This window comes from Novosphingobium sp. 550D (assembly GCF_057401885.1).
On the sequence record NZ_CM171613.1, the window covers coordinates 1972118 to 2027629 of the forward strand.

Here is a 55512-nt window from a genome sequence, read left to right on the forward strand (position 1 = left end):
CCGCGCTGGCCCATGCGCAGGCCAATGCGCCGGTCAAGGTAACCGCCAATCCGGGCGAATGTTCATCGCAATTTGACCCTGTTGGCGCCAACAAGTTTGACACCACCAGTTGCGACATCGTGAAAAACGCCCTGGCCAAGGCGGCGATCAATTACGAGAATGTCGAAGCGCCCGCCGGCACCATCGCCAGCGTGTCCATCGGCAACACCACGATCTCCGCCCCCGATCCGGCCAAACTGTCCGGAGAGGACAAGAAGGCGGCCATCGCTGCGTTCACCACCGCCCTTGTCGGCAAACCGGCCAAGGATGATGCCCCCGCCGTCGTGGGTGAACTGACCAAGGTGGGCTATCCCACCAAGGCCGACCCGGACCAGATCAACAAGCCGTTGGTGGTGGTGATCCTGTTCTATCTCGTTCTGTTGGTGACGATGGTTTACGGGCCGATCGCGGCCATGCTGGTCGAACTCTTCCCCAGCCGGATCCGCTATTCGTCCATGTCCTTGCCCTATCATATCGGCAATGGCTGGCTGGGTGGTCTGTTGCCCGCCATCGGTTTTGCCATGGTGGCGGCCAATGGCGATATCTATCACGGTTTCTGGTATCCCGTGGTGGTGGCGGCGGCTACCTTCTTCTTTGGCCTGTTCTTTTTGCCCGAGACTTTCCGCCGCAATATCGATGAATAATACTTAAGTCCTACTCCCTTGAAAGTCGCGTCATGATCAGGCCTATTTGGTCCAGATCAAGGCGCGACTGTTCTTTTGCGCCCAATGGCGCGTTCATCCTGCCTCCCGTCAATCCCTGCTTTTGAGGAGACTTTCGATGACCACCGATTCCGCGATCAGCCACCAGCTTACCACCCGCGACGGCGTGGTTCTGGACGTGCGCCCCGTGACCGAAGGGGATGAGGCGGCGCTGACGACTTTCTTTGATTCGGTGTCCGAACAGGACCGCCGCTTCCGCTTTTTTGCCGCGGGCGAACATGTCAGCCATGATCAGCTCGATCCGCTGCTCCACGCCGACCATTTCCGCAGCGAAAGCTACATCGCCTTTGATCATGCGACGGGCGAACTGGTCGCCTCGGGCCTGCTGGCCTGTGACGGCAAGATGGATACGGGCGAAGTCGCCGTATCGGTGCGCGCCGATTATCGCGGGCGCGGCGTGGGCTGGGCGATGCTGGGCCTGTTGGGCAATGAGGCCGAGCGCCGGGGCGTTCGCCGCGTGATCTCGATCGAAAGCCGCGACAACCATGCCGCCATCGAGGTCGAGCGCGAAAAGGGCTTTATCCCCGAAGCTTTCGAAGGCGATCCGACTTTGGTCGTTCTTTCGAAAACATTCCGATAAGGGGATAGTCATGGCCAGAAATCATAAAATTGAGGATGGTCATGAGCGAGCTCTATACTTCTGCCTGGCAAGAAAGCATCGGTAATCGCGAGTTCTTTTGGGGCCGCGCAGCGGATGCTGTTGAATGGATGGAACAACCGTCGCGCGCATGGGACGATGCGCGCGGCTGGTTTCCCGATGGATCGCTGAACACCGCCGTCAATGCGATTGACCGCCATGTCGCGGCCGGGCGGGGCGATACGGCCGCGATCATCTATGACAGCCCGGTCACCGATATTGTCGAAACCTACACCTATGCCGATCTGGCGCAGGAGGTTGGCCGCGTCGCCGCGATGCTGGCGCGGCTGGGCGTGGTAAAGGGTGACCGGGTCATCCTCTATATGCCGATGATCCCCCAGACGCTGTTTGCCATGCTGGCCTGTGCGCGGTTGGGGGCGGTGCATTCGGTGGTGTTTGGCGGGTTTGCCGCCCACGAACTGGCCAAACGCATCGATGACGCCACCCCGCGCCTGATCCTGACCGCCAGCGCCGGGATCGAGGGCGCGCGCAAGATCGCCTATAAGCCAATGGTGGACGAGGCGCTGCGCACATCGTCCCATCAGCCCGACCATGTGGTGCTGTTCCAGAGGGAAGCCTTGCAGGCCGACCTTGTCGCCCCGCGCGATCTGGATTGGGCCGCGATGATCGAGGAAACAAGCGCCGATCCCGTTCCGCCGCCCGCGGTCATGGCGGCGGATGATCCGCTCTATATCCTTTACACCAGCGGCACCACCGGCACCCCCAAGGGCGTCGTGCGCGAAAATGGCGGCCATGCGGTTGCGCTCACATGGAGCATGGCCAATATTTACGGCGTGGGGCCGGGGGACGTGTTCTGGGCTGCCAGCGATGTCGGCTGGGTCGTGGGCCATTCCTATATCGTCTATGCCCCGCTGCTGGTCGGGGCCACGACGGTCCTGTTCGAGGGCAAGCCGGTGGGCACGCCGGACGCGGGCACATTCTGGCGCACGATCCAGCGCCACGGGGTCAAGATCTTCTTCACCGCCCCCACCGCCATCCGCGCCATCCGCAAGGAAGACCCCTCGGCGTCTTTCCTTCGCGACATTGGCACGGGGCCGTTGGAGGCGGTCTTCCTTGCCGGGGAACGGGCCGATCCTGACACGATCCACTGGCTGGAGGAGCATAGCGCCTTGCCGGTGATCGACCATTGGTGGCAGACGGAACTGGGCTGGCCCGGCGTGGCGACCTGTCATGCGCTGGGCGACACACGGCGGCGGGCGGGCAGCGCGGGCTTTCCGGTGCCGGGCTATGAATTTGCGATTCTGGGCGATGATGGAAAACCGGTGGAGGCCGGGCATTCAGGCTTTGTCGCCGTGCGCGAACCCTTGCCGCCCGGAGCATTTCGCACGCTGTGGAACAACAAGGCGGGTTGGGAAAAGAACTTTGCCGCTTTCCCCGGTTGGTATGAAACAGGCGATGCGGGTTTTATCGATGCCGACGGCTTTGTCCATATTATGGGCCGCACCGATGATATCATCAATGTCGCGGGCCATCGCCTTTCCACCGGCCAGATGGAGCAGATTGTCGCAGCGCAAGATGGCGTGGCCGAATGCGCGGTGATCGGCGCGGATGATGCGATCAAGGGGATGGTGCCCATTGCCTTTGTCGTGCCGCGCGCCGGGTTTGATGCCGATACATCCTTGTCCATGCGGGTGATTGCCGCAGTCAGGGAAGAATTGGGTGCGGTGGCCGCGCTCAAGACCGCCTATGTTGTCGGTGCCTTGCCCAAAACGCGGTCGGGCAAGATTTTACGCAATCTTTTGCGCAAGATCGTCAATGGAGAGGCATGGACCTGTCCGCCCACGATTGATGATCCAGCGATTCCCGAGGCCATTGAGGCCGCGATCCGGCACGATTCGGCGCAGGTGGCGTGATAGGTTGAGGCAGGGAGGAATCTCTGCCTCGCCCGTCCAATTTGGTGGGCGAGTGTCACAATAGCGAGCCAAAATATCGGATGAAACGCCGGTGGAATGATGAGTCCGCCGTCATTTTCGCTGTCACAATGGCGGAAAGGCCGGGTTTTGGTGTTTTAAGTCTGCTTGTGAAATGCTGAATAAATCACTGTATTGTATGTGATTTTCGATCTTATGACATGGCCATGTGTGTCATTTGTGCACCACATTGCGATGTCATGGTTCTGTCATATTCCCGTCAAAAAAGTGCAACCCCCTCCACCTATTGGCGGCCTCAACACAGCACCGAATACCTAGGCCGGATGGGGAATTCTCCCATTCTCCCACTGGCCAACCTGATGGGGGTTTTATGTTTTCTGCTTCTCGTTTCCTCGCCGCGGCAAGTCTGCTGGCCGTCGCCGCTCCTGCTTATGCCGCCGATGCTGCTGCTGACGCTGCCGCCGATGCGCCCACCAGCGGTCTGACCGACATCGTGGTGACCGCAACCAAGCGCGAAACCAACCTGCAAAAGACGCCCATCGCCATCGCCGTGATGAGCGCCGACGAAATCAAGAAGCGTCACGTTCAGAGCCTGATGGATCTGGCCGACGGTTCGGTGCCCTCGCTGCGCATCTCGACCTTTGAAGCGCGCCAGTCGGCTCTGACCGTGGGTATCCGCGGTATCGTTCCCGACGACGCCAACCAGCCCGCCCGCGAACAGGGCGTCGGCATTTATCTCGACGGCGTCTATCTGGGCCGTCAGCATGGCCTGAACGCCAGCCTGTACGATCTGGAGCGCGTCGAAGTGCTCAAGGGCCCGCAGGGCACGCTGTTCGGCCGTAACACCGAAGGCGGCGCCGTTTCGATGGTCATCAAGGCCCCCACCGGCCGCGCCGAAGGCACGATCAACGGTGGCGTGGGCAACTATGGCGCCTATAACGCGCAGGCCCACATCAACCTGCCCGAATTCAACAACATCTCGATCAAGCTGGATGGCGTGCTTCAGCACCAGGATCCGACCGTGAAGAACCCGCTGGCGGGTCAGGCCGGTTTCAACCAGTATCACCGCGCCGGCGGCCGCATCACTGCCCGTTGGAAGCCGATCGAAGGTCTGACCGTTGACCTGTCGTATGACAAGTCGCGCGACGAAAACACCCCGTTCTACAGCCAGCTCGTGACCATCGCCCCCAGCGCTCTGGCCACTCTGCCCAAGGACAGCAGCGGCAAGTCGCTGATCACCTATGGCCGCGGCCGCATGGACACCGCCGACATCGGCGTGCCCCAGAAGCCCAGCATCGACATCTCGCAGGGTTTCACCTCGCGCATCGCCTACAAGGTTGCTCCTTCGCTTGAACTGCGTTCGATCACCGCATGGCGCACCGTGAGCGATGAACAGTGGGACAACTCGGGCGGCGCGCACCGTACCCCGGTTTGGGGTGCCAACACCAACTTCAGCCGCTACTCGCTCTCGTGGCTCGACCAGCGCCAGTTCAGCCAGGAGCTGCAGCTGGTGGGTAGCGCGGGCAAGTTCGACTATGTCGGCGGCCTGTACTATTTCAGCGAACGCGCCAATGACTCGGCCCGCACGCCCAACACCAACCGTTGGAACGCGACGATGACGGGTTACACGATCAACGATCCGTCGACCTATCTGCAGGCGACCGTTGCCCGCGCATCGATCGCCTGGGCCAAGAGCTATGCCGCGTTCGGTCAGACGACCTTCCACGCCACCGACGCGCTGAACCTGACGGTTGGCGGTCGTTACACCAAGGACAAGAAGAACGGTAACCTGTTCACCGTCAATGGTGCGGCCACCAGCTTCACCTTTGCCCAGGAAAACAACCGCTTCGACCCGCTGGTCGTGCTGGCCTATCAGGCAAACCGCGACATTAACGTCTATGCCAAGTTCTCGACCGGCTATCGCGCTGGCGGCGCCAGCTCGCGTTCGCTGAACTATCGCTCGTTCGGTCCGGAAGAAGTCAAGGCGTATGAAGTCGGCTTCAAGTCGGAATTCTTCGACCGCAAGGTGCGCTTCAACGTTGCCGCCTACATGATGGATCGCACCAACACGCAGGTCGACTTCAACTACTTCATCCTGCAGTCGAACGGCACCGTGCGTAACACGCTGGAAACCGTGAACGCCCAGGGCACCACCCGCATCCGCGGCGTGGAAGCCGACCTGACCGTGCGTCCGATGGAAGGCCTGACCGCCAACGTTTCGTATGCCTATACCTACACCCACGTTCCGCTGGCGCGTAACACGGTGCAGGAAGCGCTGAACGTTCAGCAGTATGGCACGACCGCTGCTGTGTATGAGCCGGTGTACATCCTCTATACGCCCAAGAACGCCTTCTCGGTGTCGGCCGATTATACCCGTCCGGTTGGTCACAATGGCGCGGAAATCCGTCTGCACCTCGATGGCAACTACAGCGATCCGGTTCACTCGTTCGTCAGCGAACAGCTGATGACCGACAAGAGCTTCATCGTGAACGGTCGTCTGGCTCTGGCCGATCTGGAACTGGGCGCGGACAAGCGCAAGGTGACGCTCTCGCTCTGGGCTCGCAACATGCTCAACGAACAGCACATCTATCGCCGCAGCGGTGCCAACACCTCGCTGGGTGACTATGCCAACTACAACGCACCGCGCACCTTCGGTATTGATGCTGCTTTCAGCTTCTGATCTGAATTACGCGAAGCAGATTGTTTCAAAGATGGCCGCTCAACCGAAAGGTTGGGCGGCCATTTCTATTGTGGATCTAGGCAGAAGTGACCGTGCCAAGCAGCGCAACGCAAATCTGCGTTTCGCGCTTTGGCCTATGCTGGAAATTGGGGGAAACCTTGGGAAATCATGGTGCGGATGAGGGGATCGAAAAATGGTAAAAAAATGGCCGTTTTGCGCAATCCCGTCATTTCCATTTTGGGATGTACCCCCAATTATACCCCCAAATACCCCGGTTGCAGGCGAACGGCAGCGGGCAGGGCGACAAATCCTATTCTTGGATTAAAGGCTTTCGCCGCCTATTATCCACCTCGCCGCCGGGACGGGGTAGCTTGTCCGCCCGTCCTTAAAGAGGCGATCCGGTCAGTCCTGCGATCCTCCGGCGGTTCAGCCTTTATCCTCCAGCCTGCCCCACGCCCTCATCATCGCCATCAGTTCGCGCGTCTCGGCAGATCGGGCACCATGCTTGAGCGCATTGCTATTGCCAGCCGGGGCGCCGCTGCCCCGGCCTTGCTTATTCCTGCCCCCGCCGTGCATCCGGCACCGCTTCGCCCCGTTCACCGCTGGCGACTGGCAAGCCTTGCCCGCCCGCGTCCGGGCATGGCAGCGCGGCGCCTTGGCCAGACGCGCCTCCAATGGTTCTGACCTGATGATCGGGTGCATGGGGTTGTTCGCTTGGTTGTCCATTCTCTTGCCCCCCGGTCGGCTGGCCTGCATGATGGTGGAATTGATCGGCAATCACCGCCTGCCCACCTTCATTGACGTGAACGTGGCGCACGGTCTGTTCACGCGGGGCGTGCAGCTTGGCCAAAGCCTCCAGCGTTGCCCGGCTGTTGGCCTGCGCCTTCATGGCAATGCGGGCATAAATTTCCGTGGCGGGCAAATGCTCCCCCATATTGCTGGCCATCCGCCGGGTGGTTTCAGCAAAGATGGAATCCAGCGTCAAAGCCTGCGCTGCCAGCAATCGGCTGGCCAAAGCAAGATCACCCTTGGCCGCCTTGTCGCCCAGATCGCGCAAGGCATCGGCATAATCGCCCAGCCCCGGCATGTAATCTGCCTGCCCAAATTGCTTGCCGTGCAAGCCAGCGAGGGCAGAGGCATGGCGAAAGCCCGGCCCCAGCAAGGTCTTGGCGGTAGCAATCCGGTCTTTTTCGTCTTTTTCCTTGGCCACGGTCATCGTATCATTGCGCGGCTCACTCGCTTGTGGTTTGGCCTTCTTGGCTCTGGGCATGGCAATATCCTTTGGCCTGCTTGTAAATGGAAAAACGCCCCCAAGGGTCACTGACAAAACCGACAAAACGGCATCGCTGCGAGCCGCTATCACCTTGCGAGACGGTAGATTTTGGATATTCTCCCCCATGCGCTGGCGGCTTCTCTAAGTCCGGATTTGTAGCCGGGGGCTGGAGAATAACCGTCAGCGCACCAGTTCTGTCCGCCATCGCGGCCCAAAGACAGGCCGCATCGAATCTCATGGCCTCAACGCTCCCAACGCCTTGGGGTTGAGGCGGTATTGGGCCGATGGCCTGCCCCCTTGCGGCCCAACTGGCAGTTCGTCACCGGCCAGCCAATCGGCATCCAGCAAAGCCTCCAGCCCAGCCGTGATGCGCGCTTTGTCGCCTAGCCCGGCCCACCCTTTGCGCTGAATATCGCGGGCAGTGAAGCCATCGGCCAGATCACCCTTGCGGATATGGCGCCAGATCGCGCGCGCCGCATTGGCATGGTCCAGCCCCATGCTGGCATAGGCCCGCCGCGCATGGCTCTCCAGATAGTCGGCCCATTGCAAAGCTTGCAGCGTGGCGGCCAGAGAGACCGGCCCCATGCCATTGCTGGCCAAATGACAGATCAGCCCCAGCCGGGGGATCAGCCCGCGATATTTGGCAAGGTGGGCCGATAAGGCAGGCGCCAGATCACCGCCCCTTACCTTTTGCTCCAGATTGGCCCGCCATGCCCCAAAAGCCTCTTGGGCATCAGGGGCAAAGCGTAAGAACGGCACGGCATCATCCCCGGCAAATTCATCCCGCTGCGCGTCAACTTCGTTCACGTTCAAGCGCGCCAATTCATCATAGCAGGCAAATGCCTCATCCCGCGCCGTGCTGTTGGGATAACGGTCCACTTCGGCAAAATGGGCCGAAATATCCGGCCACGCCAAAAGCTGGAGTCGCTGCACCATGCCATCATCATGGCGGCGCAAACTCTCGCGCATATAGGCCGCCAGCCGATGCGGTTGGGTAGTGCCAAACAGCGAGAAATTGACCGCCGGAATGCGAACCGTGCCGCGCCCAATGCGGTCAAAGGTGTAGCTTTCCTGTCCGCTCCATCCGGTCATGAAAAAGCCGCGCGCGGGCGCCTTGTCCGGTTGATCCAGATCGGCAAACAGGGTCAGCAGTTCATCGCGGTGAACCATCAGCCCAAAGGGGTTGGCGCGGCAAATCTCGCCCAGCTTTTCCACCGTGGCATCATTGGTCAGATAGCGGCGCTCCATGGGCGGTTCGGGCGCTTGCGCCGCCTCCAGCATAGCGAGGGCGCCCTTCGCATCGCCCGCCTTGAGGCTCTTTTTCGCGTCCCCCTCGGCTTCGCGCGCTTGTAGCCTATGCAGCGCCTCTTGAGCCTTATAGCGTTCCTGGGCTTCGGCATTGGCTTGGGCCGCTTTGGCCTCCAGACGTTTAAGGGGCGCAAGGGCTTCCGCCGCCGCCGGGCTTTTCAATTGCCCCGGATTGGCCACCACCGCCCCCCAGATATTGGCCACCTCCAGCCAAGTGGTGCGCTGTTGCGGGCGAATGCCGATGCGCCGCCCCAACAGACTGCCCGCCGACACCATCGCCGGGATGCCCACCAGATCCAGCGGACAATTCATCCTTTCGGCAATGTCCTGCACCCAAGGCCGCAATTGTGTGGGCAGCAGCGCGGGCGCGAAAGGCTGCACCGGCAGCAGTTCATCATTGAGCGGCAGGGGATCGGGCCAAGCGGCCCCGGTTTCATCGCCTCCCATGGCGGCAAGGTTAAGCGGCATGGCGCAGCGCCTCCACCGTAATACGCGGGCGCGGGGTGTTGCGCGCGATGGCCTGCGCCAGTTTGCGCGCCAACAGATCATCGCTGGCCACGATTTCAGGAATGCAGCGCAGCAGCGGCCAAGCTGGGCTGTCATCCTGCCAATCCAGAACGCAAACCGCATCACCTCCGGCGCGCAGCCAATCGAGAGGCGTTGCCACCAACGGCACCGGCTGGCCCTGCCAGTTCTCCAGCGCCTCGGCCCCCAGCGCCCAGCCATGGCCCGTTCGCCAGAGCCAGTTGGCCGGATTGTCGGCCCGAAAGGCGATCAGGTCCAGCATATGCCAAAGGGTGATGGCGGGCGAAACAAGCCCGGCATGATAGGACGGATAACACACCGGCAGGATCAGCGCCGGATGGCCCGCCTCGCAAGGCTCATAAAGCCCGCCAGATCGGCGCTGGACACGCATCGCGCCAAAGGCGGGATAATCCTGCATCACACGGTCCAAGGCGGCATTAGCGCAGTCCAGCGCGCGCAATCGGTCGAGATGCGGCTGGCGGATATTACCCGCCGCCACCTGCATTTCAGCATAGAGCCAATCAGCCATGGCCACCCCCAAACGTAACGGCGGCCAACATCCTGGCAATCTCCAGTCGCACGGCATAGGCCAGCATGAGAAATTGCGCCCTATGGGCATCCGAGCTAAAGGGAAAGTGCGACACGCCCGCAAAGCTATCGCCCGAAGCCCCGGTCTGGCCCGCAATGCCAGCCGGGGTTTTGTTCGTCTGGTGCATGGGGCTTAAACCTCCCCAGCGATCAGGCGGCGCAGGCTTTCCGCCGGGATCAGCGTGCGCTTGCCCAGCTTGGTGGTCTTGAGCTTGCCCTCATTGATAAGCTGATAGAGGCGCGTCTTGCCGATGCTGGAAACGCGGCAGGCGTCGGCAATGGAATAGGCGAGGGGTGCGGGATTCGATTGATTCACGGTCGAAACTCCTGTTGTTCGATACCGCAATCATTCTATCCCGCCCGCTGGCGTTTACGTGGACGCCAATGGTCACTGATGGCACCAATTAGGCGCGGTGCGATCCCTTGGAATTACTGCCACCCCCAGATTTCAGCCATTCTTGACGCTGGATTTCTATAAGAACCTGCTTGGCAAGGTTTCGTCGCCACGTATCGCTTGGCCCCTTGTTCTCTCCATATGTCACCTCGGCCCAAGGTTCTAAAAGACGCGCAATACCACGTTCGGATACATCAGGTTTGCCGGTTTCGCATAAGCCATCAACTGACAGATGGGCTAACGCGACCAGATAGATAAGCGCGCTACTCTGGTCGAATTGGATCGGAGCGCCCGGACCGCGTGTACTGGGTGGGTCTATTGTGATGGGCGTAACCGGGAAATTAACTGCTGGTACTGCTGTCTTTTTCCCAATGATGGCCTCAACGTCGGACTGAGCAAAAATCACTCCGTGTGCAACGCCTTGTTCGTCTGAGGTACGAAACTCAAAATCTCCAATAATCCAGTCTATAACGCTCTGCGAATTGAAGCGATATTTCAGGCAATGCCAAAACCCTTTGGGTATGAAATCGTCGTCACAATCTACGCTTTGCCATTGATAATTGATTTCATCACCGCGCCAATCAACAGCTTCATATGTCAAATATTTGAACGACCCAAGGGCTTTCGCCCTTAGTGCACCTGATGCAAGGCGCCGCAACAACGCTTCCTGCGCTTGCTCGTGTTCCTGCCATTCATACAATGCTGCCACGGCCTGAAATGCGTCACCTGCGCGAATAAACTCATCTGGCACCAAACCCGCCTCCGTTGCGGCTCCGATGGTCGGAGCAGGGAAGCGCGTCGGAGTGTCGCGCTTATCGGCTGGCCTGCCTATCCCCGCGCCATATCATTAGGAACGATACGGGAACATTCAAGTCGGGCCGCGCAGGTTTTGCACTGATTTGATTGGCTGCTACCCGGCCATCAAGGCGTTGATCCATGCCAGCGCCAGATCGCGGCTTCAGTAGTGATGGCGGTGGCATTAAGGGCCAATATTAGGCGAGTGTCTGACGCTTCATAGAAAAAGGCACTCTCACCATTCGCCGCCTAGCCTGCCACCCTGCGATCATGGGCCAATTTGATAAGCTTGCCCAGAGCCTCGCCCTTGGCCTTTACGTCAGCAGAAGTCAGGCGCAACCGATACAAATTCCAACGCGCGTTGTAATCAAGCTTGTCAAGGCCAGCATCGTCAATGATGGCATCCACATCGTCGCTCTGTGGCAACTTGAACTCGATAGTCAGAGTGTTTTTCTTTGGCCGAAAGGTCACAAAGTTATGCGGCTGGCCATCACGGCCAAGGCCAATGTAGTGCTTATTATATTTCAGATCGACCGATGGGTCCAAATCATGGATCATTTGAAGGCATTGATCGACCAAGCTCAAGGTGGCTTTCGATCCTTTCCCTTCCCAATAGCTGCGGTCCGCCGGGACCGCTTCGGCTTCTTCGTCCTCGTCCACCAATCCGCGTGTCATCTCATCCAAGACGCGGGTAAAGACAATGGTCGTTTTTCCGCCTACCTTGAGGGCTTGCATTTGCAGTGCAATCAATGGGATCGCACCATTGAACAGCGAAATCACATTGAGAAACCGACTGGTGACGTCCTCGGCAATCAAAACCGCACAATGATCGTATTGGGGGTAACGCTTTCGCTCAATGTCCCAATATTCAATGGTGCGGATGATGTGCGTTTCATCGGTCGCGCCAAGCTGCAATTCCACCTCAAAGCGCCGTTTGCTGTCTGGGTCTTGCAACAGGAGATCAAGACGCCCGGCTCTGGGCTGGATGCGCTCCTTCTGGCGTAACTCCAAATCGCCAAGGCCAAGAATGCTGGGGTCATTCGCGATGAGGTCTTGCACCCATTTTTCGGTTAGTTCCGGGTGTGCCCGCAGCGAGAGGCGCTCGGCCTTTTCAAACTCGACCATTTCACGCAACTCCTTGGTTCGGCATTTCGATTTCGGCCATGATGCGGCCCGTTTCGGTCAGGATCTTGATGATTTTTTGGTAGTGCCTGATGTCATCCCAGCCAAGGGTGCGGCCCTTGCGGTCTTTCAGCCATTTTTGGGCGGGCTGGTATCCGCCGATATGGAAATCCCACGCCTCGGTTGGCACGCCATCGAAATATTGGCCTTGGGCGCCCTTGCCGTTGATCCAGACGCGGCCCGCTTCAAAACGCGCCTTGTCCACCACGCAATCCTGCCCTTCTGGCGCTTCGCCATCAAAGGGATAGGGGGTCGCGCCGATGGCGGCCTCTTCCATCAGGTGCAACCGGCGCAGCGCCTCGCCCTTTTCGCTGATGGTGCGGAAGCTTTCAGGGCTGGTGGGAAAGGGGATGCGGGGGAAGTCGATTTTCAGGAATTCGCTAAAGGTCAACCGATAGGCGGGGCAATGCAGCACGCCATAGATATAGTCGAACACCTTCACTTCATCGGGGCGGACATCGCCTGTAGCGCGGCGGAAAGCATCGGTGCCATCAGGGGCGGAAAGCGGCCCGGTCAGCCCAGCCGCCTTGCGGATGCTGGCATAGAGTTTGGGATCGAAATTGACGCGGATGGATTGATCCAGCGTGCCTTCCTCTGGGTAGAGGTAGAGGGGAAGGTTCATGGCATTTGAGCCTGTCAGCGATGACAAGAAAATGGCTTCACTTGCAAGCTCAGTAACAAAAATGTGAGCAAACGCGCTGTCTCGGCACGCTTTTGGTAAGAGCATGCCTAAATTTTTATGGTCAACATAATGTTTCATTATTTGCTTTACTGGCCATCCGATAAATCCTCTCGCATTGCCCGTGTAAAGCGTCCAGCGTTGATCGAATGGGCGATAATTTAGCTTCTCAATAAATTTTTGGTCGAGATGATCGACAACATCTTTCTTCGCCCAATCATATTGCCAGTCGCGGACATCAGGCGGAAGATTGTATTTTAAGCGCACCTCTGGTTCGTCTCGATGCGCGAAGTCCTGCATCGTCTCCCAAACTGCTTCGCGCGTTTCCTTTATGGATAAAGCGTCGCGCTTGGTTACAATTCCGTTCCCTAGAATGCCGAATAAGTCGGCCACCGAAAAGCCCTTGGCATAGTCTGCCTCGACATCATAATCGCGGGCAACAAAGGGATAGCCGGGCGCCTTGTGCGGCAAATGGGTGCCCGAAAGGTTGGGCAGGCTCTCCGCCCACAACGCCTCGCCCTTGCCCTCGCGGCTGCCCCACAATTCGCCATGATAGACATCGGCCAGTTTCTTGGGTGCCTTGCTATCATGCCGATGTTTCACCGCCATGATGATCGCCACGCCCTGCATGATGTCGAACACGTTCTTGTCGGGCGAACCGTCCGGGCAAACCTCCTTCTTCTTAGAATTGCCGTGCAGGTCCAGAACGTGGATGCGGTCAAAGCTGTTCATTAACTGCCAGCGCATCCCCCGGAACGTGGGGTTGTCCAGATAGCCATGATTGGTGATGAAGCCCAGCACGCCCTCGCCGGTCTTGTCGATCATGTGTTCAGCCAAGCGGATGAACTTCACATAGTCGTCATTGATCCACTTGGGGTTGCGCTCTTGCAGCTTTTGGAGGCCGCCCGGCTCCTTCTTGTAAGCCTCCATCAGGTCCATGATCCACTTGCCCTTATTGGCGCTCTCACCGGAATAGGGCGGGTTGCCAATTACGCACATGATGGGGGTCTGGCGCTTGATGTTGTTCGCCTGCTTGGCCTCTTCGGCAATGGCGCGTTGCAGGCCCATAAAGGGCAAGGTCTGCTCCACCCTTTCGCCACCCTCCAGCGAATTGGTCAGGTAAACCCCAAGGCGCGGCGGGGTGGCCGATGGCTTATAGCCAAGTTGGGTCAGGATCATGTCCAGCTTCATGTGGCACATGGCATAGGATGCCATCAGCAATTCAAAGCCATGGATGCGCGGGATCAGATCACGCTCAATATAGGATGACAGCTTTGCCGGGGCGATGCCCTTCACATGGCCCGAAACCTGCTTCAACACTTCGGCCAGAAAAGTGCCGGTGCCGGTGGCCGGGTCCAGAATCTGAACGCGGTGAACCTCTTTCTTGATGGTGGCGGGCTTGCCGGTCTTGAGGTCGTTCTGCCCCGTATCCCAATCAATTGTCACCTTGGACGTATCGGCCAAGCCATCGGCCAGACCGAAATCGCTTTTCAACACCTCGTCCACCGCGCGCACGATGAAATTCACCACAGGTTCGGGCGTGTACCACACACCTCGCGCCTTGCGCTTGGCCGGGTTATATTCGGCCAGAAAGTCCTCATAGAAATGCAGGAAAGGGTCATTGCGCTTGGACAGTTTGCCGAAATTGCGCAGCACCTTGTCCATATTGGTGGCGCAAAACACGTTGCACAGTTCATCAATCACTCGGCGCAAACGCTCGTCCAGATTGGGGCCAGCAATATAGATGAACAGTTCCCGCAAAAACGGGTTCGATTTGGGCAGCAGGTCCAATGCCTCGGCCCGGCTGAACGTATCGGGCGTTTCATCATGCAGGCGCGCGGCGAACAGGCCATAGGCGATGGTTTCGGCGTAAATATCGGCAAAGTCCGCCGGGGTGATGTCATGAATAAGGCTGGCCTTAAAAGCCTCATACTGGCCGATAAGGTCAGAAGGCGCGGCGCCTTCATCGCGCGCCTTCATATCCAGCATCAGCGCGCGGCCCATGATGTCCTTGATGATCGCCGCCTTGCCCGCCATGATTTCGGCCAGCCGCTTGGATGACGTGATGGACAGGGGGGTGACACTGGCAAAGTCGCGCAGCCGGTTTTCCAGCCTTGCGAAATTGTCTGCACATGCCGGGATCGTGGGGATGAGGTCTGCAATGGTGATGAAGTCCACCACCTCGCCATCCCGCAGAAACTCGAAATCCAGCCCATTGGTATAGATCAGGTTGGGCAGGCCCTTGCGGTAACGCTCCTTTTGCGCCTTGCTGTAGTCATTGGCAGCGAACTTGCGCACGTCCTTGCCGATGTCCTTGGCCTCGCACCAGCCGATGGCAACATCACCACGGTTGAACACGAAATCAGGGGCGCCCACATCCGTAAGATGTTTAGGTTCATTGATAACCGTCAGCGCTGGATCAATTGACTGAAACAGGGCGAACAGGGCGGGGCGAAAACTGTGCTCTGTGGATTGCCCGCTGGCATATAGCTTGCGGATTTCGTTCAAATAGCCCGTAATGTCCATGGATTGTGCCGCCCCAATTTCTTTCAGGGCAAGGGCTTAACCCGTTCGGATACGTCCGCCAAGATTTACCGTGTTTTGCGGGTGGGAACAAAGAGTCATTCCAGCGCTATGGGAAATCTTTCACCCCCGCCCAATCGCTCCGCTAGACCAAAGCGCCGCCCAGATCAGCACGGGCTGCGCCAGCATCCGGGGGCCGTGATAGGCCCAGCCCAACCCATGGTCGGCGCGGGCGAAATCCATCATCATATGGTGGATGTTCGCGGGCCAGACGCAGAGCGCATAGGCGGCAAGGCCCCACCCCGCCGCGCGGCGCAGCCTTGGCCACCAACCTTGGATCAAACCCGCCGCGCCCGCCATTTCGGCCATGCCTGTCAAGGTTATCATCAGAGCCGGATCAGGCACCCATTCCGGCGTGATCCTGATAAAGGGCGCGGGCAGCACTAAATGCAGCATCCCCGCCGCCAGATAAAGGATGGCCAGCAACGTGCGGACAATCGGCCTAGCGGTCATCATGGGACGCTTCACCTCGATTGGCATTCGGTCAGATTGCCGTCACATTGACACAAGTTGACGCGCGGCAAAGTAAACCAACGTCCGCCATCATCATCTTGACGTTATTCCTGTTTGGCGCGAACGTCATCTTATCGGCGGTGACTTCCACTTCGGGCAACGCATACCCATGCGCCCCTCGGCCATCATCGGCTGGCCGCCGAAGCATCATCCGCTATCATTCCCTGAACTTACCCCCCGAATGATGCCTAAGGCTCCACCCTACGTCCCCCGGTCGGTTTCGTCAGTTTTGTCAGTTACCCCTTGGGGGCTTTTTACCCCGCCGCGCGATCAGGAAAGGCCACCACGTCCGCCCCCTTGCGCAGCGTGTCCAGATAATCACTCCACCATTGCGCCATTTCCACGCGCTCTTTCCAATGGGCGCCGCGATGATAGGCCGCCCGCACACTGTCTGTATCGGCATGGGCGAGGGCGCGTTCAATGGCATCAGGCGACCATTTGCCGCTTTCATTGAGCAAGGTTGAGGCCATGGAGCGGAAGCCGTGGGCGGTCATTTCATCGCTGGAATAGCCCAGCCGCCGCAAACCGGCGTTGATGGTGTTTTCGCTCATCGGGCGGGCGCGGGTGCGAACGGATGGGAAAACATAGCCAGCCGGGCCAGTCACCGCGCGCACCTCTTTGAACAGGTCCACGGCTTGGCGGGACAGGGGGACGTGGTGGGCCTTGCGCATTTTCATCTTTTCCGCCGGGATGATCCAGAGCGCGCCCTCCAGATCAATCTCGCCCCATTCGGCATGGCGCAATTCGCCGGGGCGCACGAAAACATTCGGGGCAATCTGCATCGCTAACCGCGTAATGCCGCCGCCCTCATAGCCGTCTATCGCGCGCAGCAATTTGCCCGCGCCCACGGCATCGGTGATCGCGCCATAATGCGTTACCTTGGGCGTGGTGATCGCCCCGCGCAGATCGCGGGTAGGGTCGGAAGTTAGGCGGGCGGTTGCCACGGCATAGCGAAAGATGCGGCTGGCCAGTTGCAGCAGGCGGTTGGCAGTCTCGTGCTTGCCCTGTTTTTCAAAGGCGCGCAGCACGGCTAGAACGTCCGACGCAGTGATTTCGCCAATCGGCAGGCGGCCAAGGGCAGGGGTAAGGCGCGAGAGGTAATAGTCAGCCTTGCCGCTGGTGCTGTCTGAAAGCCCCTCGCGTTTGCGCTTGTCGAGATATTCGGCGCCGATTTCGGCAAAGGTGTTGGCCGCCGCTACTTTGGCGCGATGCTTGGCCTGTTGCTTGTCGCGCGCAGGATCAATGCCGGTTGCCAACGCTTCCTTGGCCTTGTCCCGCTCCTTTCGCGCGTTGGCCAAGCTGATTTCGGGCCATGCGCCCAGCGATAGCAGTTTCTCTTTGCCGTTTACCCGGAATTTGACGCGCCAAAGCCTGCCGCCTGCCGGGGTCACATAGAGGAAAAGGCCGCCCGCATCGCCCAGCTTATAGGGTTTGTCCTTTGGCTTGGCATTGCGGACTGCGACTTCGGTAAGCGCCATGGCTGATTCCCCATTCTGCTAGATTGGGGGTATCTTGGGTGGGGGTATATCGACATACCCCCGAACATACCCCCAATGCGAGGTGGCTGGCAGCGAACGAAAGCGAACGCCTCTGGCCCCTTGATGGGTAAAATATGGCTGATTTCTGGGGTTTTTGCAACCGTGAATGAACGTCACTGGTCTGGGAAATGGTGCCGGATGAGGGGATCGAACCCCCGACCTTCGGTTTACAAAACCGAAAGGCAGGTGCCGTGTGACACCTGCCTTTTCCAATGATTGCGGGGTTTTTTGAGGGTTTCTCGGGTTACGACCGCTGCACGTGTGACCCTTTTTGTGCCACCCCCGTTTGGGCGGCGCGTGCCTCCTCTGGCGTCAGGTAGTCGAGATAGACCTCGGTGGTCTTGACGCTGGTGTGGCCCAGCACCTTTTGCAGGTCATAGATCCCGCCTTTGCCGTGACGCAGGTATTCGACCGCGTAGAGGTGGCGCAGGTCGTGGAAGCGGAAGCGGCGATAGGGGCGGTTAGCTTTGACAGCCCGCTTTTCCGCCCGCAGCGTGTAGGCGCCGAAGTTGGAGGCGATGTTGTTATAGCGCACCGCCACCGGGTTGCCCTGTGCATCCTGATCCATGCGATAAAAGACCCAATCGCAGCCGATGAAGCGCGGTTGGGTCTCGATGATCTTGAGCGCATTGGCGGTGAGGGGGATGGCGCGCAGTTTGCGGCGTTTCCCGATGAAAGTGATGACCTTGGCTTTCTTATCGACCATCGCGTGTTCGAGGCTGCCGATTTCGTCCTGGCGCATGCCGGTTTCGCGGGCGAAAAGGATCATGTCGACAAACCGGGTGCGTTCCTTGCCCAATGTCCAGGCGATATCATCGTCGGTGGGCAGGATGATCGGATCGCGGCGTTCGGGCACACGCTTGCGGTTATAGCTGCGCGCGGCGTTGTCTTCGACCCATTCCAGTTCGACGGCATGATCGAGGACGCTGGCGATCGCGGTCAGGTCGCGGCGAATGGTGGCGTTGGTGCAGCCCTGTTTCTGGCGCGCCTTGATCATTTCACGGAATAGCGCGGCGTCGATGTCCTGAACATCTTTTTCGTCGAGCCATTGGCGGCATTGGACAAGGCTGGTCTTGTACCGTTGAAGGGTCTTTTCAGAAACAGAATGGGAGGCAGATGCCTCTGCCTCCCATTCCACCACGGCCTGTTTCCATGACACGGGGCCGCTGATCCCAAAGTGGGCCTGATCGGCTACCCGCTCCATTTCCGCCTTGAGCCGCTTTTTTGCGGTTGCTTCAGAGCGTGTTCGTAGGCTGAATCGATAGCTGTGCCCCCGGACCTTGAAACGCGCCCAGTAGACGCCGTTGCGCAGATAGAGGTTCGAGGACATGGCTGAATTATATTCCTTTTGGTCCGGGTGACCCATCGTTTCAGGGTGGAGATCTCGAAAACCCAGCGGCCTTCTGGCTTGCTGGCGCCGGGAATCGCTCCGCTGGATGCTAGATGCTGAAGGGTGCGGTAGGAAAGGCCCGTGATAGCATGGGCCTGTGCCATGCCGCACCGCTGTTGTTCTATCATGCGGCCTCCTTTTGCAAAGGCAAGGTAAGTTCGTTTTCGCGATAAGGGCGGGCCGCAGGTTGGGGCGCTTGGCATTCGCAAAGATCCATGCCGAAACCAGCGTAGTCTTTCAAACCAGTGCCATCGCACATGGGGCAGGGTTCAGAGATGGGCATTGGTGCCCTCCACCGGAATGGTCGTGGGTTGATGCGCGCTAGGAGGGCCTGCTTCATCGATACGCGCGGCGGCCTTGGCCATCCATGCATCGAGCATACCGGCGTGGTTTTTCCAGTTGCTGGTGATTTCGACGCCCGCGCAACGGAGTTTGTCGGTGCAGGTAACGTAGCCGTAAATGGCGTTGTGGTTGGCCTGTAGCGAACGGATGATCGAAAGGGCGTGAAAGCCATCGCGCATGAGGTCGGCGGCGTGGTCATAGGCCGCGATCAGGCGGGCGCGCATCGCAGGGGTGAGAGGTTTAGCCATTGGATTTCCTCCGGCCCGGATATCGGCAGGGCAGGTCATCCATGATGCGGCGACCGTGGGCGGCGAAGGTGAAGAACAGCGGCATCATGTGATGCGGGGTGATTTCGGGGCCTTCTTCGTCGGGCGGCGTGTCGATTGCGTTGGAGATGGCCGCCATCGCGCCAAAGAGCATATCAAGCTCCAGTTTGGCGTCTTCGGACAGGGCATAATGGGTGTTTTGGTTCGGATCGAACAGGCGCGTGACGGTGGCGCCAGAAGCTGCTTTGCTCATGGTCGAGGTTCCTTTGAATGAACCAGACCTCCCATTTCCACATGGGTGGCCGGGCAACACCGGGGTGGAAAACCGGGGAACCTCGCGGGACCGGCAGGCCGAAGCCTCCCGATGCGCCCGACCATAGGAAAGCGCGCCGGGAATCATCCAGCGGCGCGCCTGATCGGCGAGGTTTTCGCGGTTTCCACACCGCATCACCGCCGTTTGCGCGGTGATGAGGCGATAGCTGCGCTCGCCGATTTGAATTGTCAAGATCATGCCTCGCCTCCCTGAAACAGGTCGGCTTGGGCCAATGGATAATCCGCTGCCGTGGGCGCTTCGATGCCGAGTGCCTCGCAGTCGGCGCGGGCAAGCGCCAGATGGATGCGGTGCGTGGTGGCGTGGTTCGCCTTTTCGAGGCGGCGCAGAGTATCGGGCAGGTGTTTGCGAGCCAGAGTCTGCCGGGTCAGTTCGACGCGAGCCTCGACGGCGGCGAAGCGGGGGTTATGGGCGGCGCCTTTGGTCCAGTAATCATACATGGCATCGAAGCTCTCGCGTTGAAGGGCATCGACGCGTGCGTGGATGGCGGGATCTTTCACGCGCGCCAGTTGAAGCGTGATAAGCCAGATGAATGCCTGCTTGAGGGGTAGGCAAAGGGTGTCCTGAGTGCCTCCAGAGGCTGAAGGTATTAGGATGTTCCTAATACCTTCAGCCAAAATCGGGGTGCTTTTGATGCGTTGAAACTGCGCTATCCAGCCAATGCCGATGGCGTCTGAAAGCTGCTTCATGGGTGCAAGCACTTCGCCGTTGTCGTGAACGGACAGAAGCTGAAGGCCAGCGACGGGGATCATGGCGATTTCGGTATGCATTTGCGGGGCTTCCTTTCAGTTAGAGTTCGACGCACCAAGGCGCGGCGGTGTCGGGTTTGACGGGATTTGGGGAGTGGCCGGCAGCTGCGGTCACGCGCGCGGCCAAACGAGCGCGTGCCGCGTGGGTGCTGGCCGCGTTGGCGCGTGTTTCGTTCCAGCGGGACAGGTGCCAGCGGATGGCCAGCACGTGGTGGGCCTGATCAGCGAGGGCTTTTGAGAAGCCGCCGGCCTCGCGCGCCAGATCCGCAATGGTGGAGAGCGAGCCGTCGATGGTGACGATCATGCGGGGCCAGCAGCCGAGGGGCGAGGGTTGCCCTTCGCCGCTGACCATCCAATGCCAGTCGGCCACCAGCGCGGCGAAGGTTTCGATTTCGGCGGCGGCGGTGTCGGCCTCGATCTCGCCGCGTTGGATCATGTCCGGGTATCGGCGGGTGCGTTGGCCCAGCATGCGGGTGAGCATGGCCAGCAGATCGTCATGGCAATGGGCCAGCAGGGGCGGCTGCGTGGTTTCGATGCCGCCCCAGACGCGCAAGGGCGCGGGATCGAGGTCCATCCGATAGGTGGGGCGGGGAGCGGGGGTCATATGACGCGCTCCTGCGTTTCATCGCTGTTCCATTCGAAGACCCAGCACGAAACGACTTTGCCTGCGGGATTATTGACCTTCTTTTGATCCAGATATCGGGGCGACTTGCTGCTGCTTAGAACCTTCTTGAGTTTGTCCAGGTCGGGCAGCGTGAGGCCCGCATTGCGACATTTGATTTCAAAGTCGGTGAGGCGGATGGCCATGCGCGTTTTGGGAGTTCGCGATTGGTTGATCGACTTGCCGTCGGCATGTTCATCTGGCTTTTCCCGATCGAGCAGGGCCTCGACCTTTTCCCAGAAGCTGATCACAAGCGGGTGATCGCCGCCTGCGCTGGTCTGACGATCGAGCGCCATCGCATCGACAAAGGCGATGGTTTGGTCGATCCATGCTTGCTGAACGCCGGGAAACAGATGGGCAAGCGCCTCGACGGCGGCGGCCAACTGGCTGTGGCATTTGATGGGGCGCGCTTCATAGAGGCCGGGTTTGCGCCGGGGCATTTCCTCGTCATGGTAAGAGAAGCGGTTGAAGAAGAATTCGAGCCATTTGGCTTCTTGCCGCACGATATGGATCAGGGTGCCCGAGACGTCTTCGCTGGGCCATTGTTCGAGTTTGACAGCCGATACTTTGGTGGCGTCAGACCAGTTCGATTTGTCGATCCTCATCGACATCAGGCGTTGCAGGACAGCGGGAATGGCGTTGATCCGCTCGTTCTGCATCACATAGACGCTGCCCAAAAAATCAGGCTCGTTGGTTTCGTAGCCGTTGGTTTTCTTGGCAGTTCCGCGCGGTGAGCGGCCATTATAGAGGACCAGCAGTTCGTTATAGTCGAACTGCTTGACGTTGGAGTTCTTGTCGTCTTCCCGGCGCCCTTCGATCAGGCCGACCGGCAGGTTGGACACTTTCAGAAATTGGCGGGCGAGGAAGGCTTGCGTGGCCTTATTTGGGTCGAAGCCTTCGTAGCCATTGCGGCCCAGAAGTTTCCAAAGAAATTCGATCAGCGTGGATTTGCCCGCGCCCGGTTCTCCCGTAATTTCGAGTAGACCAAGCGATTTGTGCTTTTCGCGGATTTGCACCGCAAAAAGCGACATGGTGAAGAAGGCGAGCGCGACAAAGCCCTTTGGCCCCCACGCGGTCCAGACATGAGGGAGCCAATCGAATTTGAGCTGATCGGCATCATAATGCAGATCGAGCATGCGTTCGGCGCTGAGCAATTTGACCGCGGATTTCCCGAAATCGAAATAATCCTGATCGTTGACCTTGTGCAGTTGCCCCTTGTGGATGGCGATATTGCCCAGCACCCAAGCCTTATGGTTTGGCGAATAGCCGGTGAAGGGAATGGGTTGCACAACTTTGAGGCCGCGCAGCTGGTCCAGCATGATGCGGTCCATTTGTTCGGCGCTGCCGGTCCAGCGGCCAGCATGAAGGGCCAGCGTCTTGTTGAATTCGCCAAGGCTGGCGACGGCGCTGTTGGAAAAGGGCGTGGCCTTTTCCGGCGGTGCGTCAGGGTAATCGATGCGGACGAAATACTTTGTTTCGTTGCTGATGTGATCACGTTCACGGTAGAGCAGGCGGAAGGCGCAATTGCAGATCTGCTCGACATTCACCTTGCCGTTGAGGTTCTTCTTTTCGTCTTCATCATCATCGGCGTCGGTTTTGACTTTTGCCCAATAGGTGATGTTGTTGTGGCGGAAATAGAAGCTGCCCGGTTTGGCCTGTTCGGCGCGGCGGCGCGCGATCAGCTTTGCTTTGGCATGGGCGGTATCGGCGATGGTGATCGCGCCATTATAGCGATAGGTTTCAAAGGCCCTGTTGCCCAGCGGTGCGTTTTCAGCATCGCCTTTCCAGTCGAGATGGCGCAGCAGCAGGTCATTCCAGTCGAGCTTCTTACCCTCGCCATCGGCGTGGATCTGCATAGCTTCGGCTTGCCAATGTTCGCGCCTTGCCCGTTTGACATAGTCGCGGGTGGCCTCGACACCGGCGCGGCCCACGTCGAAGGCAAAGACCAGACGCGGGAAGTCCTTGCGGCCGGAGCGGATGCATTCGGCGCGCAGATCGGCGAGGAAGCGATCCGGGTAATTGGATGTCGACATCGCCGAGACAGCGTGGCGTTTGACCTGTGTGATGGCGGTGGCATCAAAGATGCCTTCGGCGATCAGGATTTCATCGGCCTGTGCCAGAGTTTCCAGATTGGTGACCGGCGGCATCCAGACATGACCGCCGTAGGTGCCTCCGCGTTCGAAATGGGCCTTTTTCCCAAAGCGCCCAGGGCGATCGATGATGCGTTCCCAATAGGTGTTGGCGATGCGGAAACGTACCGTGGCGCCGACCGCGCCGGTTTTGTAATCGCGGTAGACCTCCTCGGTATAGCTGCCGCGCAGGAGACGCAGATCGAGGCCGCGTTCGTGCAGCAAATAGGCGTCCGCTGCGGCATTGGGGGCTTGTTCCGTGCGGGGGTGGCGCTTTGACCAATCCTCGAAAAGATCGGGCAGGAGGTTGCGCACCGTGTCTTGCCAGCGGCATTCATTAAGCCGCCCGCATTTTACGATTTTCGGCGTTGTGGCCGAACAGAAGACAGTGCGTTGACCGCAAGAAGGGCATTTGCCCTCTTGCAGCCATTCCTTGCCGATCTTCTTGAATGTGAACTCGTCCTTGAGGCCGTGGAGGATGTCTTCTTGCAGGCTCACCGCTGTGCGCTCCCCATTTGGCGGAGGCGGGCGGTTTGGGCGTCGATGCGGGCCAGAAGGGCGAGGGCGTGTTCGTGGGTGATGGCGCCGGTGGTGGCGGCCATGGTGGCTTCTATTTCCCAGCGGAACAGCATGTCGCGCAGGTGGCCGATGCGGGAATAGCGCGGTGAGCCGCGGCGGGTGGCGTGGAAATTGGACAAAGCTTCCCCCTCGGCAGGATCGCTGCCGTTTGTGGTTGGGTGGTGGTGTTGGGGTTTGGTGCGGGCCGAGCCGGTTAGCTGGGCGCGTCGAACATGTTCATTTGCCCGTCCGCGCCATCGTCACGCGGCGGGGGCAGGATGTGCGGGATCTGTTCGCGAGGGCAGGCCTTGAGATTGAGGTCGGGCCGGTCGACCATGCCGGGATTGAAGAAGTGGACAAAAACCAGTTCATGCATGCCCGTCAGCCCGCATCCGGTGTTGGTGCAATGGGTCATCAGATGCTTGACGGTTTCGGTCTGACGATTGCTGTCGCGCACGAACATGGGCGCGCCGCATTTGGGGCAGGTGATGAAAGCCTTGTCCTTTGCCTGCGCCCCGCCCGATCGCAGGCGGAATTCCAGCGGGGCGTGGATCAGGGGCTGGCTGCGCAGCGCGCCTTCGCCGCTCATGCGTTTTCTCCGGCCCGCAGGGCTGAAATCAGGGTGTGGAATGCGGCGATGCCTTCTTCGGTTTCGCGCAAGGCGTTTTCGCGGGCGGCGCGGCAGTCATTGCGGCGCACCGCATCCAGCGCCGCCGCGACCGCTTCGCCCGCTTCCTTGGCGGCGCGGCTGGATGCGGAGAGGAGGTCGAGCGGGTCTGCATCCGTATCGCCCATAAGATCGAGCATGGCATCGAAGGCTTCGCGCAGCGGGGCGCCGATGCCCCCGGCGCGTTGATAGGCTGCATCAAGGCGGGCGGCGTCGCGCAGGCTGATTTCGCGGCCCGTGTCGGGGTCCGACATTTTGCGGCAATGCCACACATTCTTTTCAATCACGGTGGCGATGCCGTCCCAGCCGAGGACTTCCTCGATCCGGCAGAGGGCGCGGTAAGGGGTGAGGGCTTGGCGTGGTTTTGTCATCGGGCGATCCGTTGCGTTGCAGCATTGTCCAAACCGATGAAACGATTGCCGTTTCGGTCATTGCGCCAGACCGATACCGCAACCTGATCGCCACCCACCGCCATATCGACACCATACCAGCGCGGGCCGGGGGCCAGATCGAGCGGATAGAGATCGGGACGTAAATGATGACGAGAGACGCCGGTAGCCGTTTCGACGGCGAGGACGTGTTCACCGGGAAGGCGCTTGGAGCTTTGCAGCCATTTCCAAACGCTGGGCTGGGATACGCCACAGAGGCGCGCAAGAGCGGATTGACCGCCAGCAGCATCAACCGCCGAAAGCAGCGCCTCGTATGGAGTCGGGAGGGGATGGTTTGGGCTAAGCATGTGCTGACCTATAGCCAAATTTATAGGGCGGTCAACAACAAGATTAAGGTGGCGGGTTATAGCAAAAGCTATAGGCATTTTGCCTCATGAGCATGGGCAAGCGAATCGTTGAACGTCTCGCCGAACTGCAAATGTCGCAGTCGGAATTGGCGCGCCGTGTTGGCGTTACCCAGCCCACAATAAACAACCTGATCAGGCGAGGCGCTGGCGGGTCATCCAAGCTGCATAAAATTGCGGAAGTCCTTCAAACGACACCGGCTTTTCTGACCTACGAAACGGACGATCCGGGCGCAGGTTATGTCGCGCCCCCATCGATCGAAGTCGTGGCCGAAGACTTAGGCCTTGTGCCGGTGCGAGAGTTTGACCTGGCGTTGGGGATGGGGGCCAGCTTTCTGGACGGCGATCCGAACTATAAGGTCCAGCACTTCCCACGCGAATGGCTGCGCGCCTTTACGCACAGCGCGCCAGAGGATCTGTTCTTTGCCCACGCCGTGGGCGATTCGATGCAGCCGACCATGGTGAGCGGCGATATCGTCCTGATCGACCGCCGCCAGCAAGTGGTCGACAACGCCGACCTGATCTGGGCCATGACCTATCAAGGCATGGGCATGATCAAACGTATCGGCCCCGCACGCGGCGGCCAAATCGAAATCATTTCAGACAACCAATCCGTCCGCCCGCGCTTCGTCATGCCGGAAGATGTCCACATCATCGGGCGGATCGTCGCGGTCGTTCGTAAGATGTGAGGGGGATTATGAGTAGCGTGCTGTTTGAGCGTTTGTATCTGGGCGACGAGATTAAGGGGGGGGAAACCCTCGATCTTGTTAGGCCTTTGCTGGTCGATGGCGAGGTCCCGATTATATCGACAAAAGGCATGCGAGATGGCGCAGTTTTTACTGACCGCCGTATTATCGTTGTGAATAAGCAGGGAATTACCGGGAAGAAGATCGATTTTACATCGATCCCTATGCGTTCAATCTCCGCATTTAGCATCGAGAATTCCGGTACGTTTGACCTCGATGCAGAGGTGAAAGTGTGGGGCAGCGGATTTTCGCAGGCGGTCATGCAATTCACCAAGGGCTTTGATGTCAAAAAGCTTGGGAAACACCTCGCAGACAATATTTGTAGATGATCGAATTGCGATGCTTGCCGTGATCATCAAGAAGGTGTGAGGATAGAGATGAAGGCGGGGGTTGGGGCGGTACTTGGGCTGGCTTTGGCCAGCGTGGTTGGCGGATGCGGGAAAGGCGATGACCAGAGCAAGGAAGTTGCGCCTCAACCTATGCCTTCGCCAACTGGCTATTACATCATGGCCAAGGATATCTATCGCGAGCAGCCCCGCGACATTTGCCGCCAGAAGAACGATATGTTCGTGTCCGACCTAGTGAGCCGGATTGATCGAGCCTTGCGCACCAGCAATTTGGGCAGCGTCGAGAAGTTCGATCATTTCAATGTGCAGCCCAATGAGACCGGCAAGGGCGGCCAGCAGGCGGCCTTGTGGGTGAAGGCTGTCTATAATGGTAAGCCGGATACAACAATTGTGGCCATCGGGGACTTTGAAGCCGCAAATTGCCGCGTTGGGCCGATGAAGGCCGGGGCAGGAAGTGAGGCTTGGATGGTGCCCCGCAAGCGGAAAATCGCCGTCGAATAAGCGCATTTTCGCGGTCCCGCCTGATACTTTAGTTCGAGTTGGAGGTCCATGTGGTAAAGAAACCGAATTTTTTTGGTGGGGTCCGCCCAGGGTGGAGTATGTCACCCTTTCCATTGTCTGGCCCTTTGCCCAATACTGGCACTGCATCTTACCAGTTCAAAGTTAAAGAATCTGGACGGTTGAAGGACGGTCAGCGTGGGGCAATCATCCCGAGGTGCCTACCTACAAATGAGCCGGGGGGAATTGCGAGCTTCCATCCTAGTTCTCAGGAGCTGCGATCCTTGCTGATGTTTGCAGAACGCCTTGATTTTCCAGAAAATAGCTTGCTTACATTCGGCAAGGCAGGGGATTTCGATGCTCTCAACAACCTAGGTATCGCATCGCAGTGCAACATTGAGGCATCTGGTAATATTGATGGCCAAGAAATAGCATCCTTCGCTGGAAGGGTATTTGATATTTTGGATAAAAGAGAGCCGGGTCGATGGTCGATGATGACCCCAAACGGTAGAAATCTCATTCCCGGTCAACTTCTGACTAGGGAAAGGGCGATCTCATTGGAAATTTTTAATGGATTGCCCGTTTTTAGTAATGAAGTCGAATTTGAACAAATCCTTGAATTTAAGGATCGGCGTTGGGGTGAACTTCTGGCGTTTCGTTATCATCTTGACGAATTGGCCATGCTCATTGCCCGTGAAGGTGCGAATGATATTTCTCGATCTTCTAGCATGAAAAATTTCACATCGTCGTTGGATGACTATATAAAGTCTATGAATGAATCAAATTTAAGTAAGGTTGTGTCGACTATAAAGGCTAAGATTGGTGTTGATGATGTTGTTGGTCCTATTCTTGGAGCCGCCTTTAACCATGACGTTGTCGGCATTAGCGCAAGCGCAATAACTATTGGATGGAAACTTGTGAATGGCCTTAGGTATAAGAGGCCTGTTGGTCCATTTGAGTATCTGTTAATAGCTAATAGTGAGCTACGATAATGAGGTTATTTTTTAACAAACTTTATTGCGTACCCCGTTATGACATTTAAACTGACGAATACCGCCAGCAATAGCAATGTCTTTACCATGGCTGATTTCTCCAAAATCTGGCCTCAGTGAAGTAACCAGATTGGTTCCTTGTGACATGTCTTTGCTTTGTTGGAAAGTGTAATTTTAAGGATTCGTCGCCAGTATATCGACCTGTCCCTATCGAACGTCAAATATGATGATCGGTGACCATCGTTATGGGTTTACCCACCCTCCAACCGCACCATCTGCTTGATCCCACCGGCATCCATCGTGGTCTCCACACTCTCGATCAGCCAAGCCGTCCCGTCCACCGCCGCGCTCCATCCGTTGAGCGCGGCCCTTTGGTTAGGCCGCAATCGGCAATCGGCCACGGCGAGGTAATATTCAAACCTGCTCTTGGCCCGCAGGCGTTTGGCAAGGTTCGATTTGGCAGCGCGGGTGGCGCTGCTCTTGCTGGCGTAGATGTGTTTGAGGCGGTAGGCATCGCCCGAACCCTCGCTCACCGTCTTGCGCGCGCCGGTGGAGCCGTCGTGATATTGCGCCTGTACGCCGGTCTGCGCGCCGCGTTCGGCGCGGATGTAGCGCCATTGCCAGCCATCCTGCCGCGTCAGGGTGATGGCCGGGATGGTTTGGGCGCCCGCCGTGGTGGCGGAGCCTTTGGGTAGGAATAGGATCTTGCGGTCTTTCCAAGTGGCGGTGGCGTCGAAGCGTTTGCCCAGATCCTGTACCAGCGCCATGTCGGATTTGTTGTGCTGTTCGAGCGCCTCGATAGGTTCGCCCGCCAGATTAGGGTGAACGCGGGCGGTGATGCCGTGGCGCGCGGCGATTTCGTCGATGAGCGCGCCCAGCGAGGTGCCGTGCCAGACGCGGTTGCGGCGTTTGGCATAGGTGCCGGCCAGATCGGCGGAGCGGGCGCGGATGGTCACCACATCGGGCGGGCCGCTTTCTTCTACCTCATCGACGCGGAAGCGGCCCTTGTCGATCAGGCCCACCGGGTGTTCATCGATCCGGCTTTCCCAGCCCAGCGATAGCGCAAGGATCGCCCCTGCGCTGGGCACGGCCAGTTTGCCGTCCATATTGTGCAGCGCGAGGGTGAGTTCATCCGCCGATCCGTCGCGCCGTTCGACCAAGGTCAGCGATAGGAAGCGCGGGTTGATTTTGGCCGCCAGATCCGTGCCATTGTCGAGCGTCAGGCGCAGGCCAGCCTTGTTCCCCGCCATCATTCCACCCGCGAGAGTTCGAGGGCAAAGTCCACCATGCGCGGGATGCCGCCCGCCATGATGACCTTATGCGCCTGATCCAGAGCATCGATGCGGTAAAAGCCCCAGAGCGCGCCCAGACCGTCGAGCAGCGGGAAGGCGTCGCCCGTGTCAGCCATGTCGATCAGGAAAGTGAGCGCGCCGTAATGGCCCGCGACCTCTGGCACGATCGTGCCCGCGATGGAGACGTGATCGTCGCCGGGTCCGGCGAACTGGCTGGCGGGCCGGGCGAGGAAGCGGTCATTCTGTTCATGGCGCCATGTCATGCGGCGCGAGAGCTGGTCATAGGCGGCCTGTTCCATGCCGAAGGTGAAAAGGCCAAGGCTCATCAGCACGGCGGGCGAGAGCAGGTCGCGCTGGTTGATCGTGACCGGGGTGGAGAGGTCGATCAGGCTGGAAGAGGTAAGGTCTGCCATCAGCGTCCATCCCCGCCGTTCATGTTGGAGCGCGCCGCCACGCCCTGCGCATGGTTCATCTTGCGGATGACGTGATCGGCGATGGCGTCAGGACTTTGGCCGGGGGCGGGATAGACGTTGAGCGTGACCGGGCCGCGCGCGCCGGGGGCACCGGCTGCGCTGGCAGCAGGGCGGATGGGCGTCATGGCGGGGAAGGGGTTGGCGACTTTGGCACCCGCCCAATTGGCTTTGGGGGCAGGGGCCGCCGCATTGGGTTTGGCCGCGCCGCCTAGCCCCAGCTTTTCCTTGATCCAATCCCAATTCTGATAGGCGGTCACGCCCGCGCCGACGGCCAGCAGGAACCAGCCCGCCGGATTGGTGAGCATGAAGGCCGCCAGCCCGCGCAGGGCCACCAGCAGGCCGGTGATGATGCCGGGCACCTTGGCCGCCGCCGTGCCCAGAAACGTCATGCCGCCAGCAAGGCGCGGGAAGATGGCGACCACACCGCCCAGCGTTTCAAACTGTTTGAGCAGGCGATAGCCAGTGGCCACCGGGCCGAGCAGGCCGCCAAAGGCGAATTGCAGCGCGCCAATGCCGATGCGTGCGGCCACCAGTCCGCCCAGCAGCGACATGAGCGTGGAGGTGAGGCCGGGGTTCGCCTGTGCGAAGGCGGAAACGCGGGAGATCATGCCATCGGCCACGGTGAGGAAGCGCGTGGCGGCGGGCAGAAAGCCATTGCCCAGCGTGATGCCGAGGCGTTGGACCGTGCCCATGAAGTCGCGCCATTTGATGCTGGCGTCCTGCGCCTCGCGTTGGCCAAAGGCTTGGTCCACGGTGCCGCCGCTGTTGGCGATGTCGGCGCGCATCTTGCGGAAATCCTCCATGTTGAGGATCAGCGAGCGCAGCGCGCCTTGGGCCTGCATATCCTCGAACAGGTTGCCCATTTTGGCATTGTCGCCGCCGGTGGCCTTTTGCGTGAGGTCAGCGATGGCCTCGAGCGGGGTTTTGCCCTCGCGCGCGGCCTTTTTGAGGGCATTGGGCAGGTCGATGCCAAAGGCTTTGAACTTCTTGACCGTCTCGGGCGACTGGATCTTGCCCAGCAGGTTCTGGATATTGTTGGCCGCCTGATCCGCGTCACCCGCGCCGCGCCGGGCGATTTGCAGCGCGGCGGCGAGATCCGCGACCGCAGGCGTGCCCTTTTGCCCCAGCGCCTGCATTTGCGCAGTGAGCGAAGGGAACCATCGGGCCATATCCTTGACCTCAAACGCCCCGGCATTGCCCGATGCGGCCATGATGTCGAGTGCGCGGGAGGTTTCGCCGATCGGCACTTTCAGGTTGTTGAGATTGGCAAAGGCAGCGTTCGCGCCGTCGGCGAGATCCACCTTAAACGCGGTGCCCAAGCGGCCAATCGGGCCGATCATCTCAATCGCCTTGCGCGGATCAAGGCCGAGGCCGGAGAGCGTGTCGATGCCGCTGCGCATATCTTCGGGCAGTTGATGCGCTACCTTGGACAGGTCGAGGATGCGCGCGGCCATGCGGGCGGTTTCCGCGTTGGAAAGCTCGGCCTTTTGCTGGATATCGACCATGCCGCTGGAGAAATCCATCGCGGCCTTGCTGGCCAAAATAAAGGGCGTGGCCATGCCGACGCCGCCCAGCATGTTGTCCTGGCCGCGCTGGCGATAGTCGGCGCCGGTGCGGCGGATCACGGTGGCATCGGCGCGGATCGCGGCAAGCTTCTTTTGCCGTTCAAGCTGGCGGTTGGTCTGGGCCAGTTGCTGTTCCAGATCGCGCTCTCGGTTCACCAGCTGCGTGATATTGCCCGCGCCCTTGGCAATGTCGGTTTGAACCGAGCGCAACTGGTTCTCGAGCTTCTTGGTCTCGCCCGTCAGCGCCTTGATCGATTTGGAGCCGTCGCGGCCAAGGCCGACGATGTTCTTCATCACGCCGGTCATCTTGTCGATCGCGATGAAATTGACCAGCAGCGAGAGCTTTTTGTCGCTCATGGCTCACCATCCTTGCCCGCCCACATGCGGTTCCAGCTGTCCACGGCAAGGCGGCGCCAGAGGATCAGTTCGTCGAGCGTAAGGGCGGCAATCTCGGAGAGCGGCCAGTGGAAGATGGCGGCGATGTCGGCCATCAGCTCTTCGGCGTGTGCTGTTCGATCACCATTTCCAGCAGCTTCCTCTCGCCCGCCGTCATAAAAAAATCGCGGATCGCGCCCCCGATTTCGGCCAGATCGGCAGGGTCGAGCAGGTCGGCCTCGGCATCGGTGATGGGCGGCATGGTGATGCGCGGGGTGACCGTCAGGATGGCGGTGATGTCGAGGCTGAGCAGGTTTTGCAGCGAGAGGCCGCGCAACTGCCCCGCGCTGGGCTTGCGGATGGTGAGTGCCTCGATGGCGGTCTCGCCGCGCATGATGGGGGCCGCGAGGGTGAAAGTGTGGCTGGCAGAGGGTGCGGACATGGGCGGGGCTTTCAGATAGCGCGGGGGCGGGGAAGGGCCGGTGGCGGAGAGGAGACCACCGGCCCACCGGAGACACGGCGCCCCGCAAAAGGACCGTGCGGCCGGATCTGAGAAAACGGATTATCCCGCGAGGATGGCCATGATCTCGGCATAGCGATCGACGCCGCCGACAATGTGGACGCCCGCGATCATGTCGATTTCAACTTCGACCACGCCGTTCACCTCGCGCCGGTAATAGGACAGGGCGGCCTTGTATTTGTGTTCGGTGGGGTCGCCGGGCTTGTCCTTGCCAAAGTCGATTTCGGTGAAGCGCCCGCCGATGAAGATGTCGACGGCTTGCGGCGCGCTGCCATTGTCGGCCTGATAGGCGCCGACCAGGCGGATGCGGGTGCCGTTGATGGCGGGCGTGCCGAATTGGCGGACAAGGGCGGTTTCATGGCCGCCAAAGGTGAGCGTGGCCTCCATCGCCTCGATCCCCTGGTCCAGTTTGACCGCGCCGGGCATGCCGCCCCCGCGCCAGTCGGAGGTGACCAGCGCCAGTTTGGGTTGTTCGAATTCGCCGCAGCGCCCGCGATAGTCGGCGCCGTTGATGAAAGTGTTGAGGTTTTTGAGGGTACGGGGAAGGCCCATGGGACGCTCCTGTCAGAAGAGGGGGCGGAAAGGCGAAGGCGCGATCAGGCGGCGACCTGCGAGGCGAAGTCGCTGTAGAATTCCTCGGTGATCGCGAAATCGACCGTGGGGTTTTCAAACGGCGCGCAGGGGGTGAAGCGCAGCGCGAATTTGGGACGCCCGGCGGCCAGTTCCGCGCTGGTGTTGCCGGTGGCGGCCAGCGCGACCTTGGCGCCCATGATCCAGCCGGTGGTGGCCAGTTCGCCGAATTTGGTGTTGCAGCTTTCGAGCAGATCCTTGACCAGGGCGACGGTCATCGGTTTATCGAATTCGGGGGCAAAGGCCTCGATCACGATATCCTGCAGCGCGTGGAGCGTGCGGACGGCGCTTTCGAAGCTGTATTCCGACTGATCCTCGCCCGCGCAGGTGGTGTTGCCCCAAAAGCGGAAGCCGCCCCATTCGCGGATGATCGTGACGATGCCCGCATCGTTGAGAACGCCCGCCTCGGTGCTGGGGTCGAGCAGGTCGAAGGCAATGTTGCGGGTGAGGGCCGTAACGCCGTCCATCGCCACATTGCTGATGGTTTTGTGCCAGCCTGTCTCCTCGTCGATCCGGGCGCGCAGGCCGAGCGCGCGGGCGGTGGCATCGCCCACAAAATCCGGCGAGGTGTTGGGCCAGATCAGCGTGAGTTCGCGCGCGGCGAAGGTTTGACGATAGGCCAGCACCGCCGCGTCATCATCGCCGATCGCGCGGGCATAGGTGCGGCCCCGTAGGCGCTTGGCGGCGATCACCAGTTGCGCGGCGACCTCTGCCGTATCGAGGCCGGGAGCGCCGATGATGCGGGGGCGGACGTTGACCACCGACTTGGCCGCGATCAGCGCCTGAAGGCCGGTTTTGACGCCGCCCGTATTGCCGCCGATGACATTGGCGCTGGTTTCGGCCTCATCCTCGCCCTCGGCCACGCGCACCACCACCAGCACCGGGGTTACCTGATCGGCGATGGCCTCGAGCGTGGGGAGCAGGGTGCCGCCGGTGCCCGCCTTGCCGATGGCGTCGGCGATGTTGGTGATCAGCACCGGCGTATCGAGCGGGAAGGCGGCATCGAGCGCGGTGGTGGCCGCGCCTGCCGCCGCGCTGGCCGTGGCGATGACGCCGATCACGGCCATGGAGGAGGTGGCGAGGCTGCGCGCCCCGCTGGTGGATTCGGTGAGGGTGAGGCCGTGGGGCATGGGCGGTTCCTTTGCGTCAGGCGCTGATGGAGAGGGTGACGGGTTTTCCGGTATCGGCGCGTTGCCCGCTGATTTGGATGGTGAGCGCTCCTCGCGCGGGCGCGCCTAACAGGCGGACGCGGGCGATGGAGAGGCGCGGCTCCCATTGGCGGATGGCCAGCACGGTGGCGGCGCGGATCAGCATGGGGGTGGCGGCATTGATCGGCGCGTCGATCAGGCTCGGGATCAGCGAGCCATAGGTGCGGCGCATCACACGCGAGCCGATGGGCGTGGTGAGGATATCAACCACCGACTGCGCCAGATGCGCATCGCCCGAGAGGGGCTTTCCAGTGGTGGCGTCCATTCCGTTCATGGGGAACGGGATGACGGTTCACGCGCGCGCGGGGTAGAGGGCCTGGGCGTAACGCGGCGGGTTACGGGGGATGCGGTGGGCTATGGGGGCGAGGGTCGGGAGATTTCCGACGTTTGCGCACGACGTGTCGAACAGCAGATTTTACCAGAAGCCGACGTTCAAGGTTAGCTCGACCGGCGTTCGGGTAAGACTGAACCTAAGCTTTTGCAGACTGTCCGGTTGCGGGGCAGCAGCCGGAGGCAGCGGACGTTCGCTGCCACCCTAGTGCCGAACTGGTGCCCTATCGTGAACAAATGTGCGTTTCCGGGGTCGATTATATCCGCTCAATCTCCGTCGATCTTTTCCCCTTCTCTTCGATCCCGCATATGCGATAAAGCGACGTGATCAGTTTCCCGTCGTTCCCGAGATATTCGTAGATTGTTTCATAGCCGGGATCGACGGGCAGCGCCGCCGCGGTATAAGCCTCGCGGAGCCAGGCCTCGTCGACATTCACCATCGCGATGAAGGCCGCGATCCGAAAAGCTGATCTGGCATCGGACGGTGGAAACGCCATCGTGTAGAGTTTCATTACGTTCGACAGGAATTTCACCTTTCGGATTGGCATTCGGTAGATGGTCAGGACTTCGCCCAGCACCTCTCCACAGATGAACGAGAGATCAATTGCATCGGGAACCATCGACGCCTCGGGATCGAGGTCCTTGATTGGAGAAAAGCCGGATGCGACCTCACCTCCATTGCTGGAAATATCGGTCGTGATGTCGAAGGGGCTGGCGCTTGAGCCAGTTGCAGGCTCGGGCGCGGTAACCGCCGTCTTTTTGATGCCCAGCGACACGAGATCCTCCGCGCAGAGGCCGGGCATCCGGAAATGGACCTGCACGATCTTCTCGAGGAACCGGGTTCCGAACTCCCGGCCCTCACCCGACAGATCGGCGATGTCCTTATATTGCTTGTAGATGGCCGACGAGATGATCCGATCGTCGCAGCCGATAATATTGATTGCGCCGGCGAGCGTGAGGGTCTGGATCGAGCCTAAAAACTTCATCACGCGGTCGGGATCGCAGCGGTCAAGATCATCGAATACGAAGATGATCGGGCGTTGCGCGGTGTCGCCGATCTGTTTGGCTAACATGAGATATCGCAAGGCCTGCGACAGGTCTACGCCCGGATCGGGCAGCTCTTTGGGCCGGATTATGAGCCTCTCGGCGAGCGACGCTATCGGCTTGGCAAGCGCAGCGAACGAGCCCGCGCCGATCAGAGCGAAGATCGACCCTTTCCCGAATACATGGTTGAAACTAAGCTGGGAAAAGTCGACGAAAAGGGAGAGAATGATGAGCGAGATCAGCACACTCAGCGCGATTACAAACCATCGGAAGTGCCGCCTAACGAACAGGAGCATCCTGATGAGGCGCGCCCTCCAAAGAAAGGCCGCCGAGTTCGAGAGGCTTTCCAGCAGTTGATCGGTCATGAAGCTGTGGAGGTTCTTCTCGCCATCCCACTTCCACGCGTTGATAGATACTACGATCGCGCCGTCTTTGCGGAAGAATTTCGAGATCATCGATAGCAGAGTCGATTTGCCGGAGCCCCAAGGACCGTAGACCCCCACCGTTACTGCGCTGTCCATCGTGCTGCCCGACGCAGTGGGATAGAGCTGGGCTAGTTCGGAGATGAACTCGACGATCTTCTCCGCAACGCGCGGCGTCGACAAAGTAGGCTGCGCGCTCACTGCATCGAAATACGGTTTCATGTCGAGCGACACAGTCCGATTTGCTCTAAACAGGTCGTCAAGGCGACCTGCGGTGGGTGGCGCTGTATCGCCGAAGGATGCTTCAGATACCGGCACCTCTGAAGGCCCAACTTCGAGCGAACTCGCCTTGCGTATGCCGTGGCTAATATAAGACACTGCATCGAGGCGGCTTATACCCTCCTGTCGCAGAAAATAGACGGCGTGGCTGTCGCGCTCACTGAAAAGAGCGACGAGAAGGCGAGCGCCGGTGACCTCCTCTTTCCCTGATGCTTGAGTATGGAGGATGCTGCGCTGAACGACACGCTTGAAACCACTCGTCGGCGCCGGCTCACCATTTTCAAATTCTTCCCAAACCACCGCGATCTGAACAGCCTTGGTGAAACTGTTCAGATCGGCAGCGGTCGACGGAGTCCCCTCGTTCTTCGCACTATCCTCGGCGCGCTGTTTGATCAACTCACTGACTTGTCGCCATTCCTCATCAGTCAACGCGGGCCGATCGGCAGGAAGGACAAGGCTTTGCAGTTCGGTATCGACAAAATTTGTAACTGTCGCCCGGAGATTGGAGAGGTTGACCCCACAGTTCAACATGACATCAGCGGCATGCGGATCATCAATCAGACTGACTAGAAGATGCTCAAGGGTTGCGAATTGATGTCTGCGCTCCTTCGCCATTGCGAGCGCCCGGTGGAGTGTCTTTTCAAGTTCGGGAGAGAAAATCGGCATTCATCACACTCCGGGACCTCTGTGAGGCGAGGTGATCATTGATAGAATTGATGCGGCACTGTCTGCAATCGAAAGCTGATTGGGAAACTCTTTCGTTCACGATGCCGTGGTGCCCGCCTAAACGAACGGCAGATTCGAGACTTCCAAGAAAGGAAGCGTATGGCATATGAGAGGACGCGTTGTCGAAGGTCTGGCTCGATCAGTGCGCTTGGCAGCCTCCGTCAAAAGCAGACGTATGCGGTGGCTGATATGAACGACCATATCTGGTCGCAAGCAGTTGCCCAATTAGGCAGCAACGGGTTCTCCCGACACAGCCGCACCCGATTGCACCCCGCCATGCCTATGCCCCTTGAGGCTGATCCCGCCGGCGACCACATCCCCACCGGCGGTGATTGTGCCGGTCACATGCACCGTTCCCGCGTCCAGCGTGATGGTGGTGGCCTTGATCGTGGCAGTGGCGGCATCGGGCAAGGTGGCGGCAAGATGGTGGGTTTCGGGATCATAGGACAGGATCGCGCCATCGGCGAAGGTGATCAGCTCGGCCAGCGTTGAGGCGGGGGCGGGGTGGTTGTCATTGTTGAGGCCCGCCAGCGCGACGCCATTGCCGATCTGGCCATCGGGGCAGAGGAGGAGGCATTCCTCGCCCACGGTGGGCGGTGACCAGCGGCGGGTGGCGCCAGCGCGCAGGGCCAGCCAGCGGATGGGCGGGCTTTCGATGGCGCCATCGTCGGCATCGGGATCGCCAAAGCGCACCCGGCAGCGTGGGGGCGAAAGCGTGACCGCGCTGATCACGCCCAGGCGGATCAGCGTCGAGGGATCGAGGGGGATGTCATCGTCACTCATTGCCCGGTCCTTTGCGCCCAATCATGCGCCGCCTGCGCATAGGCCCAATCCGCGTCACAGGTCAGCCAGTCGGAGCGGGTGATCCAGACGCGGGAGATGTCCGCCATGATGGTGTCGGGGGCGGGGATTTCAGAAAGCTGGGCATGGTCGGTTTGACCGGCGGCGGCGCGATGGGCGGGGGCGTTCGCCCGCAAGCCGTGGTCAGCAGCATAGGAAGCAAAGCGGCCAGTGGAGCCAGAGGCCAGCGCCGTGTGGTTCGTGTCTGCATGATCGGCGTCCTTTTTCGATTGCGCCTGATAGGCAGCCCGCGCGGCGTGGGCTGTGCGGCGCTCGGCATTGAGCGTGGTTTGCGTGTTCCGGGCGGTGCCTTCCCATTGCGCGGCGCGGTGGGCCTGCCACCCGGCCAAGGCCAGCGCGATCAGCGCCATCGCGGCCCAGATGCGCGCAGGCGAGGCTGCGATCCAGCGCAGGAGCGCCAGCGGCCAGCGCCAGAGCGATCCGGTGATCAGCGACAGGATGAAGCGGGCGATGGCGCGGGTCATGCCGCATCCCTCAGGCAGAGGGCCTGTTCACGCTTTCGCCGATCGACAAGGCCCTGCAACACCCGGCCACCGGCGCGGTTGAACCATGTCAGCGCATCGCAGGCCCCGCGGATTTGCCCCGCGTTGATCCGGGCGCGCATGGTGGAGGCGCAATAGCGCGGCCATCCGATGTTATAGGCGAGGCTGACGGCGGCAAAGCGAACAAAATCCCGGCCCGCAATAGTCAGCGCAAGGCCGGGGGTGCAGGCCATGACATGCTGCGCCGTCTCGGTCAGGCGGGCCTCGAGCTGGAGCGCGCATTGCGCCTCGGTGAAGCTCTTGCCCAGCTTGATATCCTTGCCGGTCAGGCCGTCGCAGGCGGTCGGCACCTTGACGATATCGAGGTACGCCTTGAGATATTGCGGCCCGCTGATATGCTGGATCGTGGCGGTCCTGGCTTGAGGCGAGACGGTGACCGCCACCTTGCGGCCCGATTCATGCGCGGGCGTTTGCGTCAGCAGCAGCTTTCCCGTCACCGGCCCGACAATGGCCAGCAGCGAACCCGTCAGCATGATCAGCGCGCCGCGTTTGGGCTGGGCGGTGTCAGGCTGCGTTGCCATCGCTCTTGCTCCCCTGCTGGATCAACCGCGCGATCGTGGGCGCGGCAAAGACGGCGACCCCTGCCAATGCCGAGGCCAGCGGGCGCCAGCGTTCGGGGACATAGGCGACAAGGCCGGTCAGGATCTGGGGCTGGGCCACCAAGGCGCCGGCCACGACGCCCGCCAGCGCGGCCATGCGCACCGACCACCAGCGCCACCATTGGCGCGCATCTTCAACCAATGTCATCGGGAGCCTCCTGCTTGCGGGCGCGGGGGTTTTTGATCCAGCCAAGCTCGATCAGTTTTTGCACGGCGGTCAGGCAGACCACGACAAGGCCGCCCAGTTGGATGAGGTGAGGCAGGGCCTCCCAGAATTGCGCCAAAGCCATCACCATCAGGGCAAGAATTGTGTCCCACCAGCCGCGCCAATGCGGCGCGGCCAGCGATGCGGTTGCCAGCGGGGGCAGGGGCGGGAGGTCAGCCATCGCAGAACTCAGTAAATCTGGCCCACCACGGAAAAATTCACCGGCCCCGTGATCTGGCCATCCTGCCACGGCCCAAGCTGGCCCTGAATGGCAAGGCTGACGGTTTTGTCATCGGGCACCCCGTCAAGCCATTGGGCCACAAATTCGCCCGCGACAGTGGGGAAACCGGGGCTTGTGCCGCTGGCGGCGGTGATTTGGTCGCGGGCCTCGGCGGGCGAACCTGAAACGGAAAAGGCAAAGGGCGTGATCGACACGAGAAGTCTCCTTATTGAAGGCGGATGATGGGCTGGACGTAAATCCGCAAAGTCACATTGACGGCGGTGGCGTTGGGGATGGCCATGCCGACGCAAGGGCGCACATAGTCGGCCCCACCGTTGAAATAGCTGGCGCTGAATGTCCGACCGAACAGGCGGAACGTGGCGTCGGGCGTGAAGGCAATGCCGCGCTGCAACAGCCATGTGTCGGCGGAATTGTAACAGGCGGCCTGAAGCACGAACGGCCCGGTCGATCCGTCATAGCCCGTGCTGACGGTCGCGCCGGTAAAGTCGCCCGCCATCACCCGCACACCGACTTGATAAAGCCATTGCGCGCTGGCCACAAAACCCAGCGCCCGCGCGGCTTCAAGGTAGAGCGTCCAGCCGTTGCCGTTAGTCGTGGTGCCTGCGATGGCGATTTCCGCAAAGGTGCCGTATTGATCTTCGCCCACGCGGTTGATCGTGGTCGTCAGCCCGCCCGCCACCGTGCCCAGCGACCAGCCGGTCGGCAAAGTGCCCGCTGCCCCGCCAATCAAGGCGCGGTTGCGCGGGGCCACCGGCCAGCGCTCCAGCATTTTGGCGCGGCCCAGCTTGCCCCGGCCCTTATAGAGGTAAAGTTCCCCCGAAACGAACGTGTCCGCCGTACCGCTGGCCACGTTGTACCCATAGACGCGGACCTGCCATGTCGAGGGGCTGGCATGGGGCGGAATGAGAATGTGATAGGTGCCTTTGGTCGTGTTGCCCGACGCGGGCAGCAAGACGCGCCGCTGAAAACCCAGCGCCGAATTGGCATAGTTGAACAGGTCGATGACAACATGCGTCAGCGAACGGCTTGCCGCCTGTGCCAGCGAGATTTCCAGCACCGCAGGGCCGCCCGCCCCGCCATAGGGATCAACAAAGCCCGCCGACATGCCGCCGATGATTGAGGCATATTCGGACAGGCCATAAGGATCGGCCACGGCAACAGCGCTCGAACCGGAAAGATAGGTAAACAGGTTTGCGCTGGGCCACGAAACGATGGGGGTAATCATCGGGTCGTCAATGAAGGGATGCACCGGCATCCGGTTAATGTCACCCGGCCAAAAGCCCGCATAATCGCGCAAGGTGCCAATCTGGGCCGTGCAGAAACGATCCGGCACCCCGCCCGCGTTTTGCGCGAATTCAAAGTCGCTGGACGCGGACAACATGCTTGTCGTCTTGCCGTTCGGAAACTGGATGAAGTCGGTGTAGGTGCCGCCGGTGAACTGATTGTCGCGGGCCGACCAGTTGACCAGTTCCGAAACGTAGGACTTGATAAATGGCGCGTTCGGGTTGGCGATGGAGATCACCTTGTTGCCCACAAAATTGACCCCGCACAATCGCCCGGTGTCAGCCGTGCCGGGGCGGTAGGTGGCGCGGTCTGTGCCGGTCACGCCATCATAGGCCGCCACCAGAATGCGAGGATTGCCCGCGATCTGGCCTTCGTTGCCCATTTTGTTCCAGCCCACTGTGATCGCGTAGCCAGAATTGCCCAACGAACCGCCGCTGGTGTCAGGCACAAACCAAATATCGGCTTTGGTTTCGATCTGGCTTCCCAAACCGATGAAATCGTTGCGCAGGATGTTGACGTTGCCGCCCACGCGGTTGCCCACGACAATGTGATAGGTGTTCGGGCCAAAGCTGTTGTCGCAGACCATCACCTGATCGCACAGCCCACCCCACGCGATGCCGATGGTGCTGCAGCCGGTCATCCCGCCAAGGAAGCAGTCCTTCACCTTGAGGAAAGGGCTGTCAGACGAATTGTTGCTGATCGCGCATTCGGTATATCGGTACATCATGCAGCGAGTGAACTGCACAAGGTTCTGCACGTTCGATCCGGTGCGCGTGTTTTTATAGACGCCCTTGCCGCCCAAAAACATGATGCCATCGCAGACCAGCGAATAGGGTGTGCCGGTCTGGGTACAGAAGTATTTGCCATCAGGAATGCGGATCACCACCGTCCATGGAATGCGGGCAGAGATACGCAGCGAACCGTTGTCGATGGTAAAGTCACCCGCATCATAGATGCCCGGTTCCAGCACGATGCCGTTCTGATATTCGAGCGGGCCAAAAATGCCGAGTGGCGCATTAGAACGGCTTGCCATCATCGCGGCAATGGCGGCGCTCAATCCGGCCTGATCCGCCGCCGCACTGGCACCATTACCCACCGCGCCAAGATCAATCGTGGGTACAAGCGCCTTGGGCTTGAGCCGGTCGGTATAGGTGGCGGTGGGAATAACGCCTGTCAGGCTGGACGAACTGGCCGAGTTCTTGGTGTAGATTTGCACCTGTCCGGAAGAAACCACCGTGTATAGCTTGCCCGAAAGCAGCGAGGTATCGGCCTGCGCCGCTGTCGTGCTGGCATAGTTCGGATAGGGCAGCGCGGCGGCGACGGCCTGCGTATTGTCCAAAATGGTCTGCGCAGCATCGCGCGCGGCGGTGGCGGTTTCCACCATGGGAGCGGCCAGATCGGACAGGCGGGCGCGTTTGGATTGGCCGAATTTGACCACGGGCAAGGTTTCGGTGCCGTCGATGTCGGCGGCGTCCAGCAGGTCTAGCGAGGTGATTTTGACCATGGGGGCTTACTTTCCGATGGCGCGCCAGAAGACCGCGCGGTCGAGGTCGTCGCTGAACACGTTGAATTGGGTGACGGAGACTTTGTTGCCGCCCACGCTGTTTCCGCTGACAGCGCCGGTGTTGGGGGTGCGGGCGGTGACCGACAGGTTGATGCTGGCCAGATCGGTGAAGGGGATGGGGAAGTCGAGCGAGGGCGGTGAGCTGGATTCCCCGGCGGTTACCTCGCCCCATTGTTCGATCAGGCCATTGGGCATGCGGCGCCAATAGCCGTTGGCATTGGAGCCGAAGGTGGCGGCATCATCGACCAGGACAAAGGCGGCGGCATGTTTGCCGTCGAGCAGATCGGCGTCGAGATCGCTGCCCGCGCCATCGACGGTTTTGAGCAGGGTGAGGATGGCCGCGCCGGTGAAAGCCACGCTGTCAAAGGGGACATAGCCCAGACGCGAGACGATATCGGCGTACCACGCGCCGTGTTGGCCATCGAGCAGGTCGGCGTTGATCCCGCTGTCTGCGCCATGGATGCGCAGGATCTGCGTCAGCAGGGCCGCCTGCATCGCGGCGGGCGTCAGTGCGCGCTGGGTGTCGGTGCCTGCGCTGGCCTCGGCATTGGTGGCCAGTTCGACCACGCCCTGGCGCGTGGTGGTGGCGGGCGGGTTGATGAAATTGGTGTCGCCGAAGGTGATATTCTCGGCCTGTCCCTGCGCCAGTTTGATGTCGAGGACGAGGAAGGAGGCGGAAGGCTCTGCCTTGGCGGCGATCGGGCCGGGCTGTCCATAGACGGCAAACAGGGTGCCATCGTCGAGGTAAAGCGCAAAGCCGCGATAGGTATAGGCGTCGGCGGTATCATCCAGCGCGATCAGGTGCAGCGTGTCATCGCCCACTTGCTGGCCCGACACGTCGATCCGCTTGAATTCGCCGGGGAGCGCTTCGAGCGTTGAGGCGACTGTGAAGGCAGCATCGGTCAGGCCAAGCTGGGTAATGACCACCGGGCCGAGCGAGGGGCTGTCATCGCCGACAATGGCCGACAGGCCCGCTGCCGTCAGAGTGATGAGCAACGGGTCCATCAGATATACTCCCATCCGGCGCCATCATCGCCTTCGAGCGGTTCGCCATATTCGGTGGTGATTTTAAGAAGGTCGGCGGGGTCGGGGCCGATCATTGTCGCCATGGTGCGGTCCATGGCCCAAGCGCGGGCAACGGCGGCCATGGGCAGGGTAACTTTGGCGCGTACCTGTTGGCGCAATTGGAAATGGGCTCGGGCGGGTTTGACGCGGGTCAGGTCGCGGTAGAGTTCTGTGGCGAAGCTGGCGGTGGCCAGATCATCGAACGCGCCATCGAGCGGCAGGGTGCAGAAGAAGGTATAGGGGAGGCCGGTGCCGCCTTCCTCCCACCATTCCGTGAGCGTGATGCGGGGGTCATAATCGGCGATCACCGCCTGCGCAGCGGCGCGGCTGCCCCGGATCTTGGCATTGGGGATGGCGGCGGCGGTGGCGGCGCGGCGCTGTTCCTCGCTCCAGCTGGGGCGCCAGCGATCGACCGACAGACCCCAGGCCAGCCATGGCAGGATGGTGGCGGGGATGGCATCCGGGCGCCACAGGTCGGTGAGCGGGGTGGGGATGGCGGTGATGCGCGCCATCGAGGATGCCAGCGCATGTTCGAGCGGGCGCGCGTTGGGCGGCAGGAGGGAAGGGTTATTCGCCACGGCCCGCCACCGTCAGGGTGAGAGCGGTGCAGTGTCCGCATTGGGTGGCGTCCATCGGCATGTCTGCCGCCGGGCTTGAGAGCGCAATATTCGAGACGCCCGCGACGCCGATGGCGGCAAAGATGCTGGCGCGGTTGATGTCGCGGCCGATCAGCCGCGCATTGGCGGCATAGGCGTCGGCGGCGGCCTGCGCATTGGCCAGCACCACATCACCATCGGGGCCGTCGAACAGGGTGAGCGCGGCGGTGATCGCGTAGGGCACGATCTGGGCGGACTGCACCAAGACCTGATCGGTGAGCGGGCGGGCGCCGGAGAGCGCGGCCTCGACATTGGCGATCTGTTCGGGCGTGGCGGCGCCGTCGCCGGAGGCCGACAGCAGCGAGACCAGGACAACGCCGGGGCTGGGGCTGGTGACGCTGGCATCGGCGATGGTGCTGTCGGCGGAGCGGGCGTGATATTCGTAAGCGGATTCCGGGCCAGCCACGCTGAAAGCGTCGGGGGCAAGCTGGATGCGGGCCTTGAACGTGGCGTCGAGTTCGTCGGTCAGGCGGGAAACGCCCAGCAGCGCGCCCAGATGGTCGAGGTTGGTGCCGGTGGCATAGGCGAGCAGGCATTGCAGGGCGCGCTCGTTAAATTGCTGGCGGATCAGCAGTTCGCGATAGGCGGCGATCTCCAGCACTTTCACGGCGGGGTCGCTTTCCACCGCGGCGTCCCAAGTGGGCAGCAGCGTTTGGGTGTCCGCGATCAGCGCAGCGCGGATCGTCTCATAATCCAGCGCCTCCACCACCGTGGGGGCGGGGAGTTGCGAGAGGTCGATTGCGGTGGTGCTGGTGGCCATGCGCAACCTGTGCATGGCCTTCGCGCGCGCGGGGAGGGGATGGAGGCGTAACGCGGAGGGTTACGGGGGTGGGGCGTGAACCATTTCCCCGTTCGATAAGCAAAATTGGAGAATCAAATCTCTAAAAAAGCGGGAAAAAGCTTCTCTGTTGCTTCAATTTCAGCATGTCTCCGATTGCGATGGCGTTTGCCCTGCGCCGTTCACCGCCCGCAGGCGTGATGACCTGTAAATCAGGATTGTCGATGATAGATTGGTGGATATCATCGCTATGAGCTGGGGTGGCATTATAGATACCCGCGTAAAATTCGCCAAAGCCGATCACATCGCCCGATTCCGATACTAGCCGGGGAATATCGGAGTGCAATTGGTCGAGTGCACTTTTGCGCCCTGTTACGTCGAACAGGTACAGTGAGCCGCCATCGTGGCTTGGATCGTAAGAGAGCATATTCAATCCTGATCGACCGAAATGTGCCTGCTCGGAACTGTTGTCGTGCAAAACGTTATTATAGACTTGCCTTGCTCGATGCGCGTTGGCGAAGTGGATAAACCAATACCGCCAGCCATCTGGATTATTGATAGAGAACGGGCTGACGAAAGTGGCGCAAGTGCGGAATGCATCAAAGACCAACCGCTCGGCAGCGCCAAGCCATTGCTGCTTCTTGACGCCGAAATCCATAGCTTCAATGTCTTTGGCTTGAATGCCGAATGGCTGCAGTTGTGCCGCTAACCGGATTGGGTCGCGAGACTGAAGGAAGGTCAAGAGAGTTTGAATTGCAAAGGTATAGAATACTTCAACCGACGGGTATGAGTGCATAATGTCGATTATCGTGGCGCGACTGACTTTGCTGTGACCACACTGATCTAGGTTGAACAGAACATTACGGAAGCGGCCTTGCTCCAGAAATTTCTTCATCGTTGAGTAGGCATCTTCGAACGCTTGATTCAGATACTCGACCCGCAAATGCAATTTCGGAACGCTCTGAGCAATTTCTGCCTGAAGTGGGGCTATATTAGTCTTGAGTGTATCAAGAGCATCTTTGCTGTAATCGTTCAGCACAAGCAGGCATTCGATTTCAATAAGGCCAAGCCCTTGAGCCGTCCGGTGTGTGTTGACAGCCTCGACCGCGCGACGCAGTTCTTCGATAAAAATAAGTGGAGAACCGGAGGCGCCGCAACGATAACGACCACCGCCGGCAAAGCCATCGACAATAGCGAGACGAAACTTTTCCATTTGGGGAAGCTGGCATCGTACCGTCAGGTATTTGAAGAAATATTCCCTGAGGATTTTATGCTTACGCCGGGAGTGATCCTCCAGAACAGCGCCATCTACCCATTCATACGGTTTTTCAGCCATTCGTTCCCCTTGCCGATGACCGGCCTGATAATTGTCAAATGGCAGACACAAACGCGGACGGCATCTCGTCCCAAGTCTTGCCTCTATATTCGCGCCCATTGGCCTTCTTTGAACGGCGCTTGTTATCCTTCCCCCACGTGCCCCACTGTTTGAAGAAAAATGCGGTATCGAATTCCAGGCATTGATCATGGATCTCATCGATCCACTCTTCCCTGATTGGCCGTGCGGAACGACCGCTCTCTCCGCCGACGATTGCCCAGTCTATACCCCGAAGGTCGATGTCACCGACCGGGCCGATCAGCGGCTCGAAAGAGATGAAGCGAATTGCAGCGGGCACGGTGCGCAGATGGTCAATTCGCTCGACCACATCGCCGCTTTCAACGCTGGTCCCCAGCCAGACATTCGGGAGAACTCCGTCAAACATTTTGTTCGTGATCGCCGCCATCCTGTCAGGGCGCTTGGTCAGGATCTGGTAATTATGGTGAGGCGTGTCACGCATAACGTTCCAGACGTCCTGAATGAACGCCTCGCTGACCTGTTCGTGAAACAGGTCGCTCATTGAGTTGACAAAGATCTTCCTTGGTTTGCGCCACCGACGAGGAATTTGAAGCGCTTCGCGATCTTCCCGAACTGCCCCGTTCCAAATTGTGCGCGCGCCACTCTTGCGGGTAAGGCCAGCATACTTGCTGACATGCATGGCCTCCAGACGCCGAGCCATTTCCATGGCGTAGCAGTTGGTGCAGCCTGCGCTGACAATCGTGCAGCCTGCAACAGGATTCCAAGTCGAATCCGTCCATTCGATTTGTGTCTCAGCCATGTGGACCTCGTTGAGCCTTATCAACCACAAGGCTGCCTAGCACTGTTGGAACGGAATGTGAACTTGCTGGGGACAATCTGTTGAGGATGAAGAGTTCAGACATCGCCCAGCGCCTTGCGGATCAGGCGACGGATGGCTTCGGGGCGGCCCGGTTGGTCGGGTTGGGCCTCGCGCCACGTATCGATGGCGTCCAAATCTGGCCGCTGCATCCTCACGCGTAGCTCTTCGCTATCAACGCGGGGGCGGCCCATGACTTTTTGCTGCGTATTTAATATTGACATGCCACTTTATACGACGCATAAAGTTCGGGCGTCAAGGGGCTGCAACCCCAAGACGCCCTAACTCAAACCAGAGGATAGCACTCATGGCCCAAGCTAAGACAGCACATATCCGCCCTGATCCTTCCGCGCAATTCAAGACGCGGGGATATGTGATTGATGAAGACGCCGACATGGCGCTGAAAGACATTGCCAACGGTCTGAACGCCGTTGCCGCGCTGTGTGAAGAGCGCAATGACGACATGCCGGAAATTGCGCCGACGGATTGGGCAGGCCTGTTGCGGACATTTGGGCGGGTCGCGCAGACGATCTACGATCAGGCGGTTTACGCAAATGAGGCCATGGCCCGCAAACGCTACGGCTGAATTGAGGTTATAGCCCTTCGGCCTCTAACATTTCCCCCGCCAACATCAGCGCCAGATCCTCATCCTCGCGGCCAAAGCCCAGCAACCGGCGCTCGGCATATTTGGCGCGGATCTTTCGGCCATTGCGCAACCGGCCCACGGTGACGGTCTGGCCGAACTGGCTGACCGAGCCGACGCGATCGGCGGTGTTGGAGACGGGGCTGATTTCGACGCCATCGGGGGCGGCATCGATGCGCCATTTGGCCAGTTTGCGCAGGCCCTTGAACATCTTGCCGCCCGCGCCTCTAAGCAGGCGCCCGCGTTGATCGAGGCGGGGTTTGCGCGGGGCGAAGGGGACGCCGTCGGGATCGACATTGGCGCCGATGCGTTTGAGGTTGGCGCGGCGCAGCAGCTGGCCCAGCTTGCGGGTGGCCTTGCGGCGCTGGGCCGGTTCAAGCCCCGCGATGATACGCCCAAACCATTCCTCCAGCCGGGCAAGGTCATCCGCCATCGGTGGTGTCCCATGGCGGCAGGTCTTCGCCATTGACGGTGATCGAGGTGAGCAGCGGCATCGCATCAAGGCCGCCCAGAGGCAGGTCATCGCCAAAGAGCGGGGTGGGTTCGGGCAGATAGGTGGCGGTGACGCCGGTGCTGGTCAGCGTGGCGGCGACATTCTGGCGCAGTTGGAGACGGAATTGGACATCGGATTTGCCATTGTCCAAAATATCAACCTCGAAGTCGAAGGCGTCGGCGCCCATGGCAAACAGGTCGGGCTGGTGGGTGCGCAGCCAGATCAGGATGGCGAGGGCAAAGGCTGCGATGTCCCCAGCGAATTCGATCAGCAGAACGTTCAACTGAAAGCTGAAGGCGAAGGACAGGTCGGATGTGTCGCGCGATTGGACCGCGCCGCGATCGACCCACATGATGAGGTTTTTGGGGCTGGCCTTCAGTTCGGGCATGGCCTCCATAAGGGCCGCGCGCAGGAGGTTGATTTTGAGCATCTCGGCTTCAGTCCCACAATTGCACGATATCGATGGTGGCGGTCTGGGCTGCGCTGGCGTCGGGCAGGGTGACCAAGGTGCCGCCCGGCAGGCGCGGGCCGAGTTCGGCAAGGCCGGGGTTGAGGTCCAGCACCTGTTCGGTCACCGCCGCCGTTTTGCCCAGGACGCGGTGGCAGATTTCATCGACGGTCTCGCCGTCCATGGCGGTGGCGGTTTGGGTCACAGCATCTCCACCCGGTTGCGCGCGACCGACGCGCCGCTGATGGAGAGCAGGTCGGCAATCGCGGCGTGGCCTTCGCGCCGGTATTCGTCGGCCAGCGCGGCCTTTTCCGAAGCGCGGGCGAGGCCGGTGTCGGAGGAGGATATGTCGCGGTTGCCTGCGGCCAGATCAGCGGCGGCGTAATAGCCCACCGCGCGGGTCCAGAGCAGGGTTGCGCGGTTTTTTCCGTTGAGGGTGTCCGAGGTGACATCGGCAAGACCGACGGCCCCGGCCAGCGCGCGTGCGGTGCGCCATGCGGCCAATTGGCGCAGGGCAGAGAGCATGCCGCCTTCGATGGCGAGGGTGAGTTGTTCCTGTGTGATCGCGCCGCCGCCGATGTTCATGCCTTCACGCACATCGGCCAGCTTGACCGGCGGGAACCAGCCATCGGCCACTACCGCCGCATCGGGATCATCGGGCGGGGCGATGGGGGAGGCGGTGAAGCTGTTCATGGGGCGAGCCTTTGCGTCAAAAAAACGGGGGGTGAGGATGGTGTGGGATGGCTGTCACAAAGGGCGCCGCCCGCGCCAACCGCCCCCCGCCGCCGTGGGGCGAACTGATTATTCGGGAGTGGGCGTGGCCAGTTTGGTCAGCGCCTTGTCGATGGCCTTGATCTCCGAGCGGGTGCCGATGCCATTGTCGAGTTCGAGCGCGCGGCGCAGGTGGGCTAGGGCTTCGGTGAGGTATGCCGCCTTGCCACCGGCGGGGGCGTTGTCGGCGGCGGGGTCGAAGGCTTTGGCGCGGCGGGCGAAGCTGCGGCCCAGCGCCTTGTGCAGCTTGGCCTTGGCCTGATCGTGCATGTCGTGGCCCTCGATCAGCACCAGAATGCGGGCCAGAACGTCATGGGGCACGGCTTCGCTTTGGGTGAGGCTGATCGTGGCCACCTGTTCAGCAAGGAAGCAGGGGATGGTGCTGTTTATCCGTTCGGGCGAGGCGAGGTTAAAGCGGATCGCATGCGCGGCGAGGCGAAGGGCATAGTCCCAATCGCGATAGTCGATGGCCCAGATGAGGTTCCAGACAAGGATCTCATCTTGGGCGGCCTGCCCCTGTTCGCCCGCCAGCAAGACGCCCTCGATCCATGGGGCGAAGGCGCCAGCCATTTCGATCTTGACGGGGTTGCGCGCCTCGATGCTGGCGATGTCGGAGAGGGAGCGCAAATTGTCGTGGAGCAGGACGCGCAGGGCCGCGTATTCCTGACCGGCGGCGCTGTCGCGGGCCAGTTCGGGCGGGGGCGCGTTGGGCGTATCGGGCTGCGCCGCGCCCGATTGCAGGGCGCGCACGCGCATCTGGTGGCGGCGAAAGGCGGAGACCATAAGCGGGGCTTTCCTGTTGCCCGCCCACCGGCAGGGGAACCGGCGGGCGGGCCGGGGGATTACGGGCGGGCGCCGAAGGTGATGTTTTCGGCCATGGTCATGTAATCGGTGCTTTCGATCACATAGCCTTCGTTGACGCTGTTATAGTCGACCAGCGCGGCCATGTTTTCCGGTTCATCCTTGATGTAGCGGCGGCGCGAGCCTTCCTGATAATAGATCGAGAGGTTTGAACTGTCGGTGGCATTGGCGCGGCCCAGCGGGGTGATCGCCATCGTGCCTTCGGGGAAGAAGGGGGCGATGGCGGCGGGACGCCCTCCGATCTGTTTGGTCGACATGATGAGGTCGGAGACGACCTGATCACTGGTCGATTTGCCGCCATCGATCGTGTCGGACAGGGGCCGGTTGATCATCGGGAAGTATTTCTCGTCCACCAGATCCTGCGAAACGATGACGACATGGTCGGTGCTGGCCCGCGCATAGGAGGGCATGCCCGCGATCAGCTCATAGGCCAGCGCATCGATATTCTTGTAATCGCCCGCCGCGTGATTGGCGTCGGGGCCGATGTAGATGGGCGCAGGCGCCCCGGTGGCGGTGGTGACATCGCCCACCGTGACCATGGCGCGGCCCATCACATGGTCGGGCCGTTCAAGGCGCAGCTTGTGCAGCCAGCCAATGTTGACGTCCTCGCCCAGCGGGTTGTCCGCCGCGTCCGTGTCATCGGCGGCCTCGGTGCCGTTAAAGCCCACCGAGATCCGCGAGAGGCCGACCGACACCGCGACATGGCGGGCATAGCGGGCGGCAAAGTCGGGGAATTTTGACCAGGCGTCGATCACTTCCCACGGCAGCATCGTGTCGAAGAGCGTCGAATAGAGCTGGAACTTGCGGTCCTGGAGCGCGCCGACATAGCGCGGGGTGCGCGGCAGGTTCGAGCGGCTCTTGCGGCTTGCGATCATGTTGGACGTGCCAAGGCCGATCACCTGCCCCTGAAGGTCGCGCACGCCCATCACATTGACGCGCTGCAGGAAGCCGACGCTTTCGCGCTGGAGATCTTCGAGGCGCTGTTCGCTGGTGGGCGAAAGGGCGAAATTGCGGCTGATGTTGCGCGTGCCATTTGCGTTGCCGATGGCGGCATAGAGCTGATCGAGCGCGCCGCGACCGCGATCAGAGAGGGTATAAATCTGGGACATTTTTGGTGATCCTTAGCTCGGGATGCGGGGCAAGGTTGGTGGCGCGGGCCGGGTCAGAAGATGTATTTGCTCTGGGCGTTCCCGTTCGAGCCGCCATCGGCAATCGGGCGGCGCTGGAACTGGTGGGCGGGGGCGGTTTCCTGCGCGTCTTCGAGGCTTTTGATCTTGAGCGCCTGGGCATCGGCTTCGGTGCGCAATTCGCTGCGCAGGGCGTCAATCGAGGTGGCGACGGTCTGACCGAACTGTTCGAACATCGGGCGCAGGGCGGCAAAGTCGAGCGTGGCCGGCTGCTGGTTTTCGGGCGGGGTTTCGGGCTTTTCTTCAGGCTTGGGCGCGGGGTTGAAGGTGGCCGCGAATTTGTCGAGCAGCGCGCTAAATCCGGCGAGCAGGCTCTTGCCGCCTTCGGTGGTGATATCGTCGGCAAATTCCAGCGTGGCGGCGGTATCACCCGCCAGATTGATCGAGCCGGGCAGGGTGCGGTTGAATTTCAGGCGGTCGGTGGCGATGGCAGCTGGGCTGTCGGTCAGCGCGACGCCGCCAAGGTAGGAGAAGCCTTTGCCCGCGAAATTGTCGATGATCTCGATCGAAGGATAAACCTTCTGATTGGCGTCATTGAGCGCCTTGGCATTGTCGGTGACATCGAGGATGCCGAACAGCGCCTTGCGCTTTTCGGACTTGCCATTGAAGTCGACATCGACCTCGCCCACCGACAGTTCCAGCACGTCGCCATAGGCGTTGAACGGGGCCTGTCCGCTGACGCCGCGGATATGTTCGATATTGACCCGCGCGCCATAGGTCTTGGGGTTATAGCTCGAGGCCATCTGTTCGAGGTCGCGCGCCTCGATGGTGCGGCCATCCACGGTCGAACCGGCGGTGGCGAGCAGAATGGGTTTGGTCTTCATCGGGTTACTCCGGGGAGGGATGGCGCGGGGCGGATCAGCATGGCCCCTGAAATCCACCCCGCCCGGCATTCCTGCAACGCGCGGGCGCAGTAACCCGGCGGGTTACGCCAGCACCCCGGCGCGCAATGGGGCAAGATCAGGGCATGGCAGGATCATGCCCACCAAAACCGCCCCGAATGACGACGCGCGCCCGGCCACCAGCCGACAGGTGACGCGCGCGAAATCGCGGGAGGCGCGCTCGATGTATCATCGCGGCTTTGACATGGCCGAAATCGCGCGTGAGCTGGGCGAGAAATATGACACCGTGACCAGTTGGAAACGGCGCGGCGGCTGGGACGAGGACAAGCCGGTGCGGGTGGTGCAGGACCACCTTGAGGCCAAGATCGCCAATTACCTTTGCCGGGAGCCCTTCACCGAGGGGGACATGAAGCGCGTCGATTTTCTGGTTCGCCAGATGAAGGAATGCGCCCGGATCGAGAAGTACGGCGAGACCGGGAAGGAGAGCGACCTCAACGAAGCGGTGGGCCGCCGCAACGATGACAAGGCCAAGGCCAAGCGGGCCGACAAACGCAAAAACTTCCTAACGCGAGAGCAGTGGGAAGCGCTGCTCACCGACTTCCACGAGAAGAATGACAGCTATCAGGAAGGCTGGTGGGAGCAGCGCGAGCAGCGCACCCGTAAGATCCTCAAGAGCCGCCAGATCGGCGCGACATGGTATTTCGCCCGCGAGGCGATGGCCAAGATCGCGGAAGCCGTCATCGCGGGCGAACAGCCGCGCAATCAGATCTTCCTGTCGGCTAGTGAGCGACAGGCCAAGAAGTTCATCCGTGAGATCGTGGGTTGGGTGAAGCGCGTCACCGGCGTGGACCTCAAGGGCAATCCGCTGATGCTGGATTTCTCTGGTCTGCACCCGGCGGATGAGGAGGCGGATAGGCCAGAGATCCGGCTCGACGCGGTCGGGCTCTATCCGCTTTCCACCAACAGCAACACCGCGCAGGGCGAAAGCGGCGACTTCTATTTCGACGAATTCTTCTGGGTCCACGGCTTTGCCCAGCTGCGCAAGGTGGCAGCGGCCATGGCGACGCTCACCATCTACAAGCGCACCTATTTCTCGACGCCCAGCACCAAAACCCATGAAGCCTATGCCTTCTGGAGCGGGGAGGAATGGAACCGGGGGCGCAGGAAGGGCGATCAGCGGGCTTTTGATGTCAGCCACCGGAACTTGCGCGCGGGCGCGCTCATGCCCGATGGTTCGTGGTGCCAGACGGTCACGCTGGATGATGCCATCGCGGGCGGGGCGGGCGGGCGCATCGACAAAGAGGAACTGCGCGCCGAATGCAGCGAAGAGGAATTCGAAAACCTCTACAATTGCCAGTTCGTCGATGACAGCGAGAGCAGCTTTCCTTTCAGCCGGATTGCGCCCGCCCGCGTCGATGCATTCTATCGCTGGCGCGATTTCCGGCCCGCGCTGGCCGATGTGCCGGGCGGGCGGCCCTTTGGCGAGAAGCCGGTCTGGCTGGGCTATGACCCGAACAAACAGGGGCGCGATGATGCCGCGCTGGTGGTGCTGGCGCCGCCTGATGTTCCGGGCAAGGGCAAGTTCCGCGTGCTGGCCAAATACCGGCTCAACGGGCGCGATTTTGCCGGGCAGGCCGAGTTCATCAAGGGGGTCGCAGGCCGCTACAACGTGACCGACATCGCCATCGACACCACCGGGGCGGGCCAAGCGGTCTATGAGCTGGTCGTCGGCTGGTTCCCGCGCGCGCGGCGCATCGAATATTCGGTGGCCAGCAAGACGGCCTTGGTGGTCAAGGCCCAGAACGTCTTCAATTCCGGCCGCATCGAGTTTGATGAGGCATGGACCGACCTGATGGCGGCGCTGATGGCGATCCGCCCCGCGCTGACCGGCAGCGGGCGCGGCGTCACCTATGTCGCGCGCCGCAACGGCGAGATCGGCCATGCCGACCTTGCCTGGGCGCTCTTGAACGCCCTTTCCAATGAGCCGCTTGATGCCGGGAACGCCAATGGGGCGGGCCAAGGCCGGGTGGTGTTTTCCGAATGACAGGAGCCTGATTGATGACCGAGACACCATCCACAGAAGTGGCCCTGATTGAGCAGGAAGGGAAGCCCGCGCCCTTGCAAGGAGAGGTCTTTACCTTTGGCGATGCGGAGAGCGTTCTCGACCGGCGCGACCTGTCGGCCTATTTCGAGCTTTGGCACAACGGGCGCTGGTATGAGCCGCCCTTGCCAATGGGGCGTCTGGCGCAAGTCTTCAACGTCTCGCCCTATCACCGCAGCGCGGTGGCCCTGCGCGTCAATTTGCTGGTTCAGCAGATGATGGCTTCGCGTTGGCTGGGCGGCGAGGATTTCGAACGTTTCGCGCTGGATTTTGTACAGATGGGCAATGCCTATCTGGAAAACGTGCCGAACATGTCTGGGCGGATCGCCGCGGCCAAGCACAGCCCGGCGGTGCATACGCGGGTGGGCGTGGCGGCGGACACGTTCTGGTTCGTCAACATGGGGCTGGGGCAGGAGCACCAGTTCGCGCCGGGCCGCGTGTTTCACCTGATGCAGCCCGATGTGGCGCAGGAGATCTATGGCCTGCCTGAATGGCTATCGGCGCTGCAATCGGCGCTGCTCTCGGAGAACGCCACACTGTTCCGGCGGCGCTATTATCTCAATGGGAACCACGCGGGATTTATCCTCTATATCAACGAGCAATTGTTCGATCAGGAAACCGTCAACAGCATTTCCGACAAGATGCGCGATTCGAAGGGGGCGGGCAATTTCAAGAACCTGCTCATCTATGCGCCGGGTGGGAAGAAGGACGGGGTCCAGATCCTGCCGATCGGCAGCATTACGGCCCATGACGAGTTCACGGCGGTCAAAGGCATCAGCCGTGACGACATGCTGGCCGCGCATCGCATGCCGCCGCCGCTGATCGGGATCATCCCGCAAAACAGCGGTGGTTTCGGCAAGGTGAGCGAGGCGCTGGACACGTTTTACCTGACCGAGATCATTCCGATCATCCGGCGCATGCTGCGGATGAATGATTGGTTCGGGGTGCCGCTGCTGTCTTTCCGCGATTGGACCTGCGCCGATGGGCGCTTGATCCAGCAGGATGGAACCATCGTACCCGCCAGCGCGGCGGGCGGGGCGCGGCGCCCCTGATATTCCGACCGCCGGGTGGCGGGGGATGGGGCGGTGGCACGCCCAATCCGACGAGGGATCTTCGTCATGGCCCAATCGGTCCCGCCTTGGGACCATCCCGCCTGCCGAGTCGGCGCGGGAACATATATGGAACAAATGCGATGATGTCGAATCTCGAATGCCCCTTTGCGCCTGTTGCGCCGGTGCGTCCGCTGGCGCCCTACATCGGGGGTAAGCGCAATCTTTCGAAGCGGTTGGTCGAGCGGATCAATGCCTTGGAGCATTCCACCTATGCCGAGGTGTTTGTGGGCATGGGCGGCGTGTTCTTTCGCCGCGATCAGCGCCCGAATGCCGAGGTCATCAACGATTGGAGCGAGGACGTCTCGACCTTCTTCCGCGTGGTGCAGCGGCATTATCAGCCCTTCATGGACATGCTGCGCTGGCAGGTG

62 protein-coding genes (2 of these 62 only partly in view) are annotated in these 55512 nt (G+C 60.6%); 13 read left to right on the forward strand and 49 right to left on the reverse strand.

The window, feature by feature from the left end; translation table 11 throughout:
* From AC2S2E_RS09265 to AC2S2E_RS09285, 5 genes are all read left to right on the forward strand, one after another.
* Positions 1-683, forward strand: partial view of an MFS transporter gene (locus AC2S2E_RS09265; RefSeq protein WP_486522084.1) — the 3' end only. The gene continues 1048 nt to the left of window position 1, outside the view; 683 of the gene's 1731 nt are visible here — the last part of the coding sequence; its start codon lies beyond the left edge, outside the window; the stop codon is at positions 681-683.
* A 136-nt stretch (positions 684-819) separates the two neighbouring features.
* Positions 820-1341, forward strand: coding sequence for a GNAT family N-acetyltransferase (locus AC2S2E_RS09270; RefSeq protein WP_486522085.1), 522 nt, complete (start codon positions 820-822; stop codon positions 1339-1341).
* Between the two features lie 41 nt (positions 1342-1382).
* The gene (locus tag AC2S2E_RS09275; protein WP_486522086.1) at positions 1383-3272 is read left to right on the forward strand and encodes an AMP-binding protein; all 1890 of its coding nucleotides are present in this window, start codon (positions 1383-1385) and stop codon (positions 3270-3272) included.
* 388 nt (positions 3273-3660) lie between these two features.
* Positions 3661-5970 carry a TonB-dependent receptor gene (locus AC2S2E_RS09280; protein ID WP_486522087.1) on the forward strand — a complete coding sequence of 770 codons (2310 nt, stop codon included), beginning with the start codon at positions 3661-3663 and terminating at the stop codon, positions 5968-5970.
* Entirely contained in the window at positions 5951-6151 is a 201-nt protein-coding gene (locus AC2S2E_RS09285; protein ID WP_486522088.1) for a hypothetical protein, read from the forward strand. The genes AC2S2E_RS09280 and AC2S2E_RS09285 overlap by 20 nt, the downstream gene beginning before the upstream one ends.
* A 245-nt stretch (positions 6152-6396) precedes the next feature.
* On the opposite strand, the gene AC2S2E_RS09290 is transcribed toward AC2S2E_RS09285, so the two are convergent.
* From AC2S2E_RS09290 to AC2S2E_RS09390, 21 genes are all read right to left on the reverse strand, one after another.
* Positions 6397-6633, reverse strand: coding sequence for an HGGxSTG domain-containing protein (locus tag AC2S2E_RS09290; RefSeq protein WP_486524578.1), 237 nt, complete (start codon positions 6631-6633; stop codon positions 6397-6399).
* Complete coding sequence (locus tag AC2S2E_RS09295) at positions 6524-7240, reverse strand: hypothetical protein (protein ID WP_486522089.1); 717 nt, start codon at positions 7238-7240, stop codon at positions 6524-6526. Before AC2S2E_RS09295 ends, AC2S2E_RS09290 begins: the two co-directional genes overlap by 110 nt.
* 237 nt (positions 7241-7477) lie before the next feature.
* Complete coding sequence (locus AC2S2E_RS09300; RefSeq protein ID WP_486522090.1) at positions 7478-9019, reverse strand: YfjI family protein; 1542 nt, start codon at positions 9017-9019, stop codon at positions 7478-7480.
* Entirely contained in the window at positions 9009-9605 is a 597-nt protein-coding gene (locus tag AC2S2E_RS09305) for a hypothetical protein (RefSeq protein WP_486522091.1), read from the reverse strand. Before AC2S2E_RS09305 ends, AC2S2E_RS09300 begins: the two co-directional genes overlap by 11 nt.
* Positions 9598-9792: a hypothetical protein gene (locus AC2S2E_RS09310; protein WP_486522092.1), complete on the reverse strand. Its 195-nt coding sequence runs from the start codon at positions 9790-9792 to the stop codon at positions 9598-9600. The genes AC2S2E_RS09305 and AC2S2E_RS09310 overlap by 8 nt, the downstream gene beginning before the upstream one ends.
* A gap of 5 nt (positions 9793-9797) precedes the next feature.
* Positions 9798-9980 (reverse strand): helix-turn-helix domain-containing protein, encoded by a 183-nt coding sequence (locus AC2S2E_RS09315; protein ID WP_486522093.1) that lies wholly within the window; start codon positions 9978-9980, stop codon positions 9798-9800.
* Between the two features lie 88 nt (positions 9981-10068).
* Entirely contained in the window at positions 10069-10809 is a 741-nt protein-coding gene (locus AC2S2E_RS09320; protein ID WP_486522094.1) for a hypothetical protein, read from the reverse strand.
* A gap of 293 nt (positions 10810-11102) precedes the next feature.
* Entirely contained in the window at positions 11103-11978 is an 876-nt protein-coding gene (locus AC2S2E_RS09325) for a DUF5655 domain-containing protein (RefSeq protein ID WP_486522096.1), read from the reverse strand.
* A gap of 1 nt (position 11979) precedes the next feature.
* A complete protein-coding gene (locus tag AC2S2E_RS09330) occupies positions 11980-15240 on the reverse strand; it encodes a type ISP restriction/modification enzyme (protein WP_486522098.1) in 3261 nt (1086 codons plus the stop codon).
* A 120-nt stretch (positions 15241-15360) separates the two neighbouring features.
* Complete coding sequence (locus AC2S2E_RS09335) at positions 15361-15750, reverse strand: DoxX family protein (protein WP_486524580.1); 390 nt, start codon at positions 15748-15750, stop codon at positions 15361-15363.
* A 314-nt stretch (positions 15751-16064) separates the two neighbouring features.
* A complete protein-coding gene (locus AC2S2E_RS09340; protein ID WP_486522099.1) occupies positions 16065-17288 on the reverse strand; it encodes a tyrosine-type recombinase/integrase in 1224 nt (407 codons plus the stop codon).
* 304 nt (positions 17289-17592) lie between these two features.
* On the reverse strand, positions 17593-18678 hold the full coding sequence (locus AC2S2E_RS09345; protein ID WP_486522100.1) for a tyrosine-type recombinase/integrase: 1086 nt from the start codon (positions 18676-18678) through the stop codon (positions 17593-17595).
* Between the two features lie 329 nt (positions 18679-19007).
* Positions 19008-19328, reverse strand: coding sequence for a hypothetical protein (locus tag AC2S2E_RS09350; protein WP_486522101.1), 321 nt, complete (start codon positions 19326-19328; stop codon positions 19008-19010).
* Complete coding sequence (locus AC2S2E_RS09355) at positions 19321-19599, reverse strand: hypothetical protein (RefSeq protein ID WP_486522102.1); 279 nt, start codon at positions 19597-19599, stop codon at positions 19321-19323. Before AC2S2E_RS09355 ends, AC2S2E_RS09350 begins: the two co-directional genes overlap by 8 nt.
* Positions 19600-19853: 254 nt before the next feature.
* On the reverse strand, positions 19854-20447 hold the full coding sequence (locus AC2S2E_RS09360; RefSeq protein WP_486522103.1) for a phage antirepressor N-terminal domain-containing protein: 594 nt from the start codon (positions 20445-20447) through the stop codon (positions 19854-19856).
* A gap of 19 nt (positions 20448-20466) precedes the next feature.
* Positions 20467-21030, reverse strand: coding sequence for a hypothetical protein (locus tag AC2S2E_RS09365; protein WP_486522104.1), 564 nt, complete (start codon positions 21028-21030; stop codon positions 20467-20469).
* A complete protein-coding gene (locus AC2S2E_RS09370; RefSeq protein WP_486522105.1) occupies positions 21027-23714 on the reverse strand; it encodes a toprim domain-containing protein in 2688 nt (895 codons plus the stop codon). Before AC2S2E_RS09370 ends, AC2S2E_RS09365 begins: the two co-directional genes overlap by 4 nt.
* Complete coding sequence (locus tag AC2S2E_RS09375) at positions 23711-23914, reverse strand: hypothetical protein (protein ID WP_486522106.1); 204 nt, start codon at positions 23912-23914, stop codon at positions 23711-23713. Before AC2S2E_RS09375 ends, AC2S2E_RS09370 begins: the two co-directional genes overlap by 4 nt.
* 74 nt (positions 23915-23988) lie before the next feature.
* The gene (locus AC2S2E_RS09380) at positions 23989-24363 is read right to left on the reverse strand and encodes an ogr/Delta-like zinc finger family protein (RefSeq protein ID WP_486522107.1); all 375 of its coding nucleotides are present in this window, start codon (positions 24361-24363) and stop codon (positions 23989-23991) included.
* A complete protein-coding gene (locus AC2S2E_RS09385) occupies positions 24360-24812 on the reverse strand; it encodes a hypothetical protein (RefSeq protein WP_486522108.1) in 453 nt (150 codons plus the stop codon). Before AC2S2E_RS09385 ends, AC2S2E_RS09380 begins: the two co-directional genes overlap by 4 nt.
* On the reverse strand, positions 24809-25177 hold the full coding sequence (locus AC2S2E_RS09390) for a YdaS family helix-turn-helix protein (RefSeq protein ID WP_486522109.1): 369 nt from the start codon (positions 25175-25177) through the stop codon (positions 24809-24811). Before AC2S2E_RS09390 ends, AC2S2E_RS09385 begins: the two co-directional genes overlap by 4 nt.
* 92 nt (positions 25178-25269) lie before the next feature.
* Here AC2S2E_RS09390 and AC2S2E_RS09395 point away from each other — a divergent pair, with 92 nt between their 5' ends.
* From AC2S2E_RS09395 to AC2S2E_RS09410, 4 genes are all read left to right on the forward strand, one after another.
* Positions 25270-25923, forward strand: a complete 654-nt coding sequence (locus AC2S2E_RS09395) for a LexA family transcriptional regulator (RefSeq protein ID WP_486522110.1) — start codon at positions 25270-25272, stop codon at positions 25921-25923.
* An 8-nt stretch (positions 25924-25931) separates the two neighbouring features.
* Positions 25932-26309, forward strand: a complete 378-nt coding sequence (locus AC2S2E_RS09400) for a PH domain-containing protein (RefSeq protein ID WP_486522111.1) — start codon at positions 25932-25934, stop codon at positions 26307-26309.
* A 48-nt stretch (positions 26310-26357) separates the two neighbouring features.
* Entirely contained in the window at positions 26358-26828 is a 471-nt protein-coding gene (locus AC2S2E_RS09405; RefSeq protein ID WP_486522112.1) for a hypothetical protein, read from the forward strand.
* Between the two features lie 287 nt (positions 26829-27115).
* On the forward strand, positions 27116-27817 hold the full coding sequence (locus AC2S2E_RS09410) for a DUF6236 family protein (RefSeq protein WP_486522113.1): 702 nt from the start codon (positions 27116-27118) through the stop codon (positions 27815-27817).
* A 251-nt stretch (positions 27818-28068) separates the two neighbouring features.
* Here AC2S2E_RS09410 and AC2S2E_RS09415 read toward each other — a convergent pair whose 3' ends face one another.
* The 21 genes from AC2S2E_RS09415 to AC2S2E_RS09515 all read right to left on the reverse strand — a co-directional run bounded on the left by AC2S2E_RS09415 (position 28069) and on the right by AC2S2E_RS09515 (position 46629).
* Positions 28069-29070 (reverse strand): contractile injection system protein, VgrG/Pvc8 family, encoded by a 1002-nt coding sequence (locus tag AC2S2E_RS09415; RefSeq protein WP_486522114.1) that lies wholly within the window; start codon positions 29068-29070, stop codon positions 28069-28071.
* Positions 29067-29522: a phage tail protein gene (locus tag AC2S2E_RS09420; RefSeq protein WP_486522115.1), complete on the reverse strand. Its 456-nt coding sequence runs from the start codon at positions 29520-29522 to the stop codon at positions 29067-29069. The genes AC2S2E_RS09415 and AC2S2E_RS09420 overlap by 4 nt, the downstream gene beginning before the upstream one ends.
* On the reverse strand, positions 29522-31504 hold the full coding sequence (locus tag AC2S2E_RS09425; protein WP_486522116.1) for a phage tail tape measure protein: 1983 nt from the start codon (positions 31502-31504) through the stop codon (positions 29522-29524). The genes AC2S2E_RS09420 and AC2S2E_RS09425 overlap by 1 nt, the downstream gene beginning before the upstream one ends.
* Entirely contained in the window at positions 31501-31638 is a 138-nt protein-coding gene (locus tag AC2S2E_RS09430; protein ID WP_486522117.1) for a GpE family phage tail protein, read from the reverse strand. Before AC2S2E_RS09430 ends, AC2S2E_RS09425 begins: the two co-directional genes overlap by 4 nt.
* Positions 31638-31964: a phage tail assembly protein gene (locus AC2S2E_RS09435; protein WP_486522118.1), complete on the reverse strand. Its 327-nt coding sequence runs from the start codon at positions 31962-31964 to the stop codon at positions 31638-31640. The genes AC2S2E_RS09430 and AC2S2E_RS09435 overlap by 1 nt, the downstream gene beginning before the upstream one ends.
* Positions 31965-32084: 120 nt before the next feature.
* Entirely contained in the window at positions 32085-32594 is a 510-nt protein-coding gene (locus AC2S2E_RS09440) for a phage major tail tube protein (protein ID WP_486522120.1), read from the reverse strand.
* 44 nt (positions 32595-32638) lie between these two features.
* On the reverse strand, positions 32639-33802 hold the full coding sequence (locus tag AC2S2E_RS09445; protein WP_486522122.1) for a phage tail sheath subtilisin-like domain-containing protein: 1164 nt from the start codon (positions 33800-33802) through the stop codon (positions 32639-32641).
* 16 nt (positions 33803-33818) lie between these two features.
* Positions 33819-34145, reverse strand: coding sequence for a GPW/gp25 family protein (locus AC2S2E_RS09450; protein WP_486522123.1), 327 nt, complete (start codon positions 34143-34145; stop codon positions 33819-33821).
* Between the two features lie 322 nt (positions 34146-34467).
* Positions 34468-36621: a KAP family P-loop NTPase fold protein gene (locus AC2S2E_RS09455; RefSeq protein ID WP_486522124.1), complete on the reverse strand. Its 2154-nt coding sequence runs from the start codon at positions 36619-36621 to the stop codon at positions 34468-34470.
* Between the two features lie 285 nt (positions 36622-36906).
* Entirely contained in the window at positions 36907-37464 is a 558-nt protein-coding gene (locus AC2S2E_RS09460) for a phage baseplate assembly protein V (protein ID WP_486522125.1), read from the reverse strand.
* Positions 37461-38006: a hypothetical protein gene (locus tag AC2S2E_RS09465; RefSeq protein WP_486522126.1), complete on the reverse strand. Its 546-nt coding sequence runs from the start codon at positions 38004-38006 to the stop codon at positions 37461-37463. The genes AC2S2E_RS09460 and AC2S2E_RS09465 overlap by 4 nt, the downstream gene beginning before the upstream one ends.
* Entirely contained in the window at positions 38003-38605 is a 603-nt protein-coding gene (locus AC2S2E_RS09470; RefSeq protein ID WP_486522127.1) for a lysozyme, read from the reverse strand. The genes AC2S2E_RS09465 and AC2S2E_RS09470 overlap by 4 nt, the downstream gene beginning before the upstream one ends.
* On the reverse strand, positions 38589-38831 hold the full coding sequence (locus AC2S2E_RS09475; RefSeq protein WP_486522128.1) for a DUF7940 domain-containing protein: 243 nt from the start codon (positions 38829-38831) through the stop codon (positions 38589-38591). The genes AC2S2E_RS09470 and AC2S2E_RS09475 overlap by 17 nt, the downstream gene beginning before the upstream one ends.
* Positions 38818-39069 (reverse strand): hypothetical protein, encoded by a 252-nt coding sequence (locus tag AC2S2E_RS09480; protein WP_476103400.1) that lies wholly within the window; start codon positions 39067-39069, stop codon positions 38818-38820. Before AC2S2E_RS09480 ends, AC2S2E_RS09475 begins: the two co-directional genes overlap by 14 nt.
* Before the next feature lie 8 nt (positions 39070-39077).
* A complete protein-coding gene (locus AC2S2E_RS09485; RefSeq protein WP_486522129.1) occupies positions 39078-39323 on the reverse strand; it encodes a hypothetical protein in 246 nt (81 codons plus the stop codon).
* Between the two features lie 11 nt (positions 39324-39334).
* The gene (locus AC2S2E_RS09490) at positions 39335-41917 is read right to left on the reverse strand and encodes a hypothetical protein (protein ID WP_486522130.1); all 2583 of its coding nucleotides are present in this window, start codon (positions 41915-41917) and stop codon (positions 39335-39337) included.
* Positions 41918-41923: 6 nt separating this feature from the next.
* Positions 41924-42982 (reverse strand): gp53-like domain-containing protein, encoded by a 1059-nt coding sequence (locus AC2S2E_RS09495; protein ID WP_486522131.1) that lies wholly within the window; start codon positions 42980-42982, stop codon positions 41924-41926.
* The gene (locus tag AC2S2E_RS09500; RefSeq protein ID WP_486522132.1) at positions 42982-43620 is read right to left on the reverse strand and encodes a phage tail protein I; all 639 of its coding nucleotides are present in this window, start codon (positions 43618-43620) and stop codon (positions 42982-42984) included. The genes AC2S2E_RS09495 and AC2S2E_RS09500 overlap by 1 nt, the downstream gene beginning before the upstream one ends.
* Positions 43610-44458, reverse strand: coding sequence for a baseplate assembly protein (locus AC2S2E_RS09505; RefSeq protein WP_486522133.1), 849 nt, complete (start codon positions 44456-44458; stop codon positions 43610-43612). Before AC2S2E_RS09505 ends, AC2S2E_RS09500 begins: the two co-directional genes overlap by 11 nt.
* Before the next feature lie 121 nt (positions 44459-44579).
* Positions 44580-45812, reverse strand: a complete 1233-nt coding sequence (locus AC2S2E_RS09510; protein ID WP_486522134.1) for a three-Cys-motif partner protein TcmP — start codon at positions 45810-45812, stop codon at positions 44580-44582.
* A 34-nt stretch (positions 45813-45846) separates the two neighbouring features.
* A complete protein-coding gene (locus AC2S2E_RS09515) occupies positions 45847-46629 on the reverse strand; it encodes a DUF5131 family protein (RefSeq protein ID WP_486522135.1) in 783 nt (260 codons plus the stop codon).
* A 364-nt stretch (positions 46630-46993) separates the two neighbouring features.
* On the opposite strand from AC2S2E_RS09515, the gene AC2S2E_RS09520 reads away from it, so the two are divergent.
* Positions 46994-47272, forward strand: a complete 279-nt coding sequence (locus tag AC2S2E_RS09520) for a hypothetical protein (protein WP_486522136.1) — start codon at positions 46994-46996, stop codon at positions 47270-47272.
* Positions 47273-47279: 7 nt separating this feature from the next.
* Here AC2S2E_RS09520 and AC2S2E_RS09525 read toward each other — a convergent pair whose 3' ends face one another.
* The 7 genes from AC2S2E_RS09525 to AC2S2E_RS09555 all read right to left on the reverse strand — a co-directional run bounded on the left by AC2S2E_RS09525 (position 47280) and on the right by AC2S2E_RS09555 (position 51913).
* Positions 47280-47762, reverse strand: coding sequence for a phage virion morphogenesis protein (locus tag AC2S2E_RS09525; protein ID WP_486522137.1), 483 nt, complete (start codon positions 47760-47762; stop codon positions 47280-47282).
* Positions 47752-48210 (reverse strand): phage tail protein, encoded by a 459-nt coding sequence (locus AC2S2E_RS09530; protein ID WP_486522138.1) that lies wholly within the window; start codon positions 48208-48210, stop codon positions 47752-47754. The genes AC2S2E_RS09525 and AC2S2E_RS09530 overlap by 11 nt, the downstream gene beginning before the upstream one ends.
* Positions 48211-48259: 49 nt before the next feature.
* Complete coding sequence (locus AC2S2E_RS09535) at positions 48260-48475, reverse strand: tail protein X (protein ID WP_486522139.1); 216 nt, start codon at positions 48473-48475, stop codon at positions 48260-48262.
* Positions 48472-48963 (reverse strand): head completion/stabilization protein, encoded by a 492-nt coding sequence (locus AC2S2E_RS09540; protein ID WP_486522140.1) that lies wholly within the window; start codon positions 48961-48963, stop codon positions 48472-48474. Before AC2S2E_RS09540 ends, AC2S2E_RS09535 begins: the two co-directional genes overlap by 4 nt.
* Before the next feature lie 108 nt (positions 48964-49071).
* Positions 49072-49824 carry a phage terminase small subunit gene (gene gpM / locus AC2S2E_RS09545; RefSeq protein ID WP_486522141.1) on the reverse strand — a complete coding sequence of 251 codons (753 nt, stop codon included), beginning with the start codon at positions 49822-49824 and terminating at the stop codon, positions 49072-49074.
* A gap of 59 nt (positions 49825-49883) precedes the next feature.
* Positions 49884-51011, reverse strand: a complete 1128-nt coding sequence (locus tag AC2S2E_RS09550) for a phage major capsid protein, P2 family (protein WP_486522142.1) — start codon at positions 51009-51011, stop codon at positions 49884-49886.
* Positions 51012-51064: 53 nt separating this feature from the next.
* Positions 51065-51913, reverse strand: coding sequence for a GPO family capsid scaffolding protein (locus AC2S2E_RS09555; RefSeq protein WP_486522143.1), 849 nt, complete (start codon positions 51911-51913; stop codon positions 51065-51067).
* Positions 51914-52067: 154 nt separating this feature from the next.
* On the opposite strand from AC2S2E_RS09555, the gene AC2S2E_RS09560 reads away from it, so the two are divergent.
* The 3 genes from AC2S2E_RS09560 to AC2S2E_RS09570 all read left to right on the forward strand — a co-directional run.
* Positions 52068-53975 carry a terminase large subunit domain-containing protein gene (locus AC2S2E_RS09560; RefSeq protein ID WP_486522144.1) on the forward strand — a complete coding sequence of 636 codons (1908 nt, stop codon included), beginning with the start codon at positions 52068-52070 and terminating at the stop codon, positions 53973-53975.
* 14 nt (positions 53976-53989) lie between these two features.
* Positions 53990-55084, forward strand: a complete 1095-nt coding sequence (locus AC2S2E_RS09565; protein ID WP_486522145.1) for a phage portal protein — start codon at positions 53990-53992, stop codon at positions 55082-55084.
* A gap of 140 nt (positions 55085-55224) precedes the next feature.
* On the forward strand, positions 55225-55512 hold the 5' portion of the coding sequence (locus tag AC2S2E_RS09570) for a DNA adenine methylase (RefSeq protein WP_486522146.1). It continues 525 nt past the right edge of the window; only the first 288 of its 813 coding nucleotides appear in the window; the start codon lies at positions 55225-55227; the stop codon falls past the right edge of the window.

Coding starts and splice junctions, on each gene's coding strand:
- AC2S2E_RS09515 (WP_486522135.1), bottom strand. CDS start 46,629: ATGGCTGAGACACAAATCGAATGGACGGATTCGACTTGGAATCCTGTT.
- AC2S2E_RS09505 (WP_486522133.1), bottom strand. CDS start 44,458: ATGGCCACCAGCACCACCGCAATCGACCTCTCGCAACTCCCCGCCCCC.
- AC2S2E_RS09440 (WP_486522120.1), bottom strand. CDS start 32,594: ATGGGCCTTCCCCGTACCCTCAAAAACCTCAACACTTTCATCAACGGC.
- AC2S2E_RS09420 (WP_486522115.1), bottom strand. CDS start 29,522: ATGGCAGACCTTACCTCTTCCAGCCTGATCGACCTCTCCACCCCGGTC.
- AC2S2E_RS09510 (WP_486522134.1), bottom strand. CDS start 45,812: ATGGCTGAAAAACCGTATGAATGGGTAGATGGCGCTGTTCTGGAGGAT.
- AC2S2E_RS09355 (WP_486522102.1), bottom strand. CDS start 19,599: ATGAGCAAAGCAGCTTCTGGCGCCACCGTCACGCGCCTGTTCGATCCG.
- AC2S2E_RS09280 (WP_486522087.1), top strand. CDS start 3,661: ATGTTTTCTGCTTCTCGTTTCCTCGCCGCGGCAAGTCTGCTGGCCGTC.
- AC2S2E_RS09530 (WP_486522138.1), bottom strand. CDS start 48,210: ATGCCCGAACTGAAGGCCAGCCCCAAAAACCTCATCATGTGGGTCGAT.
- AC2S2E_RS09405 (WP_486522112.1), top strand. CDS start 26,358: ATGAAGGCGGGGGTTGGGGCGGTACTTGGGCTGGCTTTGGCCAGCGTG.
- AC2S2E_RS09390 (WP_486522109.1), bottom strand. CDS start 25,177: ATGCTTAGCCCAAACCATCCCCTCCCGACTCCATACGAGGCGCTGCTT.
- AC2S2E_RS09285 (WP_486522088.1), top strand. CDS start 5,951: ATGCTGCTTTCAGCTTCTGATCTGAATTACGCGAAGCAGATTGTTTCA.
- AC2S2E_RS09335 (WP_486524580.1), bottom strand. CDS start 15,750: ATGACCGCTAGGCCGATTGTCCGCACGTTGCTGGCCATCCTTTATCTG.
- AC2S2E_RS09300 (WP_486522090.1), bottom strand. CDS start 9,019: ATGCCGCTTAACCTTGCCGCCATGGGAGGCGATGAAACCGGGGCCGCT.
- AC2S2E_RS09310 (WP_486522092.1), bottom strand. CDS start 9,792: ATGCACCAGACGAACAAAACCCCGGCTGGCATTGCGGGCCAGACCGGG.
- AC2S2E_RS09380 (WP_486522107.1), bottom strand. CDS start 24,363: ATGAGCGGCGAAGGCGCGCTGCGCAGCCAGCCCCTGATCCACGCCCCG.
- AC2S2E_RS09525 (WP_486522137.1), bottom strand. CDS start 47,762: ATGGCGGATGACCTTGCCCGGCTGGAGGAATGGTTTGGGCGTATCATC.
- AC2S2E_RS09425 (WP_486522116.1), bottom strand. CDS start 31,504: ATGAGCGACAAAAAGCTCTCGCTGCTGGTCAATTTCATCGCGATCGAC.
- AC2S2E_RS09340 (WP_486522099.1), bottom strand. CDS start 17,288: ATGGCGCTTACCGAAGTCGCAGTCCGCAATGCCAAGCCAAAGGACAAA.
- AC2S2E_RS09490 (WP_486522130.1), bottom strand. CDS start 41,917: ATGGTCAAAATCACCTCGCTAGACCTGCTGGACGCCGCCGACATCGAC.
- AC2S2E_RS09450 (WP_486522123.1), bottom strand. CDS start 34,145: ATGGACGCCACCACTGGAAAGCCCCTCTCGGGCGATGCGCATCTGGCG.
- AC2S2E_RS09460 (WP_486522125.1), bottom strand. CDS start 37,464: ATGAGTGACGATGACATCCCCCTCGATCCCTCGACGCTGATCCGCCTG.
- AC2S2E_RS09465 (WP_486522126.1), bottom strand. CDS start 38,006: ATGACCCGCGCCATCGCCCGCTTCATCCTGTCGCTGATCACCGGATCG.
- AC2S2E_RS09540 (WP_486522140.1), bottom strand. CDS start 48,963: ATGAACAGCTTCACCGCCTCCCCCATCGCCCCGCCCGATGATCCCGAT.
- AC2S2E_RS09550 (WP_486522142.1), bottom strand. CDS start 51,011: ATGTCCCAGATTTATACCCTCTCTGATCGCGGTCGCGGCGCGCTCGAT.
- AC2S2E_RS09295 (WP_486522089.1), bottom strand. CDS start 7,240: ATGCCCAGAGCCAAGAAGGCCAAACCACAAGCGAGTGAGCCGCGCAAT.
- AC2S2E_RS09270 (WP_486522085.1), top strand. CDS start 820: ATGACCACCGATTCCGCGATCAGCCACCAGCTTACCACCCGCGACGGC.
- AC2S2E_RS09365 (WP_486522104.1), bottom strand. CDS start 21,030: ATGACCCCCGCTCCCCGCCCCACCTATCGGATGGACCTCGATCCCGCG.
- AC2S2E_RS09410 (WP_486522113.1), top strand. CDS start 27,116: ATGTTTGCAGAACGCCTTGATTTTCCAGAAAATAGCTTGCTTACATTC.
- AC2S2E_RS09350 (WP_486522101.1), bottom strand. CDS start 19,328: ATGGCTAAACCTCTCACCCCTGCGATGCGCGCCCGCCTGATCGCGGCC.
- AC2S2E_RS09445 (WP_486522122.1), bottom strand. CDS start 33,802: ATGCCCCACGGCCTCACCCTCACCGAATCCACCAGCGGGGCGCGCAGC.
- AC2S2E_RS09560 (WP_486522144.1), top strand. CDS start 52,068: ATGCCCACCAAAACCGCCCCGAATGACGACGCGCGCCCGGCCACCAGC.
- AC2S2E_RS09305 (WP_486522091.1), bottom strand. CDS start 9,605: ATGGCTGATTGGCTCTATGCTGAAATGCAGGTGGCGGCGGGTAATATC.
- AC2S2E_RS09455 (WP_486522124.1), bottom strand. CDS start 36,621: ATGCCGATTTTCTCTCCCGAACTTGAAAAGACACTCCACCGGGCGCTC.
- AC2S2E_RS09475 (WP_486522128.1), bottom strand. CDS start 38,831: ATGACATTGGTTGAAGATGCGCGCCAATGGTGGCGCTGGTGGTCGGTG.
- AC2S2E_RS09470 (WP_486522127.1), bottom strand. CDS start 38,605: ATGGCAACGCAGCCTGACACCGCCCAGCCCAAACGCGGCGCGCTGATC.
- AC2S2E_RS09275 (WP_486522086.1), top strand. CDS start 1,383: ATGAGCGAGCTCTATACTTCTGCCTGGCAAGAAAGCATCGGTAATCGC.
- AC2S2E_RS09565 (WP_486522145.1), top strand. CDS start 53,990: ATGACCGAGACACCATCCACAGAAGTGGCCCTGATTGAGCAGGAAGGG.
- AC2S2E_RS09495 (WP_486522131.1), bottom strand. CDS start 42,982: ATGGACCCGTTGCTCATCACTCTGACGGCAGCGGGCCTGTCGGCCATT.
- AC2S2E_RS09330 (WP_486522098.1), bottom strand. CDS start 15,240: ATGGACATTACGGGCTATTTGAACGAAATCCGCAAGCTATATGCCAGC.
- AC2S2E_RS09520 (WP_486522136.1), top strand. CDS start 46,994: ATGGCCCAAGCTAAGACAGCACATATCCGCCCTGATCCTTCCGCGCAA.
- AC2S2E_RS09415 (WP_486522114.1), bottom strand. CDS start 29,070: ATGATGGCGGGGAACAAGGCTGGCCTGCGCCTGACGCTCGACAATGGC.
- AC2S2E_RS09385 (WP_486522108.1), bottom strand. CDS start 24,812: ATGACAAAACCACGCCAAGCCCTCACCCCTTACCGCGCCCTCTGCCGG.
- gpM (WP_486522141.1), bottom strand. CDS start 49,824: ATGGTCTCCGCCTTTCGCCGCCACCAGATGCGCGTGCGCGCCCTGCAA.
- AC2S2E_RS09345 (WP_486522100.1), bottom strand. CDS start 18,678: ATGTCCTCGAACCTCTATCTGCGCAACGGCGTCTACTGGGCGCGTTTC.
- AC2S2E_RS09430 (WP_486522117.1), bottom strand. CDS start 31,638: ATGGCCGACATCGCCGCCATCTTCCACTGGCCGCTCTCCGAGATTGCC.
- AC2S2E_RS09360 (WP_486522103.1), bottom strand. CDS start 20,447: ATGCATACCGAAATCGCCATGATCCCCGTCGCTGGCCTTCAGCTTCTG.
- AC2S2E_RS09480 (WP_476103400.1), bottom strand. CDS start 39,069: ATGGCTGACCTCCCGCCCCTGCCCCCGCTGGCAACCGCATCGCTGGCC.
- AC2S2E_RS09395 (WP_486522110.1), top strand. CDS start 25,270: ATGGGCAAGCGAATCGTTGAACGTCTCGCCGAACTGCAAATGTCGCAG.
- AC2S2E_RS09400 (WP_486522111.1), top strand. CDS start 25,932: ATGAGTAGCGTGCTGTTTGAGCGTTTGTATCTGGGCGACGAGATTAAG.
- AC2S2E_RS09435 (WP_486522118.1), bottom strand. CDS start 31,964: ATGTCCGCACCCTCTGCCAGCCACACTTTCACCCTCGCGGCCCCCATC.
- AC2S2E_RS09555 (WP_486522143.1), bottom strand. CDS start 51,913: ATGAAGACCAAACCCATTCTGCTCGCCACCGCCGGTTCGACCGTGGAT.
- AC2S2E_RS09325 (WP_486522096.1), bottom strand. CDS start 11,978: ATGGTCGAGTTTGAAAAGGCCGAGCGCCTCTCGCTGCGGGCACACCCG.